The following is a 57362-nucleotide window of genomic DNA, read 5'->3' as shown; positions in this document are numbered from 1 at the left end:
ACCGCGGAGGCGCCCGGCCCACAGCGACGAGGCGTCGCGTAACCTCTGGTCAGGCCAGAATGGAAGACCGCGCGCCCCGATGCCCGCCCGGTCCGCACGAAAGGCAGTGGGCATGGAGGAACAGTGGGCATGAAGGAACCGCACGCGCTGGTGGCCGAGCTCGTCCCGTTCCTGCTCGCCCGCGGTTACGCCCCGGGCGAGCGCGCGCCGTCGGAACGCGAGCTCGCCGAGCGGTTCGGCGCCGGCCGCCCCCAGGTGCGCGAGGCGCTGTCCGTGCTGGAGACGCTGCGCCTGATCGAGCGCCGCCCGAAGTCCGGCATCTACATGACCACCGAGTCGGCCAGCATCGAGGCGCTCGCCCTGTTCGCCGAGCTCGGCATCCCGCTGTCCCGCGACGAGATCGACCAGACCGCGGAGGTCCGCCGCATCCAGGAGCTCGAGGCCATCCGGCTCGCCTGCCGCCGCCACCGCGAGGAGGACATCGACGCGTTGCGGCGCTGCCTCGACGAGTGGGACCACGCGCTCGCCACCGGCGGCCCGGTCGGCGAGCTGGACCGCGAGTTCCACTGCGGCATCGTCCGGGCCACCCAGAACGCGGTGCTCCTGCGGCTGGTCAACATCTTCTACCTGATGACCGTGCGCCAGCGGGAGTACTACTTCCGCGACCGGGACCGCTGCCGCACCTCCGACGCCCAGCACCGGCGCATCTTCGAGGCCGTCCTCGACCGCGACGAGGACCGGGCCGCGGAGCTCCTCGGCGCCCACCTGGTCAGCGCAGGCAGCTACTGGCACGAGCTGATCGCCGACTGATCCCTCACCGGCGCAGCTTGCCGACCCCCCATGCCACCAGCCCGCTCACCGCGCCCACCAGGACGCCGGTGAACACGCTGCCGACCGCCGCGAAGCCGCGGACCACGACCTCGCTCGTCGCCGGCGGGACGTCACCGAGGTTGCCGCCCAGGCGCGGCGTGCCGTCGGGGAAGCTGACGTGCCAGAGCAGCTGGTGGCCCACGGCGAGCAGGACGCCGTAGATCGCGCCGATCACCAGGACGGTCAGGAACGGGTTGGGCACCCGCCGCAGCACCGCCACCGCGATCCAGACCAACGGCGGGACGAACACGAACAGCGCGTTGACGACGGTGCCCTCCTGGATGAGGTCGAGGTCGTGCAGCACCACCCGCGGGGCGGCGAGCAGCGCCAGTCCGACGAGCGCGAGCACGGGGAGGCCGAGCGCGGGGCGTCCCTGCCTGCGGGTGTTCTCCATGTCCGCCGACGCTAGGAACGCCGCGGCCGCGGGACATCCGCCTGCGATCTCGACCGGGGTACGTCCAGGAGCGACCCGATCGGTCGCTCCTTGACGCTGACCCCGCCGCCGGGGATTCCCTACGCTCGTGGCGTGGACGACCAGCCGCCGGCCCGGCCGCTCCCGGCGTGGGCGGTGGACGCCGCGCTGGGCGTCGGCGTCGCGGTGGTGGTCTCGGTGGTGATCTCCGCCGGGCAGGGCGGTCGCCAGCAGCCGGACGCGGCGGCGTACCTGTGGGCGGTCGGCCTCGGCGCGCTCATGCTCGCCCGGCGCCGCTACCCCCGCGCCGTGCTCGCCGTGAGCGTCCTCGGCCTTTTCGCCTACTACGCCGCGGGCTACCCGGCCGTCGGCCTCGCCGTCCCGGTGGCCGCTGCCCTGTTCTCGGCGGCGGAGGCGGGTCGGCTCGCCACCGCGATCGGCGCCTCCCTCCTCGCGCTCGGCACGTCACTGTGGTTCCGGCTGCTCGAGGGCCAGGACGTCGCGTTCGTCCTGGGCTACGACCTGGTCCCGCACGTCACGCTGATGGCGGCGGCGATCGCGCTCGGCGACACGCTGCGCAGCCGCCGGGCCCAGCACGCCCAGCAGCGCGAGCTCACGCGGCTGCAGGAGCGCCAGTACGCGCAGGACGCCGAGCGGCGCGTCCACGCCGAGCGCCTCGCGATCGCCCGCGACCTGCACGACTCGCTCGGCCACGCGGTGTCGGTGATCTCCCTGCACGCCGACGTCGCCCGCGAGGCGGTCGGCCGCGACGAGGGCGCGGTCCGCGAGGCGCTCGCGCTCATCCGCGACGCCGCGGGGCGCACGATGCGGGAGCTGCGCGCCACCGTCGCCGTGCTGCGCGCACCCGGTGAGACGACCGACCGGCTGGTGTCGCTCGCGGGTGTCGAGCCGGTCCTGCGCACGGCCCACGACGCCGGCATCCGCGTCACCGACGAGATCGCCGTCGCACCGGGGGCGCTGCCCGCCACGGTCGACGCCGCCGCCTACCGGATCGTGCAGGAGGCGGTGACGAACGCGGTGCGGCACTCCGGGGCGTCGCACGTGCACGTCGCCGCCCGCACGGACGGGACCGCGCTCGCGTTGTCGGTCACCGACGACGGTGGCGCGGTGGTGTCGCCCGGAACCGGCGGCCACGGCATCGCAGGCATGACCGAACGCGCCCGCGCCCTCGGCGGCCAGCTCACCGCGGGCACCCGCGAGACGGGAGGGTTCACCGTGCAGGCCCGACTCCCCCTCGAGCCCCCGCCGTGATCCGCGTCGCGCTGGTCGACGACCAGGACCTGGTGCGCGCCGGCCTGCGCGCGCTGCTGGACAGCGACCCGGGGATCAGCGTCGTCGCCGAGGCCGCGGACGGCCGCGCCGGGCTCTCGGTCGTGCGCCGGCACCGGCCCGACGTCGCGCTCGTCGACATCCGCATGCCCGTGATGAGCGGGCTGGAGGCGGTGGCCGCGATCCGGGCCGATCCGGCCCTCGCCGCCGTCCGGACCGTCATCCTCACCACCTTCGACGACGACGCCGACATCGTCGAGGCCGTCACCCTCGGCGCCGCGGGCTACCTGCTCAAGGACACCAGCGCCGAGGACCTCCGCCGCGCCGTGCACACCGTCGCCGGGGGCGACAACCTGCTCTCCCCCGCGGTGACGCGCCGCGTCATGGACCGGCTGGCCGCCGCGCCGGCGCCGCCGCGGCCCGACCCGCGCCTGACCCGGCTCACCGACCGCGAGCTCGCGGTGCTCGCCCGCGTCGGGCTCGGCGAGACGAACGACGAGATCGGGCGCGCCCTGCACATCAGCCCGGCCACCGCCCGCACCTACGTCAGCCGGCTGCTCGGCAAGCTGCACGCCCGCGACCGCACCGCGCTCGCGGTGATCGCCCACCGCTCGGGCCTGACCGCCTGAGCCGGCTCAGCCCCCGCTCAGCCCCGACGGCCCCGCGGCGCCGGCCGGCTGGTCAGCCTGATGGTGGTGCCGCCGTCGGTGCCGTCGATGACGACCTCGTCGCCACCGGCGCGGATCATCCGCAGCCCGTGGCCGCGGTGGGCGGAGCCCGCAGGCTCCCGCCACCCTCCCGCGTCGCGGACCGTGAGCACCACCCGCAGGGCCTGGTCGGGCCCCGCCACCAGCTCGGCCCGCACCTCGACGACCCCGCTGTCGTGCGCCGCCGAGCCGGACGGCACACCGTAGCCGTGCTCGACGCTGTTGCTCACCGCCTCGCTCAGCGCCAGCACGAGGTCCTCGCGCTGCGCGACGGGCCAGGCCAGGTCGCGCAGCCAGTGGTCGAACCGGTCGCGCGCGATGGACGGCGCGACCCAGTCGGCCGGCAGCGCCATCCGCAGCGGGGGCGCGGTGGACGGCGACCCCGCCGCTGCGCCCGACAGCGGCAGCCGGGGCGGGTGGCCCGGACGCTCGTCCTGGTCGGATGGCGGTTTCACGTCAGGATCGTCCTCCAGGAGCAGCCGGTCCGCAGACCGATCACTCCGCCACGGTGCCGGCGACGGCGGCGTCCACGTCGTGGTAGAGCGCGAGGACGGCGTCGTAGCCGGTGAGCTCGATCGGGCGCAGGACGGGGCGGTTGTGGTCGACGACGATGCGCAGCGGCTCGAACCCGGGGCGCGCGGCGGCCTGCTCGGTGCCCTCCGCGAGCGCGCGAAGCCCGGACGACCCGAAGAACCCGACCTCGGTGAGGTCCAGGACGAGCGGGCGCCCGTCGAGCCGGTCGAGTGCGGTGGCGATGACCGTGCGGAGCCGGGTGGCCGTGAGGCCGTCGACCGCGCCGGTGACGTGCACGACGACGGCGTCGGGCCGGTCCTCGCGCCGGAGGCCGATCAGCTGCTCCACCGGCGGGTGCGCTGTCGTCGCCTCGCCGCCGTCAGGAGTGAGTTCGTCCCCAGCTGGCTTCACGGCGCAGACCCTAGCTCCCCGCCCCGCGCCGGGCGCTCACGACCGTCCTACGGCTCGACGACGACCTTGCCCAGCACGCTGCGCGCTCCCAGCATCGCCACGGCCTCGCCCGCGCGCTCCAACGGGAACGTCGCACTGATCGGCGGATCGACCACGCCGGACTCGAGGTGCGGGACGAGCTCGTCCCACTGGGCGCGGGTGTACCCCGGCCGCCGCAGCGCGTAGGCGCCCCAGCCGACGCCGCGCACGTCGATGTTGTTGAGCAGGAGGCGGTTCACCTTCACCGTGGGGATGTCACCGGCGGTGAAGCCGATCACCAGCAGCCTGCCGAGCGGGGCGAGGCAGCGCAGGGAGTCGGTGAACCGGTCGCCGCCGACCGGGTCGACCACCACGTCGACGCCCTTGCCACCCGTCAGGTCCCGGACCGCGTCCTTGAACCCGTCCGCGAGCACCGACTCGTCGGAGCCGACGGACGCGGTGAACTCGGCCTTCTCCGGCGTGGAGACCACCGAGATCACCCGCGCCCCGAGCGCCTTCGCGAGCTGGATGCTCGCCGTGCCGATCCCACCCGCCGCACCCTGGACGAGCACGGTCTCGCCCTCGGCCAGCTGCGCGCGCGTGACCAGCGCGAAGATCATCGTCAGGTAGTTCATCGGGATGCAGGCCCCGGCGGCGAACGACACCCCGTCGGGCAGCGGGTAGAGGTTCTGCGCGGGCACGGCGGCCAGCTCGGCGAACCCGCCGACGGTGCTCGTGGCCGCGACGCGGTCGCCGGGCGCGAACTCCGAGCCGGCCGGGGCCTCGCGCACCACTCCCGCGAACTCCCCGCCCAGGACGAACGGCACCTCGGGCTTGTACTGGTACATGTCCTTGGTCAGCAGCAGGTCCGGGAAGTTGACGCCGGCCGCCCGCACCTCCACCAGCACGTCCTGCTCGCCCCGGACCGGGTCCGCGACCTCGCCGACCTCGACCGCCTCCGGCCCGTCCAGCCGCTTCACCTGCACCGCGCGCATCCGCACCCCTCTCGTCGATCAACCACCGCTGCCGCCAGTGTTGCAGGCACATCGGCACCCGGCCGTCCCCAGCGCGGCGCCCGTCAGGCGGTCAGCAGCTCCACGAGCGTCGCGTTGGCCGTGCCTCCGCCCTCGCACATGGTCTGCAGTCCGAAGCGCAGGCCCTCCCGCCGCATCCGGGCCAGCAGGCGCGTCATGAGGATCGCCCCGGAGGCGCCGAGCGGGTGGCCGACCGCGATGGCGCCGCCCAGCGGGTTGACCCGGGCCGGGTCGGCTCCGGTCTCGGCGAGCCAGGCCAGGGGAACCGGTGCGAACGCCTCGTTCACCTCGAACACGCCGATCTCGTCGATCCCGACCCCGGACCGGCGCAGCAGCTTCTCGGTCGCCGGGATCGGCCCGGTCAGCATGAGGATCGGGTCGGCCCCGGACACGGCGCCGCCGTAGTAGCGTGCGATCGGGGTCAGACCCAGCTCCCGGGCCCGCTCCGACGTCGTGACCAGCAGCGCCGCCGCGCCGTCGGAGATCTGGGACGCGTTGCCCGCGTGGATCACCCCGTCCTCGAGGAACGAGGGCTTCAGCCTCGCGAGCGACTCCACCGAGGTCCCGCGCCGCAGGCCCTCGTCGACGGCGAACTTCGTGCCCTCCACGTCGACCGGGACGACGTGGTCGTCGAACACCCCCTCGTCGATGGCCGCCGCCGCCCGCGCGTGCGAGGCCGCGGCGTAATCGTCCAGCTGCGCTCGGGAGAACCCCCAGCGCTGCGCGATCAGCTCCGCGCCCACGCCCTGGTCGAACGCGACGTGGTCGTAGCGCTCCAGCACCTTCGGCCCGTACGGCATCCCGGTCTCGCGCGCCGCGCCGAGCGGGACGCGGCTCATCGTCTCGACGCCCCCGGCCACGACCAGGTCGTACTGCCCGGCCATCACGGCCTGCGCGGCGAAGTCGAGCGCCTGCTGGCTCGACCCGCACGCCCGGTTGATCGTCACGCCCGGCACGTGTTCCGGCCACCCCGCGGCCAGCACCGCGAAGCGGCCGATGTTGCTCGACTGGTCCCCCACCTGGCTCACGCATCCCCAGACCACGTCGTCCACGGTGGCCGGGTCGACGCCGGTGCGCTCCACCAGGGCCTCGAGCACCTCCGCCGACAGGTCCGCGGCATGCACGCCCGACAGCGCCCCGCCGCGCTTGCCGATCGGCGTCCGTACCGCGTCGACGATGACCGCGTCCCGCATGTCGCTCCTCCTCGTTGCCGCCCGACGGCGTTCAGAAGATCGAGTAGGCGCCGTCGACCACGATCTCGTCGCCGGTGTGGAAGCCGCCGATCCCGGCAGCCAGGTACACCGCGAGCCGCGCGAAGTCGCCCGGTTCGCCCCAGCGCCGCTGCGGCATCCGCTTCATGACGTTGCGCTCGAACGTCTCGTCGTGCAGCTTCGGCGACGCCAGCGGGGTCTCCGTCCAGCCCGCGATGATCGAGTGCGCGTTGACGCCGTACCGCGCCAGCTCCACCGCGCAGCCCTTGATCATCGCCGTGAGGCCGGCCTTGCTCGCCGCGTACGCCTGCCCGCGCGGGGCGCCGTGCACCGTCGAGACGCTGGACGTGCCCACCAGCACTCCCCCGCCGCCGCGCTCGACCATGTGCGCCGCCGCCGCGCGCAGGGTGAGGAAGGCCCCTTCCAGGTTGACCCGGGTGACCGCGCGGAAGTCCGCGAGGCTCGTCTCGACGAAGCGCGATCCCGACCCGCCCACGCCCGCGTTCGCGAAGCACGAGTCGACGCGGCCGAAGTGCTCGAGCGTGGCCGCGAAGCTCGCGGTGACGGCGTCCTCGTCGCCGACGTCGCAGCGGATCGCCCGCACGCGGGTGCCGTGCTTCGCCAGCTCCCCGGCGGCGGCCTCGTTGCGTTCGGCGTTCGTGCCCCAGACGCAGACGTCGGCGCCGCACTGCGCGAGCCCGTGCGCCATGCCGAGCCCGATCCCGGAGTTGCCTCCGGTGATCAGGGCGACGTGCCCGTCGAGGTCGAAGAGCGAGGTCACGGCATGTCCTCCGGACGGGTCGGCCAGGCGGGGACGACGTCGAGGTGGTCGGCGACCCGTCCCGGGAACGCCGGTGGCCGCTTCTCCAGGAACGCGGTGACGCCCTCCGCGGCGTCCGGGCCCTGCCCGAGCCGGAAGATCGCGTTCGAGTCGATCCGGTGCGCCTCCCACGGCGTCGACGCGCCCAGCATCGACCACAGCATCTGCCGGGACAGCGCCACGGACACCGCCGAGGTGTTCGCCGCGATCTCGGCGGCGATCCCCCGCGCCGTGGGCAGCAGCTCCGCGTCGGGGACCACGCGGGAGACGAGCCCGCCCGCGAGCGCCTCGGAGGCGTCGAACACCCGCCCGGTGGCCACCCACTCCATCGCCTGGGAGATGCCGACGACCCGGGGCAGGAACCAGCTCGAGGCCGCCTCGGGCACCAGCCCGCGGCGGGCGAACACGAAACCGAACCGCGCCGACTCGGCCGCGATGCGGATGTCAGCGGGCAGGGTCATCGTCACGCCGACGCCGACCGCGGGCCCGTTGACCGCCACGATCACCGGCTTGCGCGACGCCGCGATCCGCAGCGACACGATCCCGCCGCCGTCGCGCGGCACGCCGTCGACCGTGCCGAAGTCGGCCCGCTCCGCGACGCGCCGCTCGTCGGTGGCGTCGAACGTGCGCCCACCGCGGCCCAGGTCGGCACCCGCGCAGAACCCGCGGCCCGCGCCCGTCATCAGCACGACGCGGACGTCCTCGTCGGCGTCGGTGGCGTCGAACGCCGCAACGAGCTCGCGGGCCATCGTGGTGGTGAACGCGTTGAGCCGGTCCGGCCGGTGCAGGGTGATCGTGGCGACGCCCTCGGCGACGTCGAGCCGGATCTCCTCGAAGGCGGTCACCTGAGGGCCCACTCGCCGGTGAACACCGGGTCTCGTTTCTCGTTGAAGGCCGCGAACGCCGCCGGGGCGTCCGCCGTCGCGAAGTTGATCGCCTGGGTGCGGGCCTCGCTGGCGAGGGCGTCGCGCATCGTGCTGTCCGCTCCTTCGTGCAGCAGCGCCTTCGACTGCGCGATCGCCACCGGCGCCGCGGACGCGAGCCGCGCGCCGAGGTCGGCGACGAACCCGTCGATCTCGCCGGCCTCCACCACCCAGGTGACGAGCCCCAGCCGGTGCGCCTCGGCGCCGTCGATCATCTCCGCCAGCAGCGCCAGCCGCTTCGCCTGCTGCATCCCCACCAGCTTGGGCAGCAGCCACGACCCGCCGAAGTCCAGTGAGAGGCCCCGCTTGGCGAAGATCTGGGAGAACCGCGCGGCCGGCGTCGAGACCACGAGGTCGCAGCCGAGGGCGAGGTTCCACCCCGCCCCGACGGCGACGCCGTCCACCTTCGCCACCGACGGGACGGGGAGCTCGTGCAGCAGCAGCGCGACCTCGTTGACGCGGCGCATCCGGTCAAGGGGATGCCCCGTGGACACCCCGCCGGACAGGTCGGCACCCGCGCAGAAGTCACCACCCGCGCCGGTGAGCACGATCGCCCGCACGTCCGCCTCGTCGCGGGCGAGGGTGAGCTGCGCGCGCAGCGCGTCCCACAGCTCCCCGTTGATCGCATTCTTGCGCTTCGGGCGATTGAGCGTGAGGGTCAGCACACCGCTGTCGCGGCGGGCGAGCAGGACGTCGTCGGCCATGGGTCTCCTCCCCTACACGCCGAGCCGGTCGGCGAGGCGGGCGCGGTGCACCGCCGGGGCCCCGAGCAGCAGCTCGGCGCTCTTGGCGCGCTTGTAGAACAGGTGCGCATCGTGCTCCCAGGTGTAGCCGGTGCCCCCGTGGTACTGCACCATCCCGGTCGCGGTCGTGAACGCGGCCGGGCCGATGTAGGTCTGGGCGAGCGCGGCGGCCACGGGCAGCTCGGCGCGGTCGTGGTCGGCCGCCCACGCGGCGTAGCGCAGCACCGAGACCGCGTGCTCCCACGCGCTGTACATGTCGGCGCACCCGTGCTTGACCGCCTGGTACGAGCCGATCGGGCGACCGAACTGCACCCGCACCTTCGCGTAGTCCACGGTCAGCTCCATCGCCCGCTGCATCAGGCCCACCTGCTCGGCGGCCAGCGCCACCGCGGCGAGGTCGGCGACGACGTCGAGCGCCGCGGCCGCGTCCGCCGTCGCGAGCCGGCGCGCCGGGGTGGCGGAGAAGGCGAGCTTCGCGACGACGCGGGTCGGGTCGAGCCCGACGAGCCGGGTGCGGGTGAGGCCCGCGGCGCCGGCGTCGACGGCGAACCAGCCGGGGCCGTCCGACGTCCGGGCGAGTACCAGCACGAGGTCGGCGGTGTCGCCGGCCGGCACCGGCGTCTTCACCCCGGTGAGCACCCAGCCCCCGTCGCGTTCAGTGGCCCTGGTGGCGCCGCCGGTGCGGTCCCACTCCCCGCCGCCCTCCGCGACGGCGACGGTGCCGACCCGCTCGCCGGCGGCGAGGCCCGGCAACAGCTCGGTGCGCGCGGCGTCGTCGTCGAGCGCGAGGAGCGCGTCGGTGGCGAGCACCGCGGAGGCGAGGAAGGGCACCGGGGTGAGCGCGCGCCCCAGCTCCTCGGCGACGACCGCCCGCTCGACGTGACCCGCGCCCGCGCCGCCCAGCTCGTCGGGCACGACCAGCCCGAGCGCGCCCAGCCCGGCGAGCCCGGACCAGACCTCGGCGTCGGAGCCCGTGTCGGTGTTCATGACGGCGCGCACCCGGGCCGACGGCGCCTTGTCCGCGAGGAACTTCCGCACCGCCGCACGCAGCTCCTGCTGCTCGGCGTCCAGGACGAGCTTCACCGCCGACCCCCCTCGCGCTGCGTGCCGACCTTCAGCTCCCGGAACGGGACGTCCCGGTCCACCTGCGGTTCCTTCGGCAGGCCCAGGATCCGCTCTCCGATGATGTTGTGCTGCACCTCGTTGGTGCCGCCCGCGATGCTCGACGCCGGCGCCGAGTTGATGCCGAGCGCGAGCTCCGCCGCGCGCGCGTCGTCGGGTTCCCACGCCACCGCGTCCGCGCCGGCCAGCTGCCCGGCGACCTCGATGGCCCGCCGCAGCTGCAGGGCCCCCGCCAGCTTGGCCACCGACCCCCGCGCGCCCGGCGGGTCGCCCGCCGCCGTCTCCTGCCGCATCCGCGTGTTGAACAGCTCCAGCGCGCGTTCGTGGGCGTAGAGCTCCGCGAGGCGCTCGCGCTGCGCGGGCTCGCCCGCGACGCCGAGACGCCGGGCCAGCTCCACGAGGGAGGCGAACTCCAGCGGGTTGCTCTTCGGCTTGCGGGTGGCGCCGATCGACACCCGCTCGTGGCCCAGCATCGTCACGGCCGCGTGCCAGCCGCCGCCGACCTGCCCGATCACGTCGCCGACCGGGATCCGGACGTCGTCGAAGTACACCTCGTTGAACGGCGCGCGCCCCGACATGTCCTTCAGCGGCCGGACCGTGACGCCGGGGGCGTGCATGTCGACGATGAACATCGTCAGCCCGGCGTGCTTGGGCCGGTCCGGGTCGGTGCGCGCGAGCAGGGCGCCGAAGTCGGCGAACTGCGCGTTCGTCGTCCACACCTTCTGGCCGTTGACCACCCACTGGTCGTCGTCGAGGACCGCGCGCGTCTGCAGGCTCGCGACGTCCGACCCGGCGCCGGGTTCGGAGAACAGCTGGCACCAGATCTCCTCGCCGCGCAGCAGCTTCGGCAGGTAGCGCTGCTTCTGCTCGGGAGTGCCGAGGTCGGCGACCGTCGGCCCGCACATGCCCATCCCGATCGAGAACGGGTAGACCGGGAGGTCGTACTCGGCGGCCTCGTCGGAGAACACCTGCTGCTCGGCCGGGGTGAGGCCCTGCCCACCCACCTCCTTCGGCCAGGTGATGCCTGCGTACCCGGCGTCGTAGAGGGCGGCCTGGAACTCCCGCGCCCGGCGCAGCTGCTCCTCGGCCGTCAGCCCGGGGACCGGGGCGGGGGCGTGCGCACCGAGCCAGGCGCGCACCGAGCTGCGGAAATCCTGCGTCGCAGCGTTCTGGGTCACGTCGACCACCGTCATGCGCGGTTCCCTCCACGTCGGTGAGGCGGTAGCCGGAAACTTACCGATCAATCGTTAAGCAGACAACCTCGAGACGGGAGCCTGCGACGCGGAGCACGTCCCGATGGGTCATGCTGACGCGATGGGCACCGCACCCGCCGAGGGAGCCGGCGCGCCGGCCGTCCCGCGCGGCGGCGGCCTCGACGCCATCACCGCAGCAGCGCGCGAGATCTTCGCCGAACGCGGCTACCACGGCACCTCCATCCGCGACATCGCCAAGCGCGCGGGGCTGTCGCTGTCGGCCCTCTACTACTGGCACCCCAGCAAGCAGCACCTGCTCGCCGCCCTCGTCGAGGAGATCACCCACGACTACTTCCAGCGCTGCGACCGCGCGCTGCACGAGGCGGGCGAGGACCCGGCCGACCGGCTGCGGGCGCTCGTGCGCGTCACCGTCGAGTACCGGGTGGGTCGCCGCATCGAGAGCAACATCGCCACGCTCGAGTGGCGCAACCTCGAGCCCGAGAACCGGGACCGCCTCGCCGGCCTGCGCCGCTCCGCCACCCAGCTGTGGGCCGATCTGATCGCCGACGGGGTGCGTCGCGGCGAGTTCCACTGCCCGCACCCCGACGACGCCCGCCGCGCGATCGTCGCCGCCTGCAACGCGATCGCGCAGTGGTACGAGCCCGGCGGCGACATCTCGCTGCCCGAGCTCGCCGAGCGCTACACCCAGATCGCGCTGCGCATCGTCGACCACCGGGAGTGAGCCCCGACCCCTGCCGATCACGGGCTCCTGACTGTACGATCGTTAAGATCCGCGACGAAGGGGACATCCGTGGCTGAGGCTTACATCGTCGGCGCCGTCCGCACACCCGTCGGCACCCGCAAGGGCGCGCTGGCCGGCGTCCATCCCGCCGACCTCGGCGCCCACGTCCTGCGCGAGCTGGTGACCCGCACCGGGGTCGACCCGTCCGCGGTGGAGGACGTGATCATGGGGTGCGTCATCCAGCTCGGCCCGCAGGCGGGCGACATCGCGCGCACCGCCTGGCTGTCCGCCGGCCTGCCCCAGAGCGTGCCCGGCGTGACCATCGACCGGCAGTGCGGCTCCTCGCAGCAGGCCCTGCACTTCGCCGCCCAGGGTGTCCTGTCCGGCACCCAGGACCTCGTGGTCGCCGCCGGCGTCGAGAACATGGCCATGGTGCCCATGGGCGCCAACGCCTCGGTGATCAAGGAGCTCGGCGCGTCCCCCCGCGGCGAGGGCTGGGCCGAACGCTACGGCGACCAGGAGATCTCCCAGTTCCGCGGCGCCCAGCTGATCTGCGAGAAGTGGGGCTACGACCGGACCGCGCTCGAGCGCCTGTCCCTGGAGAGCCACCGCCGTGCGGTCCGGGCCATCGACGAGGGCCGCTTCACCGGGCAGATCGCCCCGATCGCCGGCGCCGACACCGACGAGGGCGCCCGCCGCGACACGACGTCGGAGTCGATGGCCGCCCTCAAGCCGCTGCGCGAGGGCTGGGAGATCACCGCCGCCGTCGCCAGCCAGATGTCGGTGGGCGCGGCCGCCCTGCTCGTGGCGTCCGAGCAGGCGGTGCGCACCCACGGCCTCACCCCGCTCGCCCGCGTGCACACCCTCACCGTCGTCGGCGACGACCCGGTCTACATGCTCACCGGCCCGATCCCGGCCACCCAGGCAGCGCTCGCCCGCTCCGGCCTCACGATCGACGACATCGACCTGTTCGAGGTCAACGAGGCCTTCGCCCCGGTTCCGCTCGCCTGGGCCCACGAGACCGGCGCCGACCTGGAGAAGACGAACGTCAACGGCGGAGCCATCGCACTGGGCCACCCCCTCGGCGCCACCGGGGCGATCCTGGCCACCAAGCTCGTGCACGAGCTGCAGCGCACCGGCGGCCGCTACGGCCTGCAGACGATGTGCGAGGGCGGCGGCCAGGCCAACGCGACGATCCTCGAACGCGTCTGACCCCGCAACGAACGGCACTCTCGTCGGCTAGGTAGCGACGAGAGCTTCGTTCGTTGCCGAGGGTCGCTGCGGAGGGTCAGCGCGGGGCCATGCGCAGCGCCCCGTCCAGGCGGATCGTCTCGCCGTTCAACATCGGGTTCTCCACGATCTGCACCGCCAGGCGCGCGTACTCGTCGGGCTGCCCGAGCCGCGGCGGGTTCGGCACCTGCGCACCGAGTGCCGCCTTCTTGCCCTCCTCCATCCGCCCGAGCAGCGGCGTGTCGAACAGGCCCGGCGCGATGGTGCACACCCGGATCTTGCGGCTGGCCAGGTCGCGGGCCGCCACGAGCGTCATGCCCACCACCCCGGCCTTGGACGCGGAGTAGGACGCCTGCCCGATCTGCCCGTCGAACGCGGCGATCGACGCCGTCATCACGACCACGCCGCGCTCCTCCCCGATCGGCTCCAGGCGGGCCATCCGGGCCGCGGCGAGGCGCAGCACGTTGAACGAGCCGATCAGGTTGAGGTTCACGATCTGGGTGAACCACTCGAGGTTCGCCGGGTTGCCGTCGCGGTCGACCGTGCGCTGGGCGCGCCCGCTGCCCGCGGTGTGCACGACGGCGCGCAGCTCTCCGGTCTCGGCGACGGCGTCGAGCGCGGCCTCGACCTGGTCCGGGTCGGTGATGTCGGCCGCGACGAACGTGGCGGCGGAGCCCAGCTCCTTGGCCGCCTCCGCACCCGACGACGTCGGCAGGTCGGCGATCACCACGCGGCCGCCGGCGTCGACGAGCCGGCGTGCGGTGGCCAGGCCGAGACCGGAGGCCCCGCCGGTGAGCAGGGTGGTCGTGTCGGCGATCTCCACGGATCAACTCCTCAGGTGGCAGCGGACGGTGCCCCCGCCCTCGACGGGGGTCGGCGGCGGGGCGACGTCTCGGCAGACGTCCATGGCGTGGGGGCAACGGGTGTGGAAGGCGCAACCGGTCGGCGGGTTCGCCGCATCCGGGACCTCGCCGGACAGCACGATCCGCTCGCGCTCGCGCTGGCGGCGGGGGCTGGGGATCGGCACGGCCGACAGGAGTGCCTCCGTGTAGGGGTGGGCGGGGCTCTCGAACAGCCGCTCGGTCGGCCCGGTCTCGACGATCTCGCCGAGGTACATCACGGCCACGCGGTGGGCGATGTGCCGGACGACGGCGAGGTCGTGGGCGATGAACAGGTACGACAGCCCGAACTCGGCCTGGATGTCCTCGAGCAGGTTGAGGATCTGGTTCTGGGTGGAGACGTCGAGCGCGCTCACCGCCTCGTCGCAGACCAGGAGCCGCGGGTTCAGCGCGATCGCGCGGGCGATCGCGATGCGCTGGCGCTGCCCGCCGGAGAACTCGTAGGGGTAGCGGTTCAGGTAGCGCCGGGAGAGGTTGACGTGCTCGAGCAGCTCCTCGATGCGCGCCGTGCGGTCGGCGCGGGTGAGGTGCTCGTGGGTGTCGAGCGGCTCGCCGATGCTCTCGGCGATGACCATCGCGGGGTCGAGCGAGGAGTACGGGTCCTGGAAGACCATCTGCATCCGCCGCCGCACGGCCCGCAGCTCGGCACCGCGCAGGTGCGTGATGTCCTGACCGTCGAGCCGGATGCGGCCCCGGGTGGGTTCGACGAGCCGCAGCATGGCACGGCCGGTGGTCGACTTCCCCGACCCCGACTCCCCCACCAGCCCGACCGTCTCCCGCTCGCCGATCTGCAGGTCCACGGCACGCACGGCGCGCAGCGGCACCGGCCGCGCGAGCACGCCGCGGCGCAGCCGGAACTCCACGTGCAGGTCCTCGACCTCGGCGACGGGCACCTCGCCCCGCTCGCCGCCCGCGGCCTTCTCGGTGGCCGGCACCGCGCGGCTCACTCGGTGCCCCGCAGCGTCAGCTCGTGCACCCGCAGGCAGCGGCTCGCGCGCGCGGGCGGCAGCGTGCGCAGCTCCACCCGCCCGCCGGTGTCGCCCTCGCGGCACCCGGCCAGTGCGTGCCGGCAGCGCGGGTGGAACCGGCACCCGGTGGGCATCGCGTCCGGCGACGGCGTGCGGCCCGGGATCGTCGCCAGCCGGCCCGCCCGGCCGGTGAGCTGGGGCATCGCGGTCATCAGCGCCTCCGTGTAGGGATGGCGGGGGCGGTGGTAGAGGTCGTCGATCCCGGCCTGCTCGACGACCTGGCCCGCGTACATGACGACGGCCCGGTCGCAGATGTCGGCGACCACGCCCAGGTCGTGGGTGACGAACACGACCGCGGTGCCGAACTCGTCGCGCATCGCGCGCATGAGGTCGAGCACCTGAGCCTGGATGGTGACGTCGAGGGCGGTCGTCGGCTCGTCGGCGATGATCACCTTCGGCTCGCACGCCATCGCCATCGCGATCATGACGCGCTGCCGCATGCCGCCGGAGAACTCGTGCGGGTAGCTGCGGGCGCGGCGCCCGGCGTCCGGGATGCCGACGCGGTCGAGCACCTCGACGGCGCGGGCCGACGCCGCCCGCCGGGATCCGCCGCGGTGGCGGCGCACCACCTCGGCGATCTGGTCGCCCACCCGGAACGCCGGGTCCAGGCTCGTCATCGGCTCCTGGAAGATCATCGAGATCTCGTCGCCGCGCAGCGCCTCCAGCTTCCGCCGCGGCATCCCGATGAGCTCGACGCCGTCGAGGCGCACGCTGCCGCGGGTGGTGCGCGCCGACCGGTCGGGCAGCAGGCCGAGCGCTGCGAGGCTGGTGACGGTCTTGCCCGAGCCCGACTCGCCGACCAGGCCGACGGTCTCGCCGCGGCCGACGGCGAACGAGACGCCGTCGAGCACGGTGACCCAGCCGTCGTCGGTGGCGAACTGCACCTCGAGGTCCTCGACGGCCAGCACCGGATCGGCGATGCTCATGATCCCCTCCGCACCTCTCGGCCGAGCGAGTCGCGCAGCCCGTCGCCGAGGAGGTTGAAGGCCAGCACGGTGAGCGCGATGAGCAGGCCGGGGAACACGGTGAGCCATGGCGCCGCCGCGGTGTAGCGGAACCCGCGTTCGATCATCGAGCCCCAGCTGGCATCGGGCGGCTGGACGCCCAGCCCGAGGAACGACAGGCTCGCCTCGGCGAGCATCGCCATCGCCGCCGCCAGCGACACCTGCACCACCAGCGGGGACAGCGCGTTGGGCACCACGTGCCGGGCGATCACCGTGCGCGTCCGGGTGCCGATCGAGCGCGACGCCTCGATGAACGTCTCCTCCCGGATGGCGAGCACCGTGCCGCGCACGAGCCGCACGAAGCGCGGCGCGAAGATCACGCCGATGACGAACATCGCGTTGGTGAGGCTGGGTCCGAGCACCCCGACGAAGGCGATGGCGAGGATCAGCGGCGGGAAGCTCATCAGGGCATCGGTGATCCGCATGATCACCGCGTCGACCCGGCGGCCCGCGTACCCGGCCACCAGCCCGGGCACGACGCCGAGCGCGACCGCGACGCCGACCGCCTGCGCCGCCGCGAGCAGCGAGATCCGCCCGGCGTACAGCGCGCGGCTGTAGACGTCGCGGCCGAGCTCGTCGGTGCCCAGCACGTGCGCGCCGCCGGGCTGCTGCAGCACCCCGGACAGGTTCTGCTCCAGCGGGTCGTGGGTGGCGAGCAGCGGGGCGGCGACCGCCGCGAGGGTGACCAGCACGAGGAAGCCGAGCGCGACCAGGGCCGGGTACTGCCGGCGGAAGCGGCGCAGGAACCGCGCCCTCGCCGACAGCTCGGGGGTGGCGATCGCCTCCTGCTCCTCCAGCGCCGAGAGCGTCATGCCTGCCTCACCTTCGGGTTGAGGTAGCCGTAGGACAGGTCGACGGCGAGGTTCACGAGCATCACGACCACCGCGGTGACCACGACGATCCCCTGGATCATCGGGATGTCGCGCTGCAGCACCGCCCGGATCGCGAGGTCGCCGAGCCCGGGCAGGCCGAAGACCCGCTCGACGATCACCGAGCCGCCGAGCAGGAACCCGATCTGGAAGCCGATCACCGTGACGACCGGCACCGCGGCGTTCTTCAGCCCGTGCTTGGCGATCACGGTGGAGCCGCGCAGGCCGTTGGCCCGCGCGGTGCGGATGAAGTCCTGCTGCATCACGTCGTGCAGCGACCCGCGCAGCTGGCGCGTGATCTCCGCGGCCGCGGCGGTGCCCAGCGTGAGGCCGGGCAGCACCAGGTTGTGCGCCCACGCCCCGACGCCCTCGGAGAGCGGCGTGTAGCCGACCGCCGGGAAGATCGGGAACATCAGCGCGAACGCGATGATCAGCAGGATCCCCACCCAGAAGTTCGGCAGCGAGATCCCGACGGACGCGAACAGGGTGGCGGCGCGGTCGGGCCAGCGGCCCCGGTGCACCGCCGCGACGATGCCGGCGGGCACGGCGATGAGCAGCGCCACCAGCATGGCCGCGACCGTCAGGGCGATCGTCACCGGGAACCGGGCGAGGATCGCCCCGCTGACCGACTCGTTGCTGAACAGCGAGGTGCCCAGGTCGCCCTGCACGGCCGAGCCTGCCCAGGCGACGTACTGGACGAGCACGGGGTCGTTGAGCCCGAGGCGTTCCCGCGTGGCCTCGATCTGCTCCTCGGTGGCGTTCTCGCCCGCGATCGTGATCGCGGGGTCGCCGGGGATCATCAGAACGAGCGCGAACACGCCGAGGGAGACCAGGAACAGCAGCGGAACGATCATCAGGATGCGCCGGAGCGCGTACTGCAGCACGGGGCCCACCTCGCTGTGGCCGATGATCGGTCGATGGGTCGGGCGATAGGTGGAAATGCGGAGCGGCGGCCGCCACCGCATCTCTACTAAACGATCGCTAAGTAAGGTAGCGTCCGTCACGCCGCCGGTCAACATCCCGGCCACCAGCGCAAACACCGACCATCGCCGCGGTCACCGCCGCGGCAGCCGGGCCTGCCCGCCCCCGAACACGGGCGGGGAAACCCGAGCTCCGAACGTCTCCCGCACGTCCTGTGCATTCGGCCGAGAAGAACCCGCGGAACCGGAAGGTGGACCGGAACAATGGCGCTCCGCACCCTCGCCCCCGCTCTCGCCGCACTCGTCGCGGCCGCGTTGCTCGTCGCGGGGTGCGCCCCGATCAGACCCGTCGGCCAGGGCGGGGACGCGACCGCGCCGGCCGCCCCCGTCTCGCCCGAGGACCTCGACCCCGAGGCCACCCTGCGGTTCGCCGACGCCGTCGGCCCGAGCCGGTTCGACCCGCACCGGTCCACGATCGGCCAGGACATCCGGTTCTTCGCCCCGGTCTACGACCGCCTGGTGCACCTGTCCGCGGAGGGCGAGCCGATCCCCGGTCTCGCCACGGAGTGGGCGTGGGAGGACGACGGGCACACCTTGGCGCTGTCGCTGCGCGAGGGCGTCACCTTCCACGACGGCACGCCGTTCGACGCCGAGGCGGTGCGCGCGAACATCGAGCGGGCCAAGACCGTCGAGGGCTCGTCGGTGTCGGCCGACCTCGCCTCGATCGCCACCGTCGAGGTGGTCGACCCGCACACCGTGCGGCTGCGCCTCTCGGAGCGCAACAGCATGCTGCTCGGCCTGCTCTCGCACCGGGCGGGCGCGATGGTGAGCCCCACCGCGTTCGACGACCCCGACCTCGACCTCGCCCCCGTGGGCACCGGGATGTACCGGGTGCGGGAGTACCGGCCGAACGACACGATCTTCTACGAGCGCAACGACGACTACTGGGACGAGAGCGTCGTCGGTGTGCGCCACCTCGAGCTGCGGATCCTGCCCGACGAGGTCACCCGCATGAACGCGCTGCGCACCGGCGAGGTCGACCTCGCGCTGCTGTCCGGCCGGCTCGTCCCGGAGGCCGAGGCGCTGCCCGACATCACCGTGCACCGCGGCGTCACGCTGACCTACCTCGTGCTCTACCTCAACCGCGCCCGGTCGGAGTTCGACGACCCGCGGGTGCGGCAGGCGCTCAACCACGCGATCGACCGCCGGTCGATCGCCGAGGGCATCTACTTCGGCGCGGCCCAGCCGACGGTGCAGCCGTTCCCGGAGGGCTACTTCGCGCACGACCCGGACTACCCGGGCGACCACTACGCCTACGACCCCGAACGCGCCCGGCAGCTGCTCGCCGAGGCCGGGCTGGCGGGCGGCTTCGAGTTCGAGATGCTGGTGACCGCGCTGGGCACCTACGTGCAGGTCGGCGAAGCCGTGCAGAACATGCTGGCCGAGATCGGGGTGACCGCGAACATCCGCTCGGTCGAGGCGGCGCAGACCGCCGACGTCTACTACCGCCAGCAGCAGGGCGACGCGCTGATCTCCCAGTGGGGCGGGCGCCCTGACCCGTCGATGACGATCGAACTGCAGTTCACCGGGGAGGGCTTCTCCAACCCGGGCCGGCACACCACACCCCGGCTCGAGGAGCTGCACCGGCAGGCGCTCGACAGCCTCGACCCCGCGCAGCGCCGCGACCTGATCCACCAGGCCGTCGGCGAGATCGTCGACCAGGCGTTCCAGGCGCCGATCGTGTCCGACGAGTCGGTGATCGCCACCGCCGACCACGTCGTCGGCTTCGAGACGCTCGTGACCGGCCAGATCAACTTCCGCACGCTCGGGGCGCGGCGGTGAGGGCGCGACGCGTGGTGGCCGCGCTCGCCGGGCTGCTGGCGCTGCTGCTCGCCGGGTGCGCCCCGATCCCGCAGTCGGCCGACTCGGCGGCCGCCGCGGGCGAGCCGGGCACCTTCCGCTACGCCTACGAGCTCTCGCCCAGCCGGCTGGACCCGCATCGCGCCAGCATCAGCCAGGACGGCGTCACCCTGTTCCCCGCCTACGACCGGCTGGTGCACCTCTCCCCGGAGGGCGAACCGGTGCCCGGGCTGGCCGCCGCCTGGGAGTGGGAGGACGCGCTGACGCTGCGGCTGGAACTGCGCGAGGGCGTCACGTTCCACGACGGCACGCCCTTCGACGCCGCGGCCGTGCGCACCAACATCGAGCGGGCCAGGACCGTCGAGGGCTCGGCGGTGCGCACCGAGCTGGATCCCGTGCAGTCGGTGGAGGTCCGCGACCCGCGCACGGTGGCGCTGCACCTGTCCTACCCCGCTACGTCACTGCCCGCCGCGCTGTCCGACCGGGCGGGCGCGATGATCAGCCCGGCCGCGCTGGCCGACCCGGCGGTCGACCTCGACCAGGTCGCCGTCGGCGCCGGGCCCTACCGGATGGTCGAGCACCGGCGCGACGAGCTCACGCGCTTCGAGCGCTTCCCGCAGTACTGGGACCCGCCGGCCGCGGCGGCGCAGCGCCTGGAGATCCACCACATCGCGGAGTCCACCACCCGGCTCAACGCCGTGCGGACCGGTGTGGTCGACGCGACGCGGGTGCCGCCTGCGATGCTCGCGCAGGCGGAGGCGACCGGCCTGCGGACCGAGGTGGCCGGCTCGCTCAACTTCTCCTACTTCGTGCTGAACCGCTCCCGCCCGATCTTCGCGGACGTGCGTGTCCGCCGGGCGATCAACCACGCCCTGGACCGCGAGGCGATCCGACAGGGCGTGTACCTCGGCCACGCCACCATCGAGGCGCAGCCGTTCGTCGAGGGGTACTGGGCGCACCACCCCGGGCTCGGCGACGAGGCGATCCGGCACGACCCGCAGCTCGCCCGGCAGCTGCTGGCCGAGGCCGGCCACCCCGGCGGTCTGGCGTTCCGAGCCGTGATCCCGACCGGCCCGGACTTCCTCCCGCTGGCCGAGGCGATGCAGAACCAGCTGGCCGCGGTGGGCATCGACATGGAGATCGTGCCCGCCGAGCCCGACACGATGGGCGACCTGATGTTCGTGCAGGAACGCTACGACGCCATGATCGCGTCCTGGGGCCCCCGCGCGGACCCCTCGATGACCGTGGCCACGCGCTACACGGCTGACGGCTTCGGCAACCCGGGCGGGCACAGCACTCCCCGGCTGGAGGAGCTGCACCGGCAGGCGCTGCGCACGCTGGACCAGCAGCAGCGCGCGGTCGTGCTGCACGAACTGGTGGCCGAGGTCGTCGACCAGGTGCTGGAGATCCCGGTGATCTTCCCGCACGACGTCTACGTCACGTCCCCCCGCGTGCAGGGGCTCGAGCCGCGGTTGATGCACCGGCCGGAGTTCCGGGGGGTGGCGGTCTCATGAGCGCTCCCGTCCGGTCATCGGCGGCGCGGCTCGCCGTCGGCCTGCTCGCCCTGTTCACGCTGCTGCTGACCGCCTGCGCTCCCATCGCGCCCGCCGGCCCGACCGCCGCCGCCCCGACCGGTCCCGCCGACCCGGAGGCCGTCTTCCGCTGGGCCAACGCCGTCGGGCTGAGCCGCTTCGACCCGCACCGCGCGACGTCGAGCAACGACAACACGCACCTGTTCCTCACCTACGACCGGCTCGTGCACACCGACGCCGACGGGCAGCCGGTGCCCGGCCTGGCCACCGACTGGGCGTTCAGCGCCGACGGCCTGGCCCTGGACCTCGCGCTGCGCGAGGGCGTCGCGTTCCACGACGGCGTCCCGTTCGACGCCGCGGCCGTGCGGGCCAACATCGAGCGGGCGAAGACCGTGGAGGGCTCGGCGGTCGCGCCGGAGCTGGCGGCGGTGGAGTCGGTCGAGGTCACCGGGGCGCACGCCGTTCGGCTGCACCTGAACGCGCCGAACGCGGCGCTGCCGCTGGTGCTGTCCGACCGGGCGGGCGCGATGGTCAGCCCCGCGGCCTTCGACGACCCCGGTCTCGACCAGAACCCGGTGGGCGCCGGCATGTTCCGGGTGACGGACTACCAGCCGGGCGCGCGCATCTCCTACCGCGCGGCGCCCGGCTACTGGGATCCCGGCGCCGTCCGGGTCGCCGGGGTCGACATGGTCATCTACACCGACCCCGTCACGCGGCTCAACGCGCTGCGCACCGGCGAGACCGACGCCACCGTGCTCTCCCCCGACCAGGTCGAGGAGGCCCGCGCCACCGGCATCCGCGTCGAGCCGGGGCGCACCACGAACTTCTGGTACTTCCAACCCAACAGGGCCCGCTCGGAGTTCGCCGACGTGCGGGTGCGGCGGGCGCTGTGGCACGCGATCGACCGGCAGGCGCTGGTGGACGCGCTCGCCCGCGGCTACGGCGAGCTGTCCGCGCAGCCGGTGCCGGAGTGGAGCTTCGCCCACGACCCGGGCATCGGCCCCGACCCCTACCCGCACGACCCGCAGCGCGCCCGCGACCTGCTCGCCGAGGCCGGGCTGGCCGACGGGTTCACGTTCGAGGCCCTGGTGTCGGCGAGCCCGGACGTGCAGCGCCACGCCGAGGCGATCCAGGCCGACCTCGCGGCCGTCGGGATCACGATGCAGATGCGGGTGCTGGAGGGCGCGCAGATCACCGACGTGTTCTTCGGCCGCGAGGAGGGCGACCTGCTGCTCGGCCCCGGCGGCGGGCGGCCCGACCCGGCCCAGACCACCGGGCTGCGCTACACCCCGGGCGGGTTCATGAACCCTGGCGACCACACCACCCCCGAGCTGCAGCGGCTGCAGCAGGAGGTGCTGGCCGCCACCGACCCGCAGCAGCGCACCGCGGCCTTCCACGACCTCATGGCCGAGTTCGTGGACGCGGCCCCCGAGGTGATCCTCTACTACGCGACGCCCCCGGTGGCGCTGTCGCCGCAGGTGCTGCACTTCGAGCCGGGCCTGGCCGACCGGCCGGAGTTCCGCGGGGTGGCGAAGGCGGGAGTGTGAGGCGCCGCAAGCGCCACTCCGCACACCCAGTGGCCACTTCGCACAAGGCGGGCCCTGTGCGAAGTGGCAGCTGGATGTGCGGAGTGCCCCTCAGGCTCCTACCGACGCCGCGTCCAGGAGGTGGGCGAACTTCGCCCGCGCCGCCTCCCGCCGCGTCGGGACGTGCTCGGTCGGCACCTCGCGGGGCTCGTAGTCCTTGAGGACGCGGCGCGCCACCGTGACCTTGTGGACCTCGTCCGGGCCGTCGTAGATGCGCGCGGCGCGAGCGTGGCGGTACATCGACTCCAGCGGCAGGTCGGTGGTGTAGCCGAGCGAGCCGTGCACCTGGACGGCGCGGTCGATCACGTTGTAGAGCACGGTGGCGCCGTAGAACTTGATCATCGCGATGTCGGTGAGCGCCGCGGCCGTGCCGCCCTGGTCCATCTTCCAGGCGGCCTGCAGCGTCATCAGCCGGGCCGCGGTCATCTCGGCGGCCGAGGTGGCGATCCAGTCCTGCACCATCTGCTTGTCGGCCAGGACCGAGCCGTGCGTGTACCGCGACACCGCGCGCTCGCACAGCATGTCGAAAGCTCGCTTCGACTGCCCGAGCCAGCGCATGCAGTGGTGGATGCGGCCCGGGCCGAGGCGCTTCTGGGCGAGCAGGAAGCCCTCGCCCTCGTTGCCGATGAGGTTCTCCACCGGCACCCGCACGTCCCGGTAGACGATCTCCGCGTGCCCGCCGGGCCGGCCGGGGTGCTCGTGCGGGTCGCCCATCGTCGGCACGTCGCGCAGGATGTCGACGCCCGGCGTGTCGGTGGGCACCACGAACATCGACGCCCGGCGCCGCGGTGGGCCGTCGGGGTTGGTGACGGCCATGAGGATGAGGAAGTCGGCCACCGAGCCGTTCGAGGTGAACCACTTGTGCCCGTTCACCACGTACTCGTCGCCGACGCGCTCCGCGCGCGTGGTGAGCAGCGTCGGGTCGGCGCCCGCCCCCGGCTCGGTCATCGAGAACGCGCTGCGCAGCGTCCCGTCCAGCAGCGGCTGCATCCACCTGCGCTTCTGCTCCTCGTTCGCGCCGACGGCGAGCAGCTCGGCGTTGCCGGAGTCGGGCGCGTTGTTGCCGAAGACCGCGGGTGCGTACGCGCACTGGCCGAGGATCTCGTGCATCAGGCCCAGCCTGACCTGCCCGAACCCCTTGCCGCCCAGCTCCGGGGGCAGGTGCGCCGCCCACAGCCCGCGGGCCTTGACCTCCTCCTTCATCGGCGCGGTGGCCCGCGCGAGCGCGGGCCCGTCGAGGTCGAGCGTCTCGAGCGGGATGATCTCCTCGCGGACGAACCCGCGCATCCACTCGAGCTTCTCCTCGAACTCCGGCTCGGTCGAGAAATCCCAGGCCATGCGTTTCCTTCCTCAGATCCCCAGTTGACGTAGGGCGTCGCGGGCGGCCTCACCGAGCCGCGCGCCCTGCTCGGCCCGCGCCCGTGCCTCGGCCAGGTAGCCGTCGTCGGCCATGTGCCCCGCCAGGTAGCGGGCCTGCACCCCGGCCCCGATGCACGCCGAGCGCCAGCGCGAGAACGCCACCCAGTACGGCAGGTTCGACACGTCGCGGCCGGACAGCCGCGCGTAGCGCTGCACCAGCTCGGCACGGCGGGGCGAGCCGGGAGCGGTGCTCGGCCCCGGCGTGGTCGCCGCGGTCTCCTCCCCCGGGTCCTGCCAGCTCGACGCCAGCCACCCCAGGTCGGCCAGCGGGTCACCCGTGGTGGCGAGCTCCCAGTCGAACACCGCCCGGACCGTGCCGTCCGCACCGAAGGCCATGTTGCCCGGGCGGTAGTCGCCGTGGACGACGCCCGTGCTCTGCCGCGGCACGTGCGCGACGAGCAGGTCGTGCACCTCGTCGAGCAGCGCCACCTCGGTCGCCATCGCGGGCAGCTGCGCCGCCGAGGCGTGCAGCTGGGCGTGCCAGCGCCGCAGCTGCCGCTCGACGTAGCCGGTGCGGCGCACCAGGTCGCCCAGGCCGACCTCGGCCGGGTCGAGCGCGTGCAGCGCGACGAGCACCTCGACCAGGTGCTCCCCGGCGCGGGCGCACGCCGGAGCACCCAGGGCCACGCCGGCATCGTGGTCGGCGAGCACCCGCCCCTCGACGAAGCCCATGACGTAGAACTCCGCGCCGGTGACCCCGGGGTCGGCGCAGTAGGCCAGCGGCGGCGCCACCGGGACGGCGGTGGGCGCGAGCGCCGAGATGAACCGCCATTCCCGGCTCATGTCGTGCGCGGTCGCCAGTACGCCGCCCATCGGGGGGCGGCGTAGCGCGTAGCCGCGGCCGGCGGCGTCGGTGATCCGGTAGGTGAGGTTGGACCGGCCGCCGGACACCAGCGCGAACTCCACCGGCGCGACGAGACCGTCGACGTGCGCGGCCAGCCAGGGCACCACCCGGGCCCGGTCGACGCCCGCGAGGTGGGTGTCCTCACCGACCGACATACTGCGGCTCCCGCTTCTCCAGGAACGACCGCACACCCTCGCGGTGGTCCTCGGTGGCGAACAGCTCGCCGAGCGTGCTGCTCACCCACACACCCAGGTCGCTCCAGTCCGGGTCCAGAGCCCGGCGCAACCCGCGCTTGAGCGCGGCGACGGCGAGCGGCGGGTTGGCCGCGATCGCACGGGCCCGTTCCAGCGCGGCGGGCAGCAGCTCATCGTCGTCGACGACGCGGCCGACCAGCCCGATCCGCTCGGCCCGCTCGGAATCGATCACCTCGCCGGTGAACAGCAGCTCCGCCGCCCGCTCCCGGCCCACCAGCTGGGCCAGCCGCGCGATGCCCGCCACGTCGCTGCACAGCCCGCGCTTGACGAACAGCTCGCCGAACCTCGCGCGCCGCGCCGCGATGCGCAGGTCGGCCATCAGCGCGAGCTCCATGCCCCAGCCGACGGCGGGCCCGTTGACGGCCGCGATGACCGGCACGTCGGTCTGCAGCAGCGCGCCCGCGGCCGGGGTGAGCCGGGGCGCCGGCCGCGGCGGGGCGCCCTCGCCACCGTTCATCAGCTCGCGCACGTCGTCGCCGGAGCAGAACGAGCGACCCGCCCCGGTGATCACGAGCACCCGCGCGGTGGTGGTGCGCACGAGCTCGGTGAGCTCGTCGTAGGTGCGCCGCCGCAGGGCGTTGTGCACGTCCGGCCGGTCCAGCGTCACCACGCCGACGTGGCCGTCGACCTCGTAACGGACGTCGCTCACACCTCTGCCCCCCTCAGCTGCGCGGCGACCGGGCCGCGGAGATCGCGTTTGAGCACCTTCCCGCTCGGGGTCCGCGGCAGCGGCTCGTCGCGGAACACCACGTACGCGGGCACCTTGAACGACGCCAGGCGCTCGCCGACGTGCCGGCGCAGCGCGTCGGCCACGTCCGGGCCGGGCGTGCCGGACCGCAGGTGGACGACCGCGACCGCCTCCTCCCCCAACGACTCGTGCGGGACGCCGACGATCGCGACGTCCCCGACGGCCGGGTGCTCGAACAGCGCGGCCTCGACCTCGGCGCAGTAGATGTTCTCCCCGCCGCGGATCACGACGTCCTTCATCCGGTCGACGACGTAGACCCAGCCGTCGCGCACGCGCCCCAGGTCGCCGGTGTGGAACCAGCCGTCGGTGAACGACGCCGCGGTGGCCTCCGGGTTGTTCCAGTAGCCGCGGACGATGTTCGGGCCCCGGAACCACAGCTCGCCGACCTCGCCGCCGGGGGCGTCCTCCCCGGTCGCCGGGTCGACGACGCGCACGTCCGCGCCCGGCACGCAGCGCCCGACGCTGTCGGGGTGGCTCACGTAGTCGGCGCCGCTGTTGGACACGACGGCCGAGGTGGTCTCGGTGAGGCCGTAGCCGTTGGCGGGCGCGACGAGCGAGGCCAGGCCCGCGTCGATGCGTCCGATCAGGTCCGGGGGCACCGGCGTGCCGCCCATGCTGATCCCGGCGAGCGTCGCGACCCGCTGCGGGTCGGCGCTCGCGTCCTCGACGAGCTGGCGCATCACCGTCGGGACCCCGGAGACGCCGGTGAGCGACTCGCGGCGGACCAGTTCGATGGCCTCGGCCCGGTCCCACCTGTACTGCGTGGCGAGCTTCGCTCCCGCGTGCAGGGAGTAGCAGAGGCTGGTGATCCCGGCGATGTGGAACAACGGGAACGTGCACAGCCCGCCCTGCTGCGGGGCGTCCGGGTCGGGGACGGGCGGCACGCCGCCGTTCGCGATCGTGGCGCCGACGTAGGCGCCGAGCCGGGTGTTGCGGACGTTCGTGCAGTGGTTGCGGTGGGTACCGATCGCGCCCTTGGGCCGGCCGGTCGTGCCCGAGGTGTAGAGGATGGTGGCGTCGTCGTCGGGCTCCACGTCCGCGTCGGGCAGCGTCGCGTGGGGGTCGAGCGCGGCGAGGAGGTCGGCCCAGCGCCGCGCACCGGGCACCGGCCGCTCCCCGCCCCGCACCTCGATCAGCGGGATCCCGCCGAGCTCGGGCAGCTGCGGGGCGATCAGCGCCGCGCGCTCCGCGTCGGCGACCACGAGCCGCGCCCCGGAGTCGGCCAGCGCGTAGCGCAGCTCGGCGGCCGACCACCACGCGTTGAGCGGCACCACGACGACACCGACGGCCTGGGCGGCGAAGAACACCGTCGACCACTCCGGGTAGTTGCGCATCGTGACCGCGAGGCGGTCGCCCTTGCGCAGCCCGAACTCCCCCGTCAGGCGGTGCGCGAGCCCGGCCGTCTGCCGCAGGTGCTCGGCGAAGGTCCAGCGCTGCGTGCCGTACACCTGGTAGGTGCGGTCCCCGAACGCCGCGCTCTCCCGCAGCACCTCGCGCAGGGTCTGCGGGCCGCCGGAGTAGACGCGCATCGGGATGCCCCGCACCACGTGGTCGACGATCTCGAACTCGGCGCCCGGCGCGGTGAACCGGGCGGTGAGCGCCGCCCGTGGGCTCACGGCCGTGCTGCTCCCGGGCGCGCTCACGCCGTGAACGCCAGGTCGAGGCCCGCGCCGGCCCACTCCAGGGCGTAGAGGACCCCCCGCCCGGACGAGGTGACGTAGGCGGTGTTGGAGTCGGCCCCGGCGAAGCAGATGTTGGTGACGAACGGGTCGGGTTCCGGGACCGGCACCTGCCGCAGCAGCGTGCCGTCCGGCGCGAGCACGCTCACCGCCCCGGTGACCAGGGTGGCGACGCAGACGTTGCCGTCACCGTCGACGGCGAGCGAGTCGAGCATCTGGTACCCGGCGAACCCGTGCAGCAGCCGCGCCCCGCCCGCCCCGACGCCGCCCTCGGCCGGTTGCACGCGGCCCGGGCCGGGGACGTCCCAGCACCAGACCCGCCCGGGCCCGGTCTCGGCGACGTAGACCCGCGATCCGTCCGGGGACAGGCCGACCCCGTTGGGCTGCACGAGCGGGTGCACGACCTCGGTGATCGACGAGCCGTCGGGCCGTGCGTAGTAGAGGGCGCCGGTGTCGCTCTCGCGCGCCCTGGCCTTGCCCAGATCGGTGAACCAGAACCCGCCGTCCGCGTCGAACACGATGTCGTTGGGTCCGCGCAGCGGTCGCCCGTCGCAGGAGGTGTAGAGGTCGGTGACGGTGCCGGCGCCCGGCCCGTCGAGGACGACGCGCTGGATGCGACCGCCGATGTAGTCGGCGGGCTGGCGGCCCGGCGCGGTGATCCCGTTCCGCTCGTGCCACTCGAAGCCGCCGTTGTTGCAGACGTAGGCGGCGCCGTCGGGGCCGATCGCGGCGCCGTTGGGACCGCCGCCCAGCTCGGCCACGACGCTCACCCGCCCGTCGGGCGCAACGCGCGAGAGCGTGCCGCGCTTGATCTCGACGAGCAGGACGCTGCCGTCGCGCAGCGCGATCGGTCCTTCGGGGAACTGCAGCCCCGTGGTGACAGGACGCATCCGGGTTCCGGCGGTGGGGTCGGCACTGACCATGTTCGAGCCCTTCGTCGCGCTCTCCTGACTGAACGACCGTTAAGTCACGCTACGAGGGGCTCCCGGCCGTGTCAACGGCGTCGCGCACCCGCGCCCGCAGCTCGCGCTTGAGGATCTTCCCGACGGTGTTGCGCGGCAGCTCGTCGACGACCAGCACCCGGCGCGGGCACTTGTAGCCCGCCAGCTGCCCCGCGCAGAACTCGCGGATCTCGGCCTCGGTCGGCCGCTGACCGGCCAGCGGCTCGATCACCGCGACCACCCGCTCGCCCCACACCTCGTCCGGCGCCCCGACCACCGCGGCCGCGGCCACCGCCGGGTGGTGGTGCAGCACCTCCTCGACCTCGCGGGAGTACACGTTCTCCCCGCCGGTGAGGATCATGTCCTTCTTGCGGTCGACGATGTAGAAGTAGCCCTCGGCGTCCCGGCGGGCGAGGTCACCGCTGTGGAACCAGCCGTCGCGGAACGCCTCGGCACTCGCGTCCGGGCGGTTCCAGTACCCGGAGCACACCTGGTCGCCGCGGACCACGAGCTCGCCCACCTCGTCCGGGGCGCAGTCGGTCCCGGTCTCGTCGACCACCCGCACCGCCGACACGGCCATCGGCCTGCCCACCGACGCCAGCAGCTCGGTGCGCCCGGCCGCCGCGACGACGTGGTCCTCGGCGCTGTGCACGAGCACGTTGCCGGCGAGCTCGGTCATCCCGAACCCGGTCTGGAACGACGCGTTCGGGAAGCGGCGCATCCCCTCGCGCAGGGTCGCCACCGGCATCGGCGCCGAGCCGTAGCCGATCCGCGTGATCGACGAGGTGTCGTAGGAGTCGAACGCGGGGTGGCGCAGCAGCATCGCGAGCATCGTCGGCGCCACCGTCGTGCTGGTCACCCGGTGCCGCGCCACGGCGGCGAGGAAGCCATCGGGGTCGTAGCGCCGCAGCAGGACCACGGTGTCGGCGGCCAGGTGCGAGACCACCACGCCGTACCCCGCGATGTGGCACAGCGGCCACGGACACAGCGAGATCACGTGGTCCTCGTCGCCCCGCGACCAGCTCACGCCGGCGTTGACCACGGCGGCGACGACGTTGCGGTGGGTCAGCACGGCGCCCTTCGCCCGCCCGGTCGTGCCGGAGGTGTAGAGCAGCCACGCGGGCGCGTCCTCGTCCGGCGCGGCGGGCTCGGTGGCCGGCCGCCCGTCCAACAGCGCTGCGAACTCGACTGCATCCTCGGCCGGCCCGTCGACGGTGACGATCGTGCGGATCGAGTCGACCGCCGCGGCGGCCGCCCGGGCGGTGTCGAGGAACTTCCCCTCGGTGACGAGCACGCTGGGCGTCGCGTCGGACAGCAGGTCGACGACCTCGCGCGGCGCCAACCGGTAGTTGACGAACACCAGCGCCATCCCGGCGAGCGGCACGCCGTAGTAGGCCAGCACGTACTCCGGGTTGTTCTCGGTGAGCACGGCCACCCGGTCGCCGGGCCGGGCGATGCCGCCCAGCCCGTGGGCGAGCCGGCACACGTCGGCGTGGAGCTCCCGGTAGCTCCACGCCCTGTCCTCGAACTCCAGCGCGGTCACCTCGGGCGCCCGCATCGCGGCGAACGCCACCACGTCACTGATCCTCATCGATCCTCCGTGGTCGAGCAGCGGTGGGAACGGCCCCCCGTCAGCCGGGGTGGGCCAGGTAGCGCGGGTTGGCCACGGCGAGCCGGTCGGTCACCGCGGCCCGGACGGCGGCGAGCAGCGCCGGGTCGTCCGCCTCGAGCACGCCGGCGCGGATCGCCGCGGCGAGCCCCGCCTGGTCGTCCTGCGCGAACGCGGCGAGGCGCTCGCGGTGCCGCCGCTCCTGCTCCGGCCCGAGCAGCAGCTCGCGCCCGACGCCGTCGAGCGCACCCGCGGCCACCCGCGCGAGGAAGTTCAGCCTGCCCTCGGTGGCGGGCATGACGTCCTCGCGCAGGAACATCGAGACGGCGGCCACGAGCTCCGCCGCCGTGGGGTGGCCGTGCAGGTCGGAGCCGGGCGCCGGGTCCCCCGCCTCCAGCGGTTCCGCGGGCAGTCCCAGCGCGAGCAGCACGTCGTGCTCCTGCTCGCACACCCGCCGGCCGATCGCGGCGAGCTCGACCGACGGCGTCTGCCCCGACAGGTGCCGCTCGGCCATGCCCCGGCAGCCGACGGCCCAGCGCGCGGTGCCGTACACCTGCCACCAGCGCACGGCCTCCGGGTCGGGGCGGTGCCCGGCCACCTCCGCGTAGCCGTCGAGGAGCTGCTCGACGGTGCCGAACCCGCCCGCGGGCAGCGGCGAGCCGAAGCGCCAGCACTTCACGCACAGCCAGCCGAGGTCCTCGCGCGGGTCGCCGCGGTGCACCACCTCCCAGTCGAGCACCGCCCGCAGCCCGTCGGGGTCGACGATCAGGTTGCCGGTGCGGAAGTCGCCGTGCACCACGGTCTCGGCCACGTCGGCGGGGCGGTGACGTTCCAGCCACTTCATCGCGATCTCGATGGTCGGCAGCGGCTCGCCGAGCGCGTCGTAGGTGGCGCGCAGGCTCTCCAGCGGCTCGACCGGCTCCAGGCCCGGCACGTCCTCGACCGGGATCGCGTGGATGCGGGCGAGCGTGCGCCCCAGCTCGGCGGCCAGGCCTTCCCTCGCCGCGGCGTACCGGGGCTCCCGCAGCAGCCGGCGCGCGATCGTCTCGCCGTCGACGTGCTCGGTGAGCAGGTACGGCGAGCCCAGCACCGCAGGGTCGGTGCCGCTGTCGACCAGCCGCGGCACCGGGACGCCCCCGGCCTGCGCGGCGGCGATGGCGTCCGCCTCCCGGGCCATCCCCTCCGGGCGCCCGGCGCCGGGCGGGTCGCGGCGCAGCACGAGCCGCCGGGGCGGTCCGCCGGCCACGTGCGCGGCGAACGACCACGTCTCCCGGCTGGCCCCGCCGGTGAGCCGGGTCGGAGGCGGCACCGTCACCCCAGTACCCAGCACCGCCGCGAGCCGGCGCTCCAGCAGGCGGGCCAGCACGTCCGGATCGGCCGCGTCGACCGCGCGCCCGTCGAGCACGGCGGTCGTCACCGCACACCCCCGCGGGCCGGGATCAGCCGGTGCGCGACCCGACCATGTCGAGGGCCAGCCGCTGGTAGCGGCGCACCACCTGGGCGCGGCTCAGCCGGCCGCCTGCGGAGAACCAGCCCGCGACACCGGTGCACATCACCACGATCGCCCGCGCGGCCTCGTCCGGCAGGGAGGTGGTGAACACCTCCCGCGCCACCCCGTCCGCGACGGTCGCGTCGAAGTAGCGCTGCTGCTGCAGCCGCTTGGCCCGGTGCGCGCTGCGGACCGGCTCCTCCAGCGCGCGCAGCTCGCTGGTGCCCAGCAGCGTGCCCCGCTGGTCCTCGAGGTGGAACAGCACCTGCACCTCGACCAGCGCCCGCAGCCGGTCCGCGGGGTGCTCGCCCGCCGCGTCGAGGGCCGTCGCCGTGCGGTGGAGCAGCGCCTCGATCCCCCGCTCCATGATCGTGACGAGGACCTGCTGCTTCGAGGTGAAGTGGTGGTAGAGCGCCGCGGGGCTCACCCCGGCGCGCACCGCGATGTCCCGCACGGAGGTGCCGTGGTAGCCGTGCTCGGCCATGACCGCGATCGCCGCGTCCAGGATGCCCGACTCCCCCGGCAGGCTCGACCGCGACGAGCCGGACGTGGCCGGGTGCGGACGGGCGGGACTCGCCACGCGGCCACCTCCCATCAGGCGTCCGGTCGGTCAGGGGCAGCCAGGCTACCTGCACGGACGTCCTCACTTGACGGCCAGGGGGTTGATCGGCGAGCCGAGAGCGCGGCGGAACTTGATCGGCGGCGCCGCCAGGAAGAAGTCGTAGCGCCCGTCGGCGGCGCAGTCCTGCGCCAGCTCCTCGAAGTCGAGGATCTCGCCCAGCGTCATCCCCATGTCCCGGATGAGCACCATGTGCACCGGCAGCGTCTCGCCGTCGATCTCCCCCGGCAGCACCTCGATCGCCCAGTTGTCCGAGCACACCGCCGCCACGTCGTGGCCGTGCAACCACTCGCAGCAGGCCAGCCCCAGCCCCGGCTCCCCCGCCATGAAGGACGCCGCATCCCCGTCGGCGAGGAACTTGCGCCGCCACCCGGTCCGCACCGCCACGACGTCACCCGCGCGCACCTCGGTGCCCTGTGCGGCCAGCGTGGCATCCAGCTCGTCCGGGGTGATCACCTCCCCCGCCTCGAGCCAGTCGACACCTCGGTACCGCGCGACGTCGACCAGCACACCGCGCCCGGCGATGCCCTTGGACTGGTGCTCGATGGACAGGTGCTTCGCCCCGTGCGGGGTGATGTCCGAGGCGGGGAAGCCGTTGTAGAGCTCCCCGTCGTAGTAGACGTGCGCGAGCCCGTCCCACTGCGACGCGCTCTGCAACGGCATGAACACGTAGTCGTCGGCGTAGTGGAACGCCCCGGGGCGGTCCTGGTCGGCGCCGGTCTCCGACAGCAGCAGCACCGGGTTGATCCGGCCGCCACCCGGCTGCGGGCCGCCCGGTCCGAACGGGATGCCGAGGTCGAACACCTTGCCCGTCCGGACGAGCCCGGCCGCGGCGACGATCCGCTCGGGCGTGAGCAGGTTCGTGGTGCCCCGCTCGTCGCGCCGCCCGTCGGCGTCCCAGCGGCCCCAGTTCGACAGCTGCCTGCCGATCTCCCGGAAGTCGCCGGTCATCCGCGGATCCTGCGGGGGCCGGCGAACCCGAACAGGTACCCCGCCACCTTGCGCATCTGGACCTCCTCGGAGCCCTCGGTGATGCGGTAGCGGCGGTGGTGGCGGTAGATGTGCTCGAACGGCGTGTGCCGGGTGTAACCCAGGCCGCCGTGCACCTGCATGGCGCGGTCGGCCGCCTCGCAGACGAACCGGTTGGCCCGGTAGTTGCACATCGAGACCTTGTCGCTGATCTCCATGTGCGGCACCCGGTCCAGCTCCCACGCCGTCTTGCGCACCAGGCCGCGCAGCATCTCCGCCTCGGTCTGCAGCTCCACCAACGGCCACTGGATCGCCTGGCGGGTGGCCAGCGGTTGGCCGAACGTCACCCGCTCACGCGCGTAGGCGACGCTGCGGTCGACGCAGAACTGCCCGGCGCCGACCCCGGAGGCGGCCTGGCGGATGCGGTTCTCGTGCACGAACGTCTGCGCCACCGCCAACCCCTCGCCCTCCTCGCCGAAGATCGCCGAGTGCGGCACCCGCACGTCCCGGATCGTCACCTCGGCGTGGTCGGTGGGCATGTTGAAGGTCCACCAGTGGAAGTCCACCGAGAAGCCCGGGCTGTCGGTCGGGGTGAAGAACGCCGTGATCCCGCGGGCGTCCCCCGGCTTCCCGGACGTCCGGGCGAACACCACGTCGTGCGTGGCCGAGTGCATGCCGGAGTTGAACCGCTTCGCCCCGTTGAGGATCCAGTCGTCCCCGTCGCGGACGGCCGTGGTCTCCATCCACGTGGCGTCGCTGCCGTGGTCGGGCTCGGTGAGGCCGAAGCCGATCCGCTTGGTGCGGCTCAGCATCGGCTCCAGGAACTCCTCCTTCTGCTCGCTCGTGCCGAAGGCGAGCATCATGTGGACGAACGGGAAGTTCCCGACCACCGACGCCTCGTTCTGCAGGTCGTTGTGCAGGCCGAGACCCTTGCGGGCGAGGTGCTCGCGGATGACCGCCATGTCCAGGTTGCTGCCGTCCGAGCCGCCGACCTCCTTCGGCAGCCCGTAGCGCAGCCAGCCGGCGGCGTCGGCGCGCCGGAACATCTCGCCGAGCAGCTCCTCCCACTCGCGCCGCGGCACGCCGCCGTTCTCGAAGTCGGTGCGGGAGTACTCGCGGCGGTGGTCGAAGAACCGCTCGTTGTCGTCCTGCGACTGGAGGGGCCTGATCTCCCGCTCGATGAACTCGTCGAGCTCGGCGAGCCGTTGGGTCAGCTCCACCGGGAGTTCGAAGTCCACGTTGACCTCCTTAACGATCGTTCAGCCAGCATGGCACCGCGTCGGCGATGAGGGAAGGGGGGGAGGCAGTCTCGGAGGCACTAGCTCACTTAACGATCGTTCAGCTAGCATGGCGCTGTCCCCCGGCAGCGAAGCAGGAGGAGCCCGCCGATGCGCGAGATCCGCTACGAGGTGACCGAGGGCGTCGCCACCGCCACCATCGACCGGCCGGAGAAGCGCGGCGCGATGACCTACGCGATGCTGGAGGAGTTCACCGCCTGCGTCGCACGGGCCGGCGCCGACGAGCAGGTGCGGGTCCTGCTGGTCACGGGCGTGCCGGGCAGCTTCTGCGCCGGGATCGACCTCGCCGACCTGGCCGGCCGCGACCCGGGTGACCGCGGTCGCGCCGACGGCGACGGCGGAGGCGGCGTTCCGCTGCTGATGGGGTGCCCGAAGCCGGTCGTGGCGGCCGTCGACGGGATGGCCGTCGGCATGGGTGCCGAGTTCGCCACGCAGGCCGACCTGCGCGTCGTGTCGACCCGGGCCCGGTTCCGCTGGAACTTCGTGCACCGCGGGCTGGTGTCCGACACCGGCGCGGGAACCTGGCTGCTGCCCCGCCAGATCGGCGTCGGGCCGGCGCTGCGGCTGCTCTACACCGGCGAGGACCTCGACGCCGGGCAGGCGCTGGCCCTCGGGTTCGCGACCGAGGTGGTCGAGCCCGACGAGCTGCCCGCCGCCGCGGAGCGGCTCGCCCGCACCATCGCGACGGCGTCGCCGTTCGCGTTGGTACGCACCAAGAAGCTCGTGCTCGAGGGCGCGGGCGCGGACCTGCGCGCCCACGTCGGCGCCACGCGGGCCGCGATGGCGGAGTGCTTCGCCTCCGCCGACCACGCCGAGGGGGTGGCGTCGTTCCTGGAGAGGCGCCCCGCCCGGTTCACGGGACGCTGAGCGGAGCCTGCGGAGCGAACAGACAACGCTGAGCGGAGCCTGCGGAGCGAACAGACAACGCTGAGCGGAGCCTGCGGAGCGAACAGACAACGCTGAGCGGAGCCTGCGGAGCGAACAGACAACGCCGACGGGGAGTGATCGAGATGAGCGAGCAGCGGGTCTGCGTGACGGTCACGGACGGGGTGGCCGACGTCCGGCTGTCACGACCGGAGAAGCGCAACGCGCTCGACCCTGCGATGTTCGCCGGCCTGGTGACGGCAGGCGAACGACTGAAGGGCGACCGGTCGGTGCGGGTCGTGGTGCTGTCCGGCGAGGGGCCGGACTTCTGCGCGGGCCTGGACTTCGGCGCGTTCCGGGCGATGGCCTCGGGCGAGCGGCTGTCGGCGACGGCGCAGCTGCCGCCATCGGACGGCCCGGCGAAGGCGGCGGGGCAGCGCGCGGCGTACGCGTGGGCGGAGCTGCCGGTGCCGGTGATCGCCGCGGTGCGGGGCAACGCGCTCGGCGGCGGGCTGCAGATCGCCCTCGGGGCCGACATCCGGATCGTCGCGCCGGACGCGCGGCTGTCGGTGATGGAGGTGGTGTGGGGGCTGATCCCCGACATGACCGGCACCCAGCTGCTGCCCGAGCTGGTCGGCCGGGACGTGGCGAAGGAGCTGACGCTCACCGGGCGGGTCGTGACCGGCGAGGAGGCCGCGGCGCTCGGGCTGTGCACGCGGACCGATCCGGACCCGCGCGGTGCGGCGCTCGCGCTGGCCCGGGAGATCGCGGGCCGCAACCCGCATGCGGTCCGCGCCGCCAAGCGGCTGCTGGACATGGCGGGGCGGGTGGACCTCGCCGGCGGCTTCGCCGCGGAGCAGGCCGAGATCGGGGCGCTCATCGGCAGCCCCAACCAGGTCGAGGCGGTCGCGGCGAACTTCGAGAAGCGGCCACCGGTGTTCCGGGACCTGCCGTGACACCGGATCGCCGCGCTGATGCAGAAGTTCCGGCTGGGGCCGACCGCCGGCAGCGGCGGATTGACTGACTGAACGTTCGTAAAGTAGCGTCGTGACGTCCGCTCGGCCACAACGGAGTGCGAGGGTGGCATGTCCTTCCGGTCACGCAGTGCCCGCTCACGCAGCGTCGTCGCGGGATTCCTCTGCACCGCGATGCTCGTCGCGGGCTGCGGTTCCGGCGGTTCCGCCGACGACAACGAGATCGTCGTCGGACTCGAGTCCGAGACGACGGGCTGGCTCCCCGGCCGCAACCTGCTGATCAACTATCCCAGCCTCAACGTCGCCTACGCCGTCTTCGATCCGCTGATGCGCACGGACGCGAACGGGGCGATGCGCCCCTACCTGGCCGAGTCGCTGGAGCCGAATGCGGACCTGACGCAGTGGACGCTGACGCTGCGCCCGGGCGTCCGGTTCCACGACGGCACGCCGCTGGACGCGCAGGCGCTCAAGACCATCTACGACCAGTACCTCTCGATCCCGACGTCGAACCTCCTCGGCTCGTTGCGCTTCGTGGAGTCGCTCGAGGTCGTCGACGACCTGACGGTCCGCTACACCCTCACCGAACCGGACGCGTCCTTCCCCGCCGTGCTGGAGGGCCCGGCCGGCTGGCCGTTCTCCCCCACGGCCGCCGCCGAGCAGGGCGCCGACGCCTTCGCCTCCCAGCCGGTGGGCACGGGCCCGTTCCGCTTCGCGAGCTGGCTGCGGGGCAGCGAGCTCGAGCTGGAGCGCAACGAGGACTACTGGCGCGAAGGCCTGCCGAAGCTCGACCGCATCACCTTCCAGGTGATCACGGACGAGAACGCGAGGGTCGCGTCGCTGCAGTCCGGCGACATCGACGCCATGCAGACCCTGCGCCAGAGCACGGTCCGCCAGGTCCGCGCGCTCGAGGACGTCACCACGCACGACTTCATCGGCAACCTGGCCGGTGGGCAGCTGCTCAACACGCAGCAGCCCCCGCTGGACGACGTGCGCGTCCGGCAGGCCCTGGCCTACGCCATCGACCAGCCCGCGATCCTCGATCTGCTCGGCGGGTCGGACCTCTCCCCGACCGCCACCCAGTACTACCAGCCCGACAGCCCCTGGCACTCCGAACGCGCGGAGCAGACGTGGCCCACGAACGACCCGGGGCGGGCCCGGCAGCTGCTGGACGAGTACCGCAACGACCCGAACCGCTCCGACGGCAAGGCACCCGGCGAGCCCGTCGTGCTGGAGCACAACATCATCCCGGACCCGAGCGTCGTGGAGATGGGCCTGGGCTACAAGGCGATGTGGGAGGCGGTCGGGTTCGTGCACAACATGCACCAGGTCGAGGTCGCGGTCATCACCGACACCAACGCCTCGGGCGACTTCATGATCAACACCTCGCGCTTCGGCAACGAGGACGACCCCTGCATCACGCTGCGCAACAGCTTCGGCGACCCGGAGGTCACGCCGACCAACTACACGAACCTCGACGACGCGGAGGTCCAGCAGCACCTCGCCACGCTGTGCTCGACCACCGACCAGGCGGCCCGCGAACAGGCCGTCGACGCCATCATGGTCCGGCTCGCCGAGCTCGTCCCGCACACGTGGACGGGCCACACGCCCACCTCGGTCGCGGCCCGCCCGGAGCTGCAGGGCATCCCCGACTGGACCTTCCCCGACGGCACCCCTGGCGACGGCTTCCCGATGACGGCCGTGACGTGGGCCAACGTGTCGATCGTGGAGTAGCGGTGCGCACACTCGGACGCAAGCTCCGGCGGCTGCTGCTCACCGTGCTGGCCGTCTCGTTCCTGACCTTCCTGCTCACCAGCCTGCTGCCGGGCGACCCCGCCCGCCAGATCCTCGGAGACCAGGCCACGCCGGAGGCCGTGGCCGCGGTCCGCGCCGACCTGGGGCTGGACGACCCGCTGCCGCTGCGCTACCTGAGGTGGCTCGGCGGTGTGCTGACCGGCGACCTGGGCACCTCGTACCAGACGGGGCAGGAGGTGGCGGAGGCGATCGGGGAGCGGGCGCCGGTGACGCTGCAGCTCGGGCTGATGGCGGTGCTGCTGGCACTGCTCATCGCGGTGCCGCTCGGCGTGCTGGCGGCTTACCGCTCGGGCGGCACGGCCGACCGCGTCATCACGGGCGCGACGTTCTCGCTGCTGTCGATGCCGAACTTCATGATGGCCATCCTCGCCATCTACCTGTTCTCGGTGACGCTGGGCTGGTTCCCCGCGACCGGTTGGGAGGAGTTCGGCGACGATCCCGTCGAGAGCCTGCACCGGGCGTTCCTGCCGGCGTTCTCGCTGGCCGCCGTGAACATCGCGGTGTTCACCCGGCTGCTGCGCAGCGACATGATCGCCACGTTGCAGGAGGACTACGTCACGATGGCGGAGTCGAAGGGGATCAGCACGGCGCGGGTCCTGTTCCGGCACGCCCTGCGGCCCTCGTCGTTCTCGCTGCTGACCGTCGCGGGCATCCAGTTCGGGGTGCTGATCAGCAGCTCCGTGGTCGTCGAGCAGATCTTCGCGGTGCCCGGGGTCGGCCGGCTGATGTACGACGCGATCCTGCAGCGCGACCTGCTGCTGGTGCAGGGCGTCGTCCTCGTCGTCGCCACCGCGTTCGTCGTGATCAATTTCCTCGTCGACGCGCTGTACTCCGCACTCGACCCGAGGATCCGGCATGGCGATCGCTGACCGCGTGCCGGAGGCCGCCACGACCCCGGGGCCACCGCGCACCCGACGCCGCCACGGCGTCGTCTTCTGGTGCGCGGTGGCCTGGCTGGTGCTGATCGGGGTCTTCGCGGCGTTCGCCGAGTGGCTCCCGGTCGCCGATCCCGAGATGCTCTCGGTGGAGGCGATGCTCCAGCCCCCGTCGGGCGAGCACCTGCTCGGAACGGACGGCACCGGCCGCGACATCCTGGCCCGGATCGTCCACGGCGCGCGGGTGTCGGTCGTGGTGAGCCTCGCCGCGGTGTCGGTGGGCCTGGTCGTCGGGGGCACGCTCGGCATCGTCGTCGGGTTCTTCCGGGGACGCGCGGAGACGTTCGTGATGGCGGCGGTCGACGTCATCCTGGCCTTCCCCGGCCTGGTGCTGCTGCTCGCGCTCGTCGCCTTCGTCGGGCAGAGCCTCGTGGCGATCTCGCTCGTGATCGGGTTCCTGTCCATCCCGGTCTACGCGCGGGTGGCGCGGGCCAACACGCTCTCCGTGGCGCAGCGGGAGTTCGTCCTCGCCGCCCGGGCGATGGGCGCGAAGCCGCTGCGGCTGCTCGTGTCCGAGGTCCTGCCCAACGTCGTCCTGCCGCTGCTCGCCTACGCGCTGGTCGCGACCGGCGTGATCGTCATCCTGGAGGGCTCGCTGGCGTTCCTCGGGCTCTCCGTACCGCCACCCGCCCCGACCTGGGGAAGCATGATCGCCGAAGGCAAGCGGCACCTCGAGACCAGCCCGCACGTGGCCGCGATCCCCGCGGTCGTCATGTTCCTGACCGTGCTGTCGCTCAACCTGGTCGGCGACCGGCTGCGCGGCCGGTTCGACGTCCGGGAGGCCAACGTCTGATGAGCACCCTGGAGGAGCCCGTCGCGGACGCGAGCGCCACCTCGGCCGCGCCGCTGCTCGTCGGCGAGGACGTGCGCACCCACTTCCGCTCGCCCCGCGGCACGGTCCGGGCGGTCGACGGGATCTCGTTCTCGCTGGCGGAGGGGCGGACGCTGGGCATCGTCGGCGAGTCCGGGTCGGGCAAGTCGGTGCTCGCACGGTCGATCATGAACATCCTGCCGCGCCGGGCCGTCGTCGCCGCCGACGGGCACATCCGCTTCAAGGGCCGCGACGTCCGCCCGCTGCCGCGCGCCGAGATGCGCAAGCTGTGGGGCCGGGAGATGGCGATCGTCTTCCAGGACCCGATGACCTCGCTCAACCCCGTGCTGCGGGTGGGCGACCAGCTGACCGAGCCGCTGCGGGTGCGGCTGGGCATGAACCGGACCCACGCCGCGGAGCGGGCCCTCCAGCTGTTCCGGGCGGTCGGCATCCCGGCCCCGGAGCGGCGCTTGCGGGAGTACCCGCACCAGCTCTCGGGCGGCATGCGCCAACGCGTGACGATCGCGATCGCGCTGGCCTGTGAACCGGAGCTGCTGCTCGCCGACGAGCCGACCACCGCGCTCGACGTCACGGTGCAGCGCCAGATCCTCGACCTGCTCGCCGAGCGCCGGCGGGAGCAGCGGATGGCCACGATCCTCGTCACGCACGACTTCGGCGTCGTCGCGGGCCGCGTGGACGAGACGATCGTGATGTACGCCGGGCGCGCTGTCGAGCGGGCGCCGACCGCGCTGCTGTTCACCGAGACCCGCCACCCGTACACCTCCGCCCTGATCCGCTCGATCCCCCGGCTGCGCAACCCGCCGCACACCCGGCTCGAGGCGATCAGCGGTCGTCCCCCGGACCTGGTCGCCCCGCCCGCCGGATGCCGGTTCGCCCCGCGGTGCCGGCACGCCCAGCCCCGGTGCACCACCGAGGACCCGCCGCTCACCCCCGCCGGGGCGACCGGTCACGAGTTCGCCTGCTTCTTCCCCGTCGGCACCGACCGGGGCGCCGACGCCTTGGCGCGCAACCTCCGGGCGGGACGGACGGCGACCGGGCTGGCCGTCGCGGGCGGCGGGACGGGAGTGGACACGTGACCGGCATCGAGCAGCGCACCGCGCAGGCGCCGCACCTGCGCGACCGCACCGACATCGTGCTGCGGGTGGAGGAGCTGGTGGTGCGCTTCCCCGCCGCTGCGGGCCGCAGCGTGCACGCGGTGTCCGACGTCAGCTTCGACATCGCCCGGGGCGAGACGCTGGGGCTGGTGGGCGAGTCCGGGTGCGGCAAGTCCACCACGGGGCGGGCGATCATGCAGCTGCCCCGGCCGACGTCCGGGCACGTCCGGTTCGCCGGCGAGGACCTCACCGGCCTGGACGGGGAGCGGCTGCGTCGCACGCGGACCAGACTGCAGATGATCTTCCAGGACCCGATCTCGTCGCTCAACCCGCGGCGGACGATCGCCGACATCGTGGCCGAGGGGTTGACGATCTGGCGGGGGCGGCGCGCCGCGGCCGAGCCGGCCAGCCGGCAGTTGCTCGCGGACGTGTTCGAGGCCGTCGGGCTCGACCTCGAGCGGGTCGGCGAGCGGCGCCCGCACCAGTTCTCCGGCGGCCAGTGCCAGCGCATCTGCATCGCCCGCTCGCTCGTGCTCGAGCCCGAGGTGCTGATCTGCGACGAGCCGGTCTCCGCGCTGGACGTGTCCGTGCAGGCGCAGATCCTCAACCTGCTCGAGGACATGAAGGCCCGCTACGGGCTGACGATGCTCTTCATCGCTCACGACCTGGCCGTCGTCAAGAACATCAGCGACCGGATCGCCGTGATGTACCTCGGTCGGATCTGCGAGATCGGCGGCTCCGAGGCGCTCTACCGGCAGGCCGCGCACCCGTACACGAACGCGCTGGTGGAGTCCATCCCCGAGCCCGAGCCCGGGGTGCTGCGCGGGGCGGGTGAGTGGGACACGCAGGCCGAGCTGCCCTCGCCCCTCGACCCGCCCGGCGGATGCCGGTACCGCACCCGCTGCCCGCGCGCGGAGGCCGTGTGCGCGCAGGTCGACCCGCCGCTGCGGCCGATCGGCGACGACCACCACGTCGCCTGCCACTTCCCGGTCCTGACCCGAACGGAGACAGGTGCATGACGGTCCGCCTGCGCCACGGCGTCTTCATGGCGCCCTTCCACCAGATGAACGAGAACCCGACGCTGCTGTTCCAGCAGGACATGCAGCTTCTGGAGCTGCTCGACGGGCTCGGCTTCCACGAGGCGTGGATCGGCGAGCACCACTCGGCGGGGATGGAGACGATCGCCTCGCCCGAGCTGTTCATCGCGGCGGCGGCCGAGCGGACCCGGTCGATCCGGCTCGGCACGGGCGTGGTCTCGCTGCCCTACCACAACCCCCTGATGGTCGCGGACCGCATCGTGCAGCTGGACCACATGACGCGCGGGCGCGTCATGTTCGGCGTCGGTCCCGGTCTGCTGGCGTCCGACGCGCTGATGCTCGGGATCGACCCGTCGGTGCAGCGCGACCGGATGGCCGAGTCCCTCGACGTCATCCTGCGCCTCTTCCGCGGCGAGGTGGTCACCGAGAAGACCGACTGGTACGAGCTGGTGGAAGCGCGGCTGCACCTGCCGCCGTACACCGACCCGCACCCGGAGGTGTGCGTCGCCAGCGCCGTCACGCCGTCCGGGGGTCGTCTCGCCGGGAGGTACGACCTCGGGATGCTGTGCGTCGCGGCCGGGGAGAACGCCGGCTTCGACGCGCTCGACGTCAACTGGCGCATCGCCGGGCAGGTCGCCGCCGAGCACGGCCGGGCGATGGACCCGAGCCGCGTGCGCCTCGTCGTCGGCATGCACCTGGCCGAGACCCGCGACGAGGCGATGGCGCAGGCCCGCCACGGGCTGGGGGCGCAGATCGACTACCTCAACAACAACATGCCGCGGCTGTTCATCCCCGACGGCGTCGACCCGGTGGAGTGGTACGTCGAGCACGACGCCGGCGTGATCGGCACACCCGACGACGCGATCGCCCGGATCGAGCGGCTCCGGCGCAAGCTCCCCGGGTTCGGCGCGGTCCTGCTGAGCGCCCACGACTGGGCGACGTGGGAGAACACGAAGCGGTCCTACGAGCTGTACGCGCGGTACGTGATCCCGCACTTCGAGCGCTCCAACACGCCGCGCCAGGAGTCCTACCGGTGGGTCACCCGGCACCAGGCCGAGCTGACCGAGAAGCGGACGGCCGCCGCGCGGGCGATGTTCGACCGGCACGAGGCGGAGTGGGCCGCCAAGCGCGCCTAATACTACAGCCGAATTTCGTGACCACGGGTGTTTCGGCGGTGGGCGGGGCCGTTCGGTGGTGGTCACGCGCATGATCCGCGTTATCGGTTGTCCATGGTCGTGGCGGCAGCGATGGACAACCGATACCCGCGATCTTCCCGGACATGATCGGCAGTATCGGGTGCACATGGTTGCGGTCACGACCACGGACAACCGAAAGTCCGGATCATGCCTGCCGTGGGCGGTGCGGCGGAGGCCGGGCGATTCGGCAACACCCACGATCCGTCCGTTGCCGCGCGTCGGTAGCGGCTGGTTCGGGCTGCGGACGCGGCTGTTCGACGAGGCCAGGGCGCGCATCACGCTCGGCGCCGGGCTTGCCGGCCCGCGACGAGCGAGACGTGAGCGGGGTTGCGCCCGTGATCGAACCCCGCTGACGTCTCGCTCGTGGCGCGATCCTGCGGTGGGCGCGCCGTACCCGGCTGGTGACACCCGACCCACCGCCTCGACCTGGCCTGCCGTGCGATCCCACCCGTCCACCTCAACCCTCGCGGTGGCGGGGTGCTCGGCTTGGCAGAACTACCGAGAAGCGTGGTCGTCGTGGCGGCCGTCCCCGATTTCGGAGCAGGCCCGTTGGTGGACGAGTGCGTTCCCGCCGGGTGGGTGCGCGCCTGGCTGTGTTCCCGTCCCCTACCCCTTTGATCATCATTATCGTCGCGTTCCGCGGAACGCGGCCGACGCCCGGAAATGTCGGACCCCGATGCCATCCTGAACCGGAAAACACCAGCTCACACCGCCTGGAGGTTCCCGGTGCCGGTTCTCGCGCTCCCCACCCCGCAAACCACGGACATTCGCGTTCTGGAAACGGAACTGCTCAGTCTGGCCGGACACATCAACGCTGCGCTGTGTCAGTTCCTGCGAGTGTTGGCCGAGTTCGACGACCGCGAGGGCTGGGCCGGGCCCGGGATCCGCTCGTGTGCGCACTGGTTGTCCTGGCGGGCGGGGATGAGCCTGCGTACTGCCATCGACTACCTGCGGGTCGCGCATGCCCTGCCGCGCCTGCCGCGCATCACCGCGGCGTTCGCCGCTGGGCGGATCTCGTATTCGAAGGTGCGGGCGCTGACGCGGGTCGTCGGCACCGATACCGCCGCGCTGACCCGGATCGCCGCCGCGATCGCCGCCGGCGAGCCCGACCTGCGCCACCTCACCGTGGCCGACCCGGACACCGCGGAGCAGGTGTTGTTGAACCTGGCCCTGTCCGGCACCGCCAGCCACGTCGAAACCGTCGTCGCGGCCGTCCGCCGCCGCCACACCCCACCCACCGACACCACCGCCCAGCGCAGCCTGTCCTGGCACTGGGACACCGACGGGTCGCTGGTGCTGCGCGGCCGGTTCACCCCCGACGCCGGCGCCGCCCTGATCGCCGCGATCGAGGCACGGATGGCACCCCGCGCCTCGGTGAGCCCCGGCCCGGCGGCCCCCGACCCGGCCACCGCCAGTGCTTCGCCCGCCACGGCTTCGCCGGCCACCGCCTCGCCGTCCGTGTCGCCGCCGGATCTGGACCAGCACGTACTCGAGCAGGAACCCGGCCCGGCCACCGACCGCCTAGCAGCCCGGCGCGCCGACGCCCTGCAGGCCCTGATCACCCACGGCCCCGACGATGTGGTGGTGGCGCGCGGACAGGCCCAGGTGATCGTGCACCTCGACGCCACCACCGGCAGCGCCCGCCTCGCCGACGGACCAGAACTCCCTGCCTCCACCGCCGAACGACTTGCCTGCGACGCCCGCGTCCAAGCCCTGCTCAACGACCGCACCGGAAACCGCATGTACCTGGGGCGTTCCCGCCGCCTCGCCACCCCGGCCCAGATCGCGGCACTGACCGTGCGGGACGGGGCCCGTTGCCAGTTCCCCGGGTGCAGCCACACCCGCCACCTCCACGCCCACCACGTGCGCCCGTGGTGGGCGCAGGGGCGCACCGACATCGACAACTTGATCTTAATCTGCTCCTACCATCACAGCGTCATCCATGATCACGGCTACCGCATCCACCGCCTGCCCGACCGGTGGCAGTTCCACCGCCCCGACGGCACCCCGATCCCCACCACCGCACCGGCGTTGAGCGGCAACACCGAAAGCCTGATCGAGATGCACACCCGGGCCGGGTTGCGGATCGACCGCACCACGTTGACCCCGAACTGGTTCGGCGAGCGCCTCGACCCCGAACCGATCCCTGGATGCGCTGCTCCCACGCCGGACCCGGACCGCGGCCTGACCGCGTTCAGCTGAACGCGGGAGCCAAGCCCCAGCGTTCCGGAACGCGCGGGAGCCGGGCCCCGGCCTTCCGCAGTGAACGCGGGGGCAGGGCCCCGGACAGGCCCGGTGTGTTGATCACCCGCAGGCACTCGCGAAGTGGTGGGCACCGTGACCACCTGATCCCCACTGGTGGGGGGTGAGACGGGACCACCGCCAGGTGCGCACCCACCCGGCGGCAACGTGCTCGTCCACCAACGGGCCTGCTCCCAGGTCGGGGACGGCCGCCCGAACGACCACGCTATCCGGTGGTTCCGCCCACCCGACCACCCCGGCCACCGCCGACGGCGAAGCGAACGGGTGGGATCGCACGCAAGGCCAGGCCGACGGCGGTGAGCCAGGGGTCGCGAGCCGGGTACGGCGCGCCCACCGGACGCGACGAGCGCAACGTCAGCGGGGTTCGGTGCAAGCAGCACCGAGGCGTAGCCAGCGGCTGCGACGAACTCTCGCCGTCCCCTCCTGAGCCACCGTCACCTGGCTCCGCGACTCGTCACACAGGGTCTAGGCCAGCACGAAGTCGGCGGCGTCCGGGTGACGCAGCCGCTGCCAGATCTCGGTGCCCTCGAAGGGGCAGTTCGAGGCCGAGCGGCCGTGGGCGTTGCGGTAGTAGTTGGTCGCGCGCGGATCGCTCCAGGTGCGCAGGGCCTCGCGGGCGTCCAGCTCGCGGTTGTAGCGCCGGTATGCGGCGTCGGTGACCTCGACCGCGCGCCGGCCGGTCAGGAGCAGCTCCTCGATCCGTTCGAGGGCGAACCGGGTCATCAGTTCGGAGAAGGTGACGACGCCGAGGCTGAACGGGTTGGTGTTGGGCCCGTAGAGCATGAAGAAGTTCGGGAAGCCGGGAAGCATCGTGCCGGCCCAGGCGCGGGCACCGTCGTGGGCCCAGAGCTCCTCGACGCGGGTGCCGCCGCGGCCGCGCACCTCCATCGGCCACAGGAAGTCGTTGGCCTTGAAGCCGGTGGCGTGGACGAGGACGTCGGCGGGGTGCTCCCGCCCGTCGGCGGTCTCGATGCCGTGCGGGGTGACCCTGCGGATGGGCTCGGTGACCAGGTCGACGTCATCGCGCAGCAGCGCGTCGAGGATGCTGTAGCGGTCGTCGACCGCGACGGGTCGCGCGGACATCGGCGGGTGCGGCGGCACCATCTTCGCCATCAGCTCGGGATGCTCGCCGAGCTTGCGGCGCAGGTGCTCGAGGCGTCCGTCCCGGATCCGGGCGTTGAGGGCGCTGCGTGTGAGCGGGTCGTCCCACTCGGGGTCGATGGTGAAGGCGCGGCTCTGCACGTGCGGGCCGGTGAGCCAGCTGGTGCGCAACCGCAGGAAGTTCGAGTAATAGGGCAGGTTGCGCTCCAGCCACAGGACCTGCTCGGGGAACGGCTCCCGGTACCCGGGGCGGTCGAACACCCACTGCGGCGTGCGCTGGAACACCGTGACGTGCCCGGTGAGGTCGGCGAGCTCGGGCACCATCTGGTAGCTGGTGCAGCCGGAGCCGATCACCGCCACCCGCTTGCCCGACAGGTCGAGCTCGCGCGGCCAGCGGGCGGTGTGGAACGCCGGCCCGGCGAACGTCTCGGCGCCCGGCAGCTCGGCGGTGTTCGGCCGGGACAGGAACCCGACGGCACTGATGATCACGTTGGCGTGCTCGACCCGCTCCCCGTCGGGGCTCCGCGTGGTGACCGCCCACGTCGCCGTCGCCTCCTCCCATACCATCGAGCGGACCTCGGTGTCGAAGGAGATCGCGTCGCGGATGCCGAAGGTGTCGGCGACCCAGTTGAAGTACTTCTCGTTCTCGGGCTGCCGGCAGAACGGGTTCGGGTGCCGGTAGTCGACGCCGTAGAGGTGGGTGTAGGTGCGGCTGGGGCTGTCGACGCGCGCACCCGGGTAGCGGTTCTCGTACCACGTGCCGCCGACGCCGGAGTTCTTCTCCACCACCGCGAACGGGATGCCTGCCCGCTTCAGCTGCACCGCGGCGTTCAGCCCGCCCAGGCCCGCGCCGACCACCAGGACGCGGAACCGTCCCAGCCGCTCGGGCGGAGGCTGCGCGCGCCACCGCAGGCTCCGAGCCCACGGATCGAGGGCGAGCTCCTCGAGCCACACCTCCCGCTCAGCGGCGTCGATCGACTCCCCCGCGGTCAGCTCCAGGCTGTGCGGCAGCCGGTCCGCGGGGCCGACCGGCACCTCCCCCGCCCCGCCGTCCCGGTAGGACCGCAGCCACGCCGCGGCCCGCTCGCGGACGACGGCCGCGCCTGCGGGGTCGGCGAGGGCACGGGCCTCGGCCACGCCGGCGGACACGGTGGCCACCGGCAGCGCCGCGAGGGACTCGTCGCCGGTCAGCTGGAACAGCAGCCCCCGCAGCGCCATCGGGTCGGCGTGGCGCAGCGCGTCGTCGATCGTCTCGTCGCTCGCCCGCAGCAGCTCGGGCCGGTCGGTCATGAGCGGCTCCGCCCGCTCGTGCCGAGGGCGGGCGCGGGGGTCGCGGCGTGCGCGGCGAAGTGCGCGAACATCCGGCTGCTCTGCGGCTTCGTGAGCAGCGAGACCACGATCAGCGCCAGGTAGGACACCGCGACGCCGATCGCGGCGATGTTCCACGGGGCGAGCAGCGGGGCATCGGCGAAGACCGTGCGGTTGAGCAGCGCCAGCACGCCACCGATCGCGATGCCGGCGACGAGGGCGGCGACCGCGCCCTGCGTCGTCGCGCGCTTCCACCGCACGCCCAGGTAGAGGACGGGGCCGAGCATCGCGGCGAGCGCGCCCCAGGCGACGGCCATGAGCGACAGCACGAACTCCGGCGGGTTGAGCGCGATGAACCCGGCCACCACCATCACCAGCACCGACGCCACCCGGCTCCACGTCATCTCCTGGCGGTCGGACAGGCGCAGCCCGAGCCCCTTCTTCGCGATGTCGCGGACGATCGCGGCCCCGCTCAGCACCATGAACGAGTCGGTGGTCGACATGACGGCGGCGAGCACCGCGGCGATCATGATGCCGACGACGACCGGGCCGAAGGAGTCGAGCATGAGCGCCGGGAGGACGGCGTCGGGCTCGTCGACGGGCGGGACCACCCCCTGCTCGGCCTGCACCCGGTAGGCCATGCCGATCCAGGTGGCGGCGACGGCGAACAGGTACAGGAAGCAGGAGATCAGCGGGATCCAGCGGATCACCTCGAGGTTGCGGATCGTGAGGAACTTCGTGCTGATGTGCGGCACGCCCGCGTAGGCGAGCAGCCCGACGAAGAACGCGTAGACCAGCACGTTCTGCCACGCGAAGGCGCCGCTCGCATGCCAGGGCGCCACGAGCTCGGGGTCGATCTCGGCCATCTGGCGGTGCAGCGCAGTGAGGCCGCCGACCTGGCTGACCGTGTACACGGCGAAGTAGACGACGAACACGCTCAGCACGAGCAGCTGGAAGAAGTTCGTCCACATCGCGGCGACGATCCCGCCGCCGACGCAGTACGCCACGACGACGGCCCCGCCGACGAACAGCGACAGCCCGAGGCTCCACCCGAAGATCGTCGTGCCGATGTAGCCGATCGCGACGAACTGCACGACGAGGTAGATCAGCGACCCGAGCGCCGTGGCGACGCCGGAGAGGATGCGCACCGCCCTGCTGTCGCCGTAGCGCAGCGCGAGGACGTCGGGCAGCGTGTACACCTCGTGCTTCTTGGCGATCACCGTCATCGGCTTGGCCAGCAGGAAGTAGGCCAGCGTCAGCCCGAGGAAGCTCAGCCCCATCGTCTGGACGTAGAGCGCGTAGCCGGTGCCGTAGCCCGAGCCCGCGTTGCCGAGCACGCCGGCGCCGCTGACGATCGCGCCGACGATGCCGAAGGACACGACCCAGCGGCCGAAGCCGTCGCCGGCCACCAGGTAGTCGCGCATCGAGCTGACGCGCTTGGTCGACCAGACGCCGATCGCGATGACGACCAGCATGTACGCGACGATCACGGCGATCGTCTGCCAGGACACGATCACGGGCACACCTCGATCCGGAGCGGGGGACGGGGAACGGGGATCACGACCGGCGGAACAGGTCGTCGAGCGTCACCCACTCCTCGTCGTCGGCGGAGAAGCGCAGTGCGAACAGGATCGACAGCACGACGGCGGCGACGAAGCCACCGATCACGAAGAGGGCCGTCACGGCAGGCAGACCGAACATCGTTGTCCTCGCGGTCGACGGGCCGGCCCGCGCACGCGCCGTGGAGCGGCGGTGCGGGCCGGAGCGGGGTGGCGGTGCGGTCGACGCTACGGAAGGTGCCCCCGGCCGGGGAACGGACGGCCGCCCGTCCTCGGGACCGTGCTGATGGGCAGCTCCACACCGCTGCGGGCGGGGCTCCGCGCTACTCGCGCCACACCGGCGCGCGCTCCTCGGCGAACGCGGTGGCCGGACGGTGCCCGCGGAACAGCGACTCCTGCGCGATGCTGGCCCGCAGCACCCCGTCGCGCGAGGTGAGGGAGCCGGTGTACCAGCCGCGTCCCCCGCCGGTGGTGCGTCCCGCCAGGTCGACGAGCACCCAGTCGTCCAGCCGGGCGCTGCGGTGGAACCACACGGCGTGGTCGAGGCTCGTGGTGGGGCGGAAGCCGCCGGTGGCCAGCGGCGAGAGGCCCGTCATGATGTCGGACAGGTAGGTCAGGACGGCGGCGTGCAGGAGCTCGCCGCCGTTCTCCGCTGGGGGCAGGGGCTCGGTGCAGCGGGCCCAGAACCGCGTGGGCCAGGACCGCTCGTGCGGCTGCGGAGGCAGCCGCGCCTCGAACGAGAACAGCCGCGGCATCTCCAGGGGCGGCAGCGCCTCGGGCGCGGGGACGTCCGGGGCGGGCTCTACCTGCTGGTCGAGGCCCTCCTCCCGGTCGTGGAACGACGCCGACAGGGAGAACACGACCTCGGCGGCCTGCACCGCCACGACCCGGCGCGCGGAGAACGAGCGCCCGTCGCGGTCGCGCTCCACGCGGAACAGCGTGGGACGGCGCGCGTCGCCGCTGCGCAGGAAGTAGCCGTGCATCGAGTGCGGGACCCGCCCCGCCGGCACCGTGCGCCCAGCCGCGAGCAGCGCCTGCGCCGCCACCTGGCCGCCGTAGAGCGGGAACGGGTCGTCGAACACGGTGCTCGCCCGGAACAGGTCGCGCTCGAGCGGCTCGAGGTCGAGCAGCGCGACAAGGGAGGCGTCCGCCGGGGCGGGGGCGGGCACGGAACGCGCGGTCATCCCGCGGCGACCGGCTGGGCCCCGACCGCGTCGCCGAGCCGGCCGCGGATGATCTCGACGGCCTCACCGACGATGCGCGACACCAGGTCCGCGCACGTCGGGATGTCGCGGATGAGGCCCTGCACCATCCCGGCGGACCAGATGCCGCGGTCCAGGTCGCCGGTCTCGTAGACCCCGACGCCGCGGGCGCCGGCCACCAGGTCGCGGACCTCCTCGAACGCCGCGCCGCCGTTCAGCCGGGCCACGACCTCGCGGCTCACCGCGTTGTCGGCCACCCGTGCCGTGTTGCGCAGCTGGCGGAAGATCAGCTGGGTGTCGCGCTCGCCGGCCTCGACCAGCCGCTGCTTGACGTTGTCGTGGATACCGGACTCGACCGTGGCCATGAACCGGGTGCCCATGTTGATCCCGTCCGCGCCGAGCGCGAGCGCCGCGACGAGGCCGCGGGCGTCGGCGAACCCGCCGGAGGCGATCATCGGGATGGTCAGCCGGTCGGCGGCGGCCGGGATCAGCACCAGGCCGGGGATGTCGTCCTCACCGGGGTGGCCCGCGCACTCGAACCCGTCGATGCTCACCGCGTCCACGCCGAGCGACTCGGCCTTGACCGCGTGCCGGACGCTGGTGCACTTGTGGATCACCTTGATGCCGTGGGCGTGGAAGTGCGCCAGGTGCTCGGCGGGGTTCGACCCGGCCGTCTCGACGATCGGGACGCCTGCGTCGATGATCGCCTGCCGGTACTCGGCGTAGGGCGGCGGGTTGATCGCCGGCAGGATCGTCAGGTTGACCCCGAACGGCCGGTCGGTGAGCTCGCGGCAGCGCGCGATCTCCGTGGTCAGGTCCTCGGGCGTCGGCTGCGTCAACGCCGTGATGAAGCCGAGCGCACCCGCGTTCGCGACGGCGGCGACGAGCGGGGCGCGCCCCACCCACTGCATTCCGCCCTGCACGACCGGGTGCTCGACGCCGAATTCCTCGGTGAACCGCGTCCTGATCACACTCGCTCCTCACTTAACGATCGTTCAGCACGCAGGATCGCTGCTCCCGGTGGCGCTGTCAACGGCCCGGGCGGCGGCGAGCCCGGCCGCGGCGAGCGGGGCGACGGCCGCACCCACGGTGTCGAACCCCTCGCCCACCGTGCGGCCCGCGACGTGCCGCGCGTGGATGCCCTCGGCGATCACCGCGGCCTTGAAGTAGCCCAGCGCCAGGTGGAAGGCGATGCCGGAGACGTCGCGCCCGGACGCGGCGGCGTAGCGGGCCACCACCTCGTCCGCCGCCGGGAGTCGCGGGCTGGTCGAGGCGGCGGACCCGCCGAGCACCGGGTCGAACGCGGGGTCGGCGTAGGCCAGGTGCAGGCCCAGGTCGGCGAGCGGGTCGCCGAGCGTGGCCATCTCCCAGTCGACGAGCGCGCGCACCACGCCCGCGTCGCCGCCGTCGAGGATGGCGTTGTCGATCCGGAAGTCCCCGTGCACGATCGACGCCCCGCTCTCCGGCGGGCAGGCCGCCGCGAGCCGCGCGTGCAGGGCGTCGACGTCGGACAGCGGGCGGGTCGCGACCCTCGTCCACTGGTCGTGCCAGCGCCGGACCTGCCGCACGAGGTAGCCCTCGGGCCGGCCGAACCCGGCCAGGCCCACCGCCGCCGGGTCGACGGCGTGCAGCCGCGCGAGCACGTCGACCAGGGCGAACGCGCACCGGCGCACCTCGGCGTCGGTCAGCGCGTCCAGCTCCGCGCGGGTGCGCACCACGCGGCCGGAGACGTGCTCGACCACCGCGAACGGCGCGCCGATCACGTCCGGGTCCTCGCACAGCGCGACCGCGCCCGCCACCGGGACCCCGCTGTCGCGCAGCGCGGCCACCACCCGGTACTCCCGCGCCATGTCGTGCGCCGACGGGGTGAGCCCGCCCAGCGGCGGGCGGCGCAGCACCCAGGTCGCGCGGCCGTCGGTGAGCCGGTAGGTGAGGTTGGACCGGCCCCCCGCGATCAGCTCGGCGTCCAGCTCGCCCGCACCGGGGACGTGCGCGGCGAACCAGGCCCGCAGGGCCGGCAGGTCGAGCCCGGCGACGGAGGTGGTCATCGGTCGACCCGCCCCGCCACCCGCTTCGCGATCGCCCACCGGTGCGTCTCCGACGGGCCGTCGTAGATCCGGAACGGGCGCACCTCGCGCAGGAACCGGCCCAGCAGGACGTCGCCGGAGATGCCCAGCGAGCCGCAGATCTGCACGGCCCGGTCCACGACCCGCCAGACCGCCTCCGCGGTGAACGTCTTGGCGATCGCGGTGGCCTGTGCCGCCGACCCGCCCCGGTCGAGCTCCCAGCACGCCTGCAGCACCAGCCCGCGGCTCGCGGCGATGTCGATCTCGTTGTCGGCGATCATCGCCTGCACCATGCCGAGGTCGGCCAGCCGCGACCCGAACAGCTCCCGCTCGCGCGCCCGGGCCACCGCGATGTCCTGCGACCGCCGCGCGATGCCCAACCAGCGCATGCAGTGCGTCATCCGTGCCGGGCCCAACCGCACCTGCGCGTAGCGGTAGCCCTCGTCGACCGCGCCGAGCACCGCGTCGTCGGGCACCACGCAGCCCTCGAACGCCACCTCCAGGTGCCCGCCGTAGAGGCTCTCGTCGAGCGTGTCGATGTGGCGGACCAACGTCATACCGGGGTTGTCGGCGTCGACGAGGAACATCGTGGCGCCGCCGCGGTCGCCCGGCGCGCCCGAGGTGCGTGCCATGCAGATCGCGAACGCGGCCCCGTCGGCACCGGTGATGAACCACTTGCGCCCGTCGATCCGCCAGCCACCGGGCACCTTCTCCGCGCGGGTGGTCAGGGCGGCGGGGTCCGAGCCGGCGCCGGGAGCGGGCTCGGTCATCGCGAAGCACGACCGGACCTCCCCCGCCACCAACGGCGCCAGGTAGCGCTCCTTCTGCTCCTGCGTGGCGACGGCCTCGAGCAGGTGCATGTTGCCCTCGTCCGGCGCGGCGATGTTCAGCGCGAGCGGCCCGAGCAGCGAGTAGCCGGCCTCCTCGAACACAGCCGCGCGCCCGCGCATGTCCAGCCCGTGCCCGCCGTGCTCCACGCCGACGTGCGGGGCGAACACCCCGGCCTCCCGGGCGGCCCGCTGCAGCTCGGCCCGCACGGCGTCGTCGCGGACGACGCCGGCGTGCCGCTCCTCCACCGGCACGACGACCTCGCGCACGAACGCGGCGGTGCGCTTCGCGAGCTCCGCGACGGCGGGGTCGGGGGTGAGATCGACGGGCACGGCGCCTCCTGTCGCTAACGAGTGTTAGCCACGATCGGACCGCGGTGCCCCCGTTCCCGTCAAGACCTGGCTAGGTTTCGTTAGCTAGCGCACCACCTGGCCGGTGCCGGGACGCAGTGGGAGCCCGTAGAGGGCGCTGGCGTTGCCGCCCAGGATCCGGCCGAACCGCTCGGTGTCGCGGCGCACCGACAGCGGGAAGGAGTCCGGCTCGTCGAAGTCCCAGTGCGGGTAGTCGGAGGAGAACATCAGCTTGTCGGCCATGCCCGAGGACTCGAACAGGCCCAGCACGTCGTCGAACCAGCGCGGGTTCTCCGGCTCCTCCATCGGCTGCGTCGTGAACCACAGGTGGTCGCGGACGTACTCCGACGGGCGCCGCTGCAGGTCCACCTCCCGCGCCATGACCCGGTGGGCGTGGTCCATCCGCCACGCCAGCGGGACCGCCCAGGACCAGCCGAGCTCGACCATCACCACCTTCAGCCCCGGGAACCGGTCGAAGGTGCCCTCGAACACCAGGCTCGCGACCACCGGGAAGTTCAGCGCCGCGAAGTCGCAGTGCTCCTCGAAGTAGTAGTTCGCCGGTCCGGACGGCGTGATCCGCCGCCCGGACAGCACGTGGAAGCCGATCGGCAGCCCGTAGTGCTCGCAGGCCTCGAGCACCGGCCGGTACTTGCGGTGCCCGATGCCCCGCTCGTTGTCCGGCGCCATCGCCACCTGCACCCAGCGGTCGCCGTGCGGGCCCTCCTTGCGCCGCACGATCTCCTGCACGGCGAGGTCGGGCACCTCGTAGGGCAGGTTGATGGCCCCGTACCAGCGGGGGTCGTCGGCGAACCACACCTCCTCCCGGTAGGTGTTCAGCGCGGTGCAGAAGGCGGCGCAGAACTCCGCGGGCACCCGCAGCCCGCCGCTGAACGGGAAGCCGCCGATGTCGTTGAGCACCGCGGCGCTCATGTCGTAGGCGTCGAGCAGCTGGGCGCGCGCGAACGCCGGATCGATGCCGGGCGGCCCGCCGTCGGGCGGCACGGCGTCCCAGCGGCTGGCGAACTCGCGGTGCCGGGGCCGGTCCCCGCCGGGGGCGCCGACACGCAGCCCGGTGTGCGCCAGGTACTCCTGCCAGCGGCGCGGCAGGTGTCGCACGACGCCGGGGATGGCCGGGTTCATCGACGGGTGGACGTCCGCGTCGATGATCCCCAACGTGGTCGGGATCGCGGCGGGGGCGGTCGCGGGCAGGGTCGCGTCGACGGTCATGTCGCTCCTCCTCGGGCGTCGGCGAGCAGCTGGGGCGCGCCGATCAGGGACCGGTCGATCTCCTTCACCGACCTGGCTCCCACCAGCGACATCGCGCGGATGATCTCGTTGTGCAGCAGTTCGAGCGTGCGGTCGACGCCGGGCTCGCCGCCGGCCGCCAGGCCGAACATGTACGGGCGCCCCACGAGCACGGCCTTGGCGCCGAGGGCCAGCGCCCGCACGACGTCGGTGCCGCGGCGGACCCCGCCGTCGAGCAGGACCTCGGCCCGCCCGGCCGCTGCCTCCACGACCTCGGGCAGCGCGTCGACCGTGGCCGGGACGCCGTCGAGGTTGCGGCCGCCGTGGTTGGACACGACGATCCCGTCGACGCCCAGCTCGACCATCTCCGCGACCTCCTCGCCGCGGAGCACGCCCTTGAGCACCAGCGGGCCCGGCCACCGGTCGCGCAGCCAGCGGATCTCCTCCGCCGTCACCGACTGGATGTGCATGATCGCGTCGGTGAAGTTGCGGTACGCCCGGCGCGCGGCGAACAGGTCCGGGCCGGCACCGCCGGTGCCGAACAGGAAGTCCCGCGACCACAGCGGGTGCGCGAGCCCGGCGAGCGCGAGCCGCGGCGACGGGGTCACCGGGAGCGTGACGCCGTTGCGCAGGTCCTTCTCGCGGTACGGCTTGATCGCGGTGTCGATCGTGACGCACAGCGTGCGGTAGCCGGCGGCCTCGACGCGGTCGAGCAGCTCGGCGTTCGCGGCGCGGTCCGGTTTCAGGTAGAGCTGGTACCACAGCGGGCCGGTCGCCGACCGGATCACGACCTCGGGCCGCTCCCCCGCCCCGCCGGGCACCACGTACACCGTGCCGGCCCGGCCGGCCGCCCTGGCCACGCCCGCCTCCGCGTCGCTGTGGCACATCCGCGCGAAGCTGCAGGGCGCCAGCAGCAACGGCATCGACACCTCGTCGCCCAGGACGGTCGTGGTGGTGTCCACGTGCCTGACGTCGACGAGGGCGCGCGGGCGCAGCGGGATCCGCGCGAACGACTCCCGGTTCCAGCGCAGCGTCTGCTCGTCGCCGGCACCCCCGTCGACGACGTCGAACACCGCCTTCGGCATCCGCCTGCGCGCGGCGCGGCGCAGGTCCTCCACGCTGTGAGCCCTGGTCAACCTCATCGACGGCGGTCCCCCTCTCGCGGCGGGCGACGGTGCCCACCCCGACGACGGTGCCGCGCGCGGCCCACGCCGACAACGGCGGTGCTGCCGAACTGCGCCCACCCACCGTTGTGGGATCCCACGAAGCCGGGCGGGGTCAGCCCGCCGCGTCGCGGTACGCGCCGGGCTCGCCCGCTCCTTCGCCCGCCCGGCGCAACCGGTCCCAGGCCAGCGCCCACCACACCTGCACGAGCGCGTCGTTGTCCCGCAGCGAGCACCCCGTGATCGACTCGAACCGGGACAGCCGGTACCGGACCGTGTTGGTGTGCAGGAACAGCTGCTGGCGGGTGACCTCCAACCGGTTGCCGCTGCGCAGGTAGCACTCGACCGTCTCGAGGATCGCCGCCCCGGACGCGCCCAGCCCGTCGAACGGCGCGACGAACCGCGCGTGCATCAGCTCACCGAGGTCGTGATCGGCCATGACCGCCGGGTGCAGCCCCAGGTCGGCCAGGCCGACGACCTCCCGGCGCCCCATCGCCTGCGCGGTCTCCAGCGCCCTCGTGGCCAGCCGGAACACCGCGGGCAGCTCGTGCAGCGGGACCGGCGGTGACACCCCGACCGCCGTCGGCGGCGGCTCGGGCGGCAGCACCGCGACGAACCCGCAGAGGTCGCCGTCGACCAGCGCCATCATGCCGTTGCGGCGTTCGCCGGTGCCCGCCACCCGCAGGTAGCGCTCCATGACCCGCACCGCGTCCGTCCCGGGGGCAGGG

The 57362-nt window shown here is 73.4% G+C and carries 53 protein-coding genes (2 of these 53 running past the window's edge); 18 read left to right on the top strand and 35 right to left on the bottom strand.

Annotated features, from left to right (window positions below; genetic code table 11):
* Both FB558_RS22495 and FB558_RS22490 read left to right on the top strand, forming a co-directional pair.
* A protein-coding gene (locus FB558_RS22495) for an MFS transporter (RefSeq protein ID WP_142056391.1) crosses the window boundary here: on the top strand, positions 1-42 show its 3' portion. Its footprint begins 1329 nt before the window's first position; the window shows 42 of its 1371 coding nt (coding positions 1330-1371); its start codon lies beyond the left edge, outside the window; it ends in the stop codon at positions 40-42.
* Between the two features lie 87 nt (positions 43-129).
* Entirely contained in the window at positions 130-810 is a 681-nt protein-coding gene (locus FB558_RS22490) for a FadR/GntR family transcriptional regulator (protein WP_142056390.1), read from the top strand.
* Positions 811-814: 4 nt separating this feature from the next.
* Here the strand turns inward: FB558_RS22490 and FB558_RS22485 are convergent, their stop codons facing one another.
* Complete coding sequence (locus FB558_RS22485) at positions 815-1264, bottom strand: hypothetical protein (RefSeq protein WP_142056389.1); 450 nt, start codon at positions 1262-1264, stop codon at positions 815-817.
* Between the two features lie 132 nt (positions 1265-1396).
* On the opposite strand from FB558_RS22485, the gene FB558_RS22480 reads away from it, so the two are divergent.
* Both FB558_RS22480 and FB558_RS22475 read left to right on the top strand, forming a co-directional pair.
* Positions 1397-2554 (top strand): sensor histidine kinase, encoded by a 1158-nt coding sequence (locus FB558_RS22480; protein ID WP_142056388.1) that lies wholly within the window; start codon positions 1397-1399, stop codon positions 2552-2554.
* Positions 2551-3201, top strand: coding sequence for a response regulator (locus FB558_RS22475; protein ID WP_142056387.1), 651 nt, complete (start codon positions 2551-2553; stop codon positions 3199-3201). The genes FB558_RS22480 and FB558_RS22475 overlap by 4 nt, the downstream gene beginning before the upstream one ends.
* Positions 3202-3218: 17 nt before the next feature.
* Here FB558_RS22475 and FB558_RS22470 read toward each other — a convergent pair whose 3' ends face one another.
* From FB558_RS22470 to FB558_RS22430, 9 genes are all read right to left on the bottom strand, one after another.
* Positions 3219-3734, bottom strand: coding sequence for an ATP-binding protein (locus tag FB558_RS22470; protein WP_142056386.1), 516 nt, complete (start codon positions 3732-3734; stop codon positions 3219-3221).
* 40 nt (positions 3735-3774) lie between these two features.
* On the bottom strand, positions 3775-4203 hold the full coding sequence (locus FB558_RS22465; RefSeq protein WP_142056385.1) for an STAS domain-containing protein: 429 nt from the start codon (positions 4201-4203) through the stop codon (positions 3775-3777).
* A gap of 47 nt (positions 4204-4250) precedes the next feature.
* The gene (locus FB558_RS22460) at positions 4251-5216 is read right to left on the bottom strand and encodes an NADPH:quinone oxidoreductase family protein (RefSeq protein ID WP_142056384.1); all 966 of its coding nucleotides are present in this window, start codon (positions 5214-5216) and stop codon (positions 4251-4253) included.
* Positions 5217-5299: 83 nt separating this feature from the next.
* On the bottom strand, positions 5300-6448 hold the full coding sequence (locus FB558_RS22455) for a thiolase family protein (protein ID WP_142056383.1): 1149 nt from the start codon (positions 6446-6448) through the stop codon (positions 5300-5302).
* 31 nt (positions 6449-6479) lie between these two features.
* The gene (locus FB558_RS22450; RefSeq protein ID WP_142056382.1) at positions 6480-7247 is read right to left on the bottom strand and encodes an SDR family NAD(P)-dependent oxidoreductase; all 768 of its coding nucleotides are present in this window, start codon (positions 7245-7247) and stop codon (positions 6480-6482) included.
* Positions 7244-8131 (bottom strand): crotonase/enoyl-CoA hydratase family protein, encoded by an 888-nt coding sequence (locus FB558_RS22445; protein ID WP_246106664.1) that lies wholly within the window; start codon positions 8129-8131, stop codon positions 7244-7246. Before FB558_RS22445 ends, FB558_RS22450 begins: the two co-directional genes overlap by 4 nt.
* Positions 8128-8913: an enoyl-CoA hydratase/isomerase family protein gene (locus tag FB558_RS22440; protein WP_142056380.1), complete on the bottom strand. Its 786-nt coding sequence runs from the start codon at positions 8911-8913 to the stop codon at positions 8128-8130. Before FB558_RS22440 ends, FB558_RS22445 begins: the two co-directional genes overlap by 4 nt.
* A gap of 12 nt (positions 8914-8925) precedes the next feature.
* Positions 8926-10035, bottom strand: coding sequence for an acyl-CoA dehydrogenase family protein (locus FB558_RS22435; protein WP_142056379.1), 1110 nt, complete (start codon positions 10033-10035; stop codon positions 8926-8928).
* Positions 10032-11252, bottom strand: coding sequence for an acyl-CoA dehydrogenase family protein (locus FB558_RS22430; protein WP_246106663.1), 1221 nt, complete (start codon positions 11250-11252; stop codon positions 10032-10034). Before FB558_RS22430 ends, FB558_RS22435 begins: the two co-directional genes overlap by 4 nt.
* Positions 11253-11388: 136 nt before the next feature.
* Here FB558_RS22430 and FB558_RS22425 point away from each other — a divergent pair, with 136 nt between their 5' ends.
* The gene (locus FB558_RS22425) at positions 11389-12009 is read left to right on the top strand and encodes a TetR/AcrR family transcriptional regulator (RefSeq protein WP_142056377.1); all 621 of its coding nucleotides are present in this window, start codon (positions 11389-11391) and stop codon (positions 12007-12009) included.
* Positions 12010-12078: 69 nt separating this feature from the next.
* Positions 12079-13221, top strand: a complete 1143-nt coding sequence (locus FB558_RS22420) for an acetyl-CoA C-acetyltransferase (RefSeq protein ID WP_142056376.1) — start codon at positions 12079-12081, stop codon at positions 13219-13221.
* 76 nt (positions 13222-13297) lie between these two features.
* Here the strand turns inward: FB558_RS22420 and FB558_RS22415 are convergent, their stop codons facing one another.
* Genes FB558_RS22415 through FB558_RS22395 form a run of 5 tightly spaced genes read right to left on the bottom strand, consistent with a single transcriptional unit; the run spans position 13298 to position 17923 of the window.
* Complete coding sequence (locus tag FB558_RS22415; protein ID WP_142056375.1) at positions 13298-14062, bottom strand: SDR family NAD(P)-dependent oxidoreductase; 765 nt, start codon at positions 14060-14062, stop codon at positions 13298-13300.
* A gap of 3 nt (positions 14063-14065) precedes the next feature.
* The gene (locus FB558_RS22410; protein ID WP_246106662.1) at positions 14066-15073 is read right to left on the bottom strand and encodes an ABC transporter ATP-binding protein; all 1008 of its coding nucleotides are present in this window, start codon (positions 15071-15073) and stop codon (positions 14066-14068) included.
* Positions 15074-15081: 8 nt separating this feature from the next.
* Positions 15082-16092 (bottom strand): ABC transporter ATP-binding protein, encoded by a 1011-nt coding sequence (locus tag FB558_RS22405; RefSeq protein WP_211366733.1) that lies wholly within the window; start codon positions 16090-16092, stop codon positions 15082-15084.
* Complete coding sequence (locus tag FB558_RS22400) at positions 16089-16982, bottom strand: ABC transporter permease (protein WP_142056374.1); 894 nt, start codon at positions 16980-16982, stop codon at positions 16089-16091. The genes FB558_RS22405 and FB558_RS22400 overlap by 4 nt, the downstream gene beginning before the upstream one ends.
* Positions 16979-17923 carry an ABC transporter permease gene (locus FB558_RS22395; RefSeq protein ID WP_211366732.1) on the bottom strand — a complete coding sequence of 315 codons (945 nt, stop codon included), beginning with the start codon at positions 17921-17923 and terminating at the stop codon, positions 16979-16981. Before FB558_RS22395 ends, FB558_RS22400 begins: the two co-directional genes overlap by 4 nt.
* Positions 17924-18223: 300 nt before the next feature.
* On the opposite strand from FB558_RS22395, the gene FB558_RS22390 reads away from it, so the two are divergent.
* From FB558_RS22390 to FB558_RS22380, 3 genes are read left to right on the top strand one after another with little or no spacing between them, the layout of a single operon-like run.
* Positions 18224-19801, top strand: coding sequence for an ABC transporter substrate-binding protein (locus FB558_RS22390; RefSeq protein ID WP_142056373.1), 1578 nt, complete (start codon positions 18224-18226; stop codon positions 19799-19801).
* Entirely contained in the window at positions 19798-21333 is a 1536-nt protein-coding gene (locus tag FB558_RS22385) for an ABC transporter substrate-binding protein (RefSeq protein WP_142056372.1), read from the top strand. Before FB558_RS22390 ends, FB558_RS22385 begins: the two co-directional genes overlap by 4 nt.
* The gene (locus FB558_RS22380; protein WP_142056371.1) at positions 21330-22898 is read left to right on the top strand and encodes an ABC transporter substrate-binding protein; all 1569 of its coding nucleotides are present in this window, start codon (positions 21330-21332) and stop codon (positions 22896-22898) included. The genes FB558_RS22385 and FB558_RS22380 overlap by 4 nt, the downstream gene beginning before the upstream one ends.
* A 90-nt stretch (positions 22899-22988) precedes the next feature.
* Here FB558_RS22380 and FB558_RS22375 read toward each other — a convergent pair whose 3' ends face one another.
* From FB558_RS22375 to FB558_RS22330, 10 genes are all read right to left on the bottom strand, one after another.
* Positions 22989-24275 carry an acyl-CoA dehydrogenase family protein gene (locus FB558_RS22375; protein ID WP_142056370.1) on the bottom strand — a complete coding sequence of 429 codons (1287 nt, stop codon included), beginning with the start codon at positions 24273-24275 and terminating at the stop codon, positions 22989-22991.
* Positions 24276-24287: 12 nt separating this feature from the next.
* A complete protein-coding gene (locus FB558_RS22370; RefSeq protein ID WP_142056369.1) occupies positions 24288-25355 on the bottom strand; it encodes a phosphotransferase family protein in 1068 nt (355 codons plus the stop codon).
* On the bottom strand, positions 25342-26103 hold the full coding sequence (locus FB558_RS22365) for an enoyl-CoA hydratase/isomerase family protein (protein ID WP_142056368.1): 762 nt from the start codon (positions 26101-26103) through the stop codon (positions 25342-25344). The genes FB558_RS22370 and FB558_RS22365 overlap by 14 nt, the downstream gene beginning before the upstream one ends.
* Positions 26100-27845 (bottom strand): class I adenylate-forming enzyme family protein, encoded by a 1746-nt coding sequence (locus FB558_RS22360; protein WP_142056367.1) that lies wholly within the window; start codon positions 27843-27845, stop codon positions 26100-26102. Before FB558_RS22360 ends, FB558_RS22365 begins: the two co-directional genes overlap by 4 nt.
* Positions 27842-28771 carry an SMP-30/gluconolactonase/LRE family protein gene (locus FB558_RS22355; RefSeq protein WP_142056366.1) on the bottom strand — a complete coding sequence of 310 codons (930 nt, stop codon included), beginning with the start codon at positions 28769-28771 and terminating at the stop codon, positions 27842-27844. Before FB558_RS22355 ends, FB558_RS22360 begins: the two co-directional genes overlap by 4 nt.
* An 82-nt stretch (positions 28772-28853) precedes the next feature.
* Complete coding sequence (locus FB558_RS22350; RefSeq protein WP_142056365.1) at positions 28854-30413, bottom strand: class I adenylate-forming enzyme family protein; 1560 nt, start codon at positions 30411-30413, stop codon at positions 28854-28856.
* A gap of 40 nt (positions 30414-30453) precedes the next feature.
* A complete protein-coding gene (locus FB558_RS22345) occupies positions 30454-31848 on the bottom strand; it encodes a phosphotransferase family protein (protein WP_246106661.1) in 1395 nt (464 codons plus the stop codon).
* A gap of 22 nt (positions 31849-31870) precedes the next feature.
* Positions 31871-32500: a TetR/AcrR family transcriptional regulator gene (locus FB558_RS22340; protein ID WP_211366731.1), complete on the bottom strand. Its 630-nt coding sequence runs from the start codon at positions 32498-32500 to the stop codon at positions 31871-31873.
* A 63-nt stretch (positions 32501-32563) separates the two neighbouring features.
* Positions 32564-33490 (bottom strand): cyclase family protein, encoded by a 927-nt coding sequence (locus tag FB558_RS22335; RefSeq protein WP_142056363.1) that lies wholly within the window; start codon positions 33488-33490, stop codon positions 32564-32566.
* Positions 33487-34746 (bottom strand): acyl-CoA dehydrogenase family protein, encoded by a 1260-nt coding sequence (locus FB558_RS22330; protein WP_142056362.1) that lies wholly within the window; start codon positions 34744-34746, stop codon positions 33487-33489. The genes FB558_RS22335 and FB558_RS22330 overlap by 4 nt, the downstream gene beginning before the upstream one ends.
* Before the next feature lie 150 nt (positions 34747-34896).
* Between FB558_RS22330 and FB558_RS22325 the strand changes: the two genes are divergently transcribed.
* The 9 genes from FB558_RS22325 to FB558_RS22285 all read left to right on the top strand — a co-directional run bounded on the left by FB558_RS22325 (position 34897) and on the right by FB558_RS22285 (position 45752).
* Entirely contained in the window at positions 34897-35673 is a 777-nt protein-coding gene (locus tag FB558_RS22325) for an enoyl-CoA hydratase/isomerase family protein (protein WP_142056361.1), read from the top strand.
* A gap of 143 nt (positions 35674-35816) precedes the next feature.
* Entirely contained in the window at positions 35817-36626 is an 810-nt protein-coding gene (locus FB558_RS22320; protein ID WP_142056360.1) for a crotonase/enoyl-CoA hydratase family protein, read from the top strand.
* A 129-nt stretch (positions 36627-36755) separates the two neighbouring features.
* The gene (locus FB558_RS22315; protein WP_142056359.1) at positions 36756-38375 is read left to right on the top strand and encodes an ABC transporter substrate-binding protein; all 1620 of its coding nucleotides are present in this window, start codon (positions 36756-36758) and stop codon (positions 38373-38375) included.
* Between the two features lie 2 nt (positions 38376-38377).
* Positions 38378-39325, top strand: a complete 948-nt coding sequence (locus FB558_RS22310) for an ABC transporter permease (protein ID WP_142056358.1) — start codon at positions 38378-38380, stop codon at positions 39323-39325.
* On the top strand, positions 39312-40184 hold the full coding sequence (locus FB558_RS22305) for an ABC transporter permease (protein WP_142056357.1): 873 nt from the start codon (positions 39312-39314) through the stop codon (positions 40182-40184). Before FB558_RS22310 ends, FB558_RS22305 begins: the two co-directional genes overlap by 14 nt.
* Positions 40184-41299 (top strand): ABC transporter ATP-binding protein, encoded by a 1116-nt coding sequence (locus tag FB558_RS22300; RefSeq protein ID WP_142056356.1) that lies wholly within the window; start codon positions 40184-40186, stop codon positions 41297-41299. Before FB558_RS22305 ends, FB558_RS22300 begins: the two co-directional genes overlap by 1 nt.
* The gene (locus FB558_RS22295; RefSeq protein ID WP_211366783.1) at positions 41296-42336 is read left to right on the top strand and encodes an ABC transporter ATP-binding protein; all 1041 of its coding nucleotides are present in this window, start codon (positions 41296-41298) and stop codon (positions 42334-42336) included. Before FB558_RS22300 ends, FB558_RS22295 begins: the two co-directional genes overlap by 4 nt.
* Entirely contained in the window at positions 42333-43490 is a 1158-nt protein-coding gene (locus FB558_RS22290) for an LLM class flavin-dependent oxidoreductase (RefSeq protein ID WP_142056355.1), read from the top strand. The genes FB558_RS22295 and FB558_RS22290 overlap by 4 nt, the downstream gene beginning before the upstream one ends.
* Positions 43491-44276: 786 nt before the next feature.
* On the top strand, positions 44277-45752 hold the full coding sequence (locus tag FB558_RS22285) for an HNH endonuclease signature motif containing protein (protein WP_170231464.1): 1476 nt from the start codon (positions 44277-44279) through the stop codon (positions 45750-45752).
* A gap of 525 nt (positions 45753-46277) precedes the next feature.
* On the opposite strand, the gene FB558_RS22280 is transcribed toward FB558_RS22285, so the two are convergent.
* The 10 genes from FB558_RS22280 to FB558_RS22240 form a co-directional block, all read right to left on the bottom strand.
* A complete protein-coding gene (locus FB558_RS22280; RefSeq protein WP_142056353.1) occupies positions 46278-48203 on the bottom strand; it encodes a flavin-containing monooxygenase in 1926 nt (641 codons plus the stop codon).
* Positions 48200-49738 (bottom strand): sodium:solute symporter family transporter, encoded by a 1539-nt coding sequence (locus FB558_RS22275; RefSeq protein WP_142056352.1) that lies wholly within the window; start codon positions 49736-49738, stop codon positions 48200-48202. Before FB558_RS22275 ends, FB558_RS22280 begins: the two co-directional genes overlap by 4 nt.
* 40 nt (positions 49739-49778) lie before the next feature.
* Positions 49779-49922, bottom strand: a complete 144-nt coding sequence (locus tag FB558_RS43340) for a hypothetical protein (protein WP_170231463.1) — start codon at positions 49920-49922, stop codon at positions 49779-49781.
* A gap of 181 nt (positions 49923-50103) precedes the next feature.
* Positions 50104-50964, bottom strand: coding sequence for an acyl-CoA thioesterase (locus FB558_RS22270; RefSeq protein ID WP_142056351.1), 861 nt, complete (start codon positions 50962-50964; stop codon positions 50104-50106).
* Positions 50961-51953 (bottom strand): NAD(P)H-dependent flavin oxidoreductase, encoded by a 993-nt coding sequence (locus FB558_RS22265; protein WP_142056350.1) that lies wholly within the window; start codon positions 51951-51953, stop codon positions 50961-50963. The genes FB558_RS22270 and FB558_RS22265 overlap by 4 nt, the downstream gene beginning before the upstream one ends.
* Before the next feature lie 24 nt (positions 51954-51977).
* A complete protein-coding gene (locus FB558_RS22260; protein ID WP_142056349.1) occupies positions 51978-53030 on the bottom strand; it encodes a phosphotransferase family protein in 1053 nt (350 codons plus the stop codon).
* Positions 53027-54208 (bottom strand): acyl-CoA dehydrogenase family protein, encoded by a 1182-nt coding sequence (locus FB558_RS22255; RefSeq protein WP_142056348.1) that lies wholly within the window; start codon positions 54206-54208, stop codon positions 53027-53029. The genes FB558_RS22260 and FB558_RS22255 overlap by 4 nt, the downstream gene beginning before the upstream one ends.
* Positions 54209-54292: 84 nt before the next feature.
* Positions 54293-55453: an amidohydrolase family protein gene (locus FB558_RS22250; RefSeq protein WP_142056347.1), complete on the bottom strand. Its 1161-nt coding sequence runs from the start codon at positions 55451-55453 to the stop codon at positions 54293-54295.
* Positions 55450-56613, bottom strand: a complete 1164-nt coding sequence (locus FB558_RS22245; protein WP_142056346.1) for an alpha-hydroxy acid oxidase — start codon at positions 56611-56613, stop codon at positions 55450-55452. The genes FB558_RS22250 and FB558_RS22245 overlap by 4 nt, the downstream gene beginning before the upstream one ends.
* Before the next feature lie 136 nt (positions 56614-56749).
* Positions 56750-57362, bottom strand: the 3' end of a protein-coding gene (locus FB558_RS22240; RefSeq protein WP_142056345.1) for a PucR family transcriptional regulator. The gene runs 617 nt beyond the window's last position; 613 of the gene's 1230 nt are visible here — the last part of the coding sequence; its start codon lies off the right edge, out of view; its stop codon occupies positions 56750-56752.

The sequence above is a fragment of the Pseudonocardia kunmingensis genome (assembly GCF_006716445.1).
Taxonomy (GTDB): Bacteria; Actinomycetota; Actinomycetes; order Mycobacteriales; family Pseudonocardiaceae; genus Pseudonocardia; species Pseudonocardia kunmingensis.
This window is presented reverse-complemented; position numbering and strand designations above follow the sequence as displayed.

Bases quoted from the DNA above. Each gene is read 5' to 3' on its own strand.
- FB558_RS22320 (WP_142056360.1), top strand. From the start codon at position 35,817: ATGAGCGAGCAGCGGGTCTGCGTGACGGTCACGGACGGGGTGGCCGAC.
- FB558_RS22315 (WP_142056359.1), top strand. From the start codon at position 36,756: ATGTCCTTCCGGTCACGCAGTGCCCGCTCACGCAGCGTCGTCGCGGGA.
- FB558_RS22280 (WP_142056353.1), bottom strand. From the start codon at position 48,203: ATGACCGACCGGCCCGAGCTGCTGCGGGCGAGCGACGAGACGATCGAC.
- FB558_RS22490 (WP_142056390.1), top strand. From the start codon at position 130: ATGAAGGAACCGCACGCGCTGGTGGCCGAGCTCGTCCCGTTCCTGCTC.
- FB558_RS22300 (WP_142056356.1), top strand. From the start codon at position 40,184: ATGAGCACCCTGGAGGAGCCCGTCGCGGACGCGAGCGCCACCTCGGCC.
- FB558_RS22455 (WP_142056383.1), bottom strand. From the start codon at position 6,448: ATGCGGGACGCGGTCATCGTCGACGCGGTACGGACGCCGATCGGCAAG.
- FB558_RS22355 (WP_142056366.1), bottom strand. From the start codon at position 28,771: ATGCGTCCTGTCACCACGGGGCTGCAGTTCCCCGAAGGACCGATCGCG.
- FB558_RS22485 (WP_142056389.1), bottom strand. From the start codon at position 1,264: ATGGAGAACACCCGCAGGCAGGGACGCCCCGCGCTCGGCCTCCCCGTG.
- FB558_RS22460 (WP_142056384.1), bottom strand. From the start codon at position 5,216: ATGCGCGCGGTGCAGGTGAAGCGGCTGGACGGGCCGGAGGCGGTCGAG.
- FB558_RS22375 (WP_142056370.1), bottom strand. From the start codon at position 24,275: ATGGCCTGGGATTTCTCGACCGAGCCGGAGTTCGAGGAGAAGCTCGAG.
- FB558_RS22270 (WP_142056351.1), bottom strand. From the start codon at position 50,964: ATGACCGCGCGTTCCGTGCCCGCCCCCGCCCCGGCGGACGCCTCCCTT.
- FB558_RS22440 (WP_142056380.1), bottom strand. From the start codon at position 8,913: ATGGCCGACGACGTCCTGCTCGCCCGCCGCGACAGCGGTGTGCTGACC.
- FB558_RS22245 (WP_142056346.1), bottom strand. From the start codon at position 56,613: ATGAGGTTGACCAGGGCTCACAGCGTGGAGGACCTGCGCCGCGCCGCG.
- FB558_RS22335 (WP_142056363.1), bottom strand. From the start codon at position 33,490: ATGACCGGCGACTTCCGGGAGATCGGCAGGCAGCTGTCGAACTGGGGC.
- FB558_RS22325 (WP_142056361.1), top strand. From the start codon at position 34,897: ATGCGCGAGATCCGCTACGAGGTGACCGAGGGCGTCGCCACCGCCACC.
- FB558_RS22260 (WP_142056349.1), bottom strand. From the start codon at position 53,030: ATGACCACCTCCGTCGCCGGGCTCGACCTGCCGGCCCTGCGGGCCTGG.
- FB558_RS22290 (WP_142056355.1), top strand. From the start codon at position 42,333: ATGACGGTCCGCCTGCGCCACGGCGTCTTCATGGCGCCCTTCCACCAG.
- FB558_RS22250 (WP_142056347.1), bottom strand. From the start codon at position 55,453: ATGACCGTCGACGCGACCCTGCCCGCGACCGCCCCCGCCGCGATCCCG.
- FB558_RS22305 (WP_142056357.1), top strand. From the start codon at position 39,312: ATGGCGATCGCTGACCGCGTGCCGGAGGCCGCCACGACCCCGGGGCCA.
- FB558_RS22425 (WP_142056377.1), top strand. From the start codon at position 11,389: ATGGGCACCGCACCCGCCGAGGGAGCCGGCGCGCCGGCCGTCCCGCGC.
- FB558_RS22350 (WP_142056365.1), bottom strand. From the start codon at position 30,413: ATGAGGATCAGTGACGTGGTGGCGTTCGCCGCGATGCGGGCGCCCGAG.
- FB558_RS22400 (WP_142056374.1), bottom strand. From the start codon at position 16,982: ATGACGCTCTCGGCGCTGGAGGAGCAGGAGGCGATCGCCACCCCCGAG.
- FB558_RS22405 (WP_211366733.1), bottom strand. From the start codon at position 16,092: ATGAGCATCGCCGATCCGGTGCTGGCCGTCGAGGACCTCGAGGTGCAG.
- FB558_RS22380 (WP_142056371.1), top strand. From the start codon at position 21,330: ATGAGCGCTCCCGTCCGGTCATCGGCGGCGCGGCTCGCCGTCGGCCTG.
- FB558_RS43340 (WP_170231463.1), bottom strand. From the start codon at position 49,922: ATGTTCGGTCTGCCTGCCGTGACGGCCCTCTTCGTGATCGGTGGCTTC.
- FB558_RS22390 (WP_142056373.1), top strand. From the start codon at position 18,224: ATGGCGCTCCGCACCCTCGCCCCCGCTCTCGCCGCACTCGTCGCGGCC.
- FB558_RS22370 (WP_142056369.1), bottom strand. From the start codon at position 25,355: ATGTCGGTCGGTGAGGACACCCACCTCGCGGGCGTCGACCGGGCCCGG.